Origin of the sequence: Paenibacillus sp. 1_12 (genome assembly GCF_900114475.1) — a bacterium.
GTDB lineage: Bacteria > Bacillota > Bacilli > Paenibacillales > NBRC-103111 > Paenibacillus_S.
The window spans coordinates 1-57,671 of sequence record NZ_FOTE01000002.1; the positions used below are offsets into that span (position 1 = coordinate 1).

The 57,671-nt window shown below is 45.2% G+C and carries 55 protein-coding genes and 1 other annotated feature (1 of these 56 running past the window's edge); of the genes, 16 read left to right on the plus strand and 39 right to left on the minus strand.

Translation table 11 applies throughout. The features are described 5' to 3' along the window. Window positions 1-340: 340 nt before the first annotated feature. Together BM210_RS03980 and BM210_RS03985 are read right to left on the minus strand one after the other, a co-directional pair. Window positions 341-982 (minus strand): alanine--tRNA ligase-related protein, encoded by a 642-nt coding sequence (locus tag BM210_RS03980; RefSeq protein WP_091164749.1) that lies wholly within the window; start codon window positions 980-982, stop codon window positions 341-343. Between the two features lie 43 nt (window positions 983-1,025). After that, entirely contained in the window at window positions 1,026-1,580 is a 555-nt protein-coding gene (locus BM210_RS03985) for a helix-turn-helix domain-containing protein (protein WP_256223238.1), read from the minus strand. 361 nt (window positions 1,581-1,941) lie between these two features. Here BM210_RS03985 and BM210_RS03995 point away from each other — a divergent pair, with 361 nt between their 5' ends. The 3 genes from BM210_RS03995 to BM210_RS04005 all read left to right on the plus strand — a co-directional run bounded on the left by BM210_RS03995 (window position 1,942) and on the right by BM210_RS04005 (window position 5,329). Further along, window positions 1,942-4,218: an S-layer homology domain-containing protein gene (locus tag BM210_RS03995; protein WP_091164750.1), complete on the plus strand. Its 2,277-nt coding sequence runs from the start codon at window positions 1,942-1,944 to the stop codon at window positions 4,216-4,218. A gap of 186 nt (window positions 4,219-4,404) precedes the next feature. Next, the gene (locus BM210_RS04000; protein ID WP_143100992.1) at window positions 4,405-4,647 is read left to right on the plus strand and encodes a hypothetical protein; all 243 of its coding nucleotides are present in this window, start codon (window positions 4,405-4,407) and stop codon (window positions 4,645-4,647) included. 109 nt (window positions 4,648-4,756) lie between these two features. Further along, window positions 4,757-5,329, plus strand: coding sequence for a hypothetical protein (locus tag BM210_RS04005; protein ID WP_091164752.1), 573 nt, complete (start codon window positions 4,757-4,759; stop codon window positions 5,327-5,329). A gap of 574 nt (window positions 5,330-5,903) precedes the next feature. Here BM210_RS04005 and BM210_RS04015 read toward each other — a convergent pair. The 8 genes from BM210_RS04015 to BM210_RS04050 form a co-directional block, all read right to left on the minus strand. Further along, window positions 5,904-6,437 (minus strand): nucleoside 2-deoxyribosyltransferase, encoded by a 534-nt coding sequence (locus tag BM210_RS04015; RefSeq protein WP_091164753.1) that lies wholly within the window; start codon window positions 6,435-6,437, stop codon window positions 5,904-5,906. 26 nt (window positions 6,438-6,463) lie between these two features. Next, complete coding sequence (locus tag BM210_RS04020) at window positions 6,464-8,176, minus strand: adenine deaminase (RefSeq protein ID WP_091164754.1); 1,713 nt, start codon at window positions 8,174-8,176, stop codon at window positions 6,464-6,466. A 19-nt stretch (window positions 8,177-8,195) separates the two neighbouring features. Continuing rightward, a complete protein-coding gene (locus BM210_RS04025) occupies window positions 8,196-9,293 on the minus strand; it encodes an ABC transporter ATP-binding protein (protein WP_091164757.1) in 1,098 nt (365 codons plus the stop codon). Window positions 9,294-9,309: 16 nt separating this feature from the next. Next, the gene (locus BM210_RS04030) at window positions 9,310-10,098 is read right to left on the minus strand and encodes an ABC transporter permease (RefSeq protein WP_091164760.1); all 789 of its coding nucleotides are present in this window, start codon (window positions 10,096-10,098) and stop codon (window positions 9,310-9,312) included. A gap of 7 nt (window positions 10,099-10,105) precedes the next feature. Next, on the minus strand, window positions 10,106-10,927 hold the full coding sequence (locus BM210_RS04035) for an ABC transporter permease (RefSeq protein WP_091164763.1): 822 nt from the start codon (window positions 10,925-10,927) through the stop codon (window positions 10,106-10,108). Between the two features lie 26 nt (window positions 10,928-10,953). After that, a complete protein-coding gene (locus tag BM210_RS04040) occupies window positions 10,954-11,886 on the minus strand; it encodes a nucleoside hydrolase (protein ID WP_091164766.1) in 933 nt (310 codons plus the stop codon). A 28-nt stretch (window positions 11,887-11,914) separates the two neighbouring features. Further along, window positions 11,915-13,006 carry an ABC transporter substrate-binding protein gene (locus BM210_RS04045; RefSeq protein ID WP_091164773.1) on the minus strand — a complete coding sequence of 364 codons (1,092 nt, stop codon included), beginning with the start codon at window positions 13,004-13,006 and terminating at the stop codon, window positions 11,915-11,917. Window positions 13,007-13,195: 189 nt separating this feature from the next. Further along, on the minus strand, window positions 13,196-13,540 hold the full coding sequence (locus BM210_RS04050) for a DUF2294 domain-containing protein (RefSeq protein WP_177237688.1): 345 nt from the start codon (window positions 13,538-13,540) through the stop codon (window positions 13,196-13,198). Between the two features lie 490 nt (window positions 13,541-14,030). Here BM210_RS04050 and serS point away from each other — a divergent pair, with 490 nt between their 5' ends. Then, window positions 14,031-15,341: a serine--tRNA ligase gene (gene serS, locus BM210_RS04055; RefSeq protein ID WP_091164776.1), complete on the plus strand. Its 1,311-nt coding sequence runs from the start codon at window positions 14,031-14,033 to the stop codon at window positions 15,339-15,341. Window positions 15,342-15,483: 142 nt separating this feature from the next. On the opposite strand, the gene leuD is transcribed toward serS, so the two are convergent. The 6 genes from leuD to BM210_RS04085 all read right to left on the minus strand — a co-directional run bounded on the left by leuD (window position 15,484) and on the right by BM210_RS04085 (window position 21,165). Continuing rightward, entirely contained in the window at window positions 15,484-16,110 is a 627-nt protein-coding gene (gene leuD, locus BM210_RS04060; protein ID WP_091164778.1) for a 3-isopropylmalate dehydratase small subunit, read from the minus strand. Between the two features lie 31 nt (window positions 16,111-16,141). Further along, complete coding sequence (leuC, locus tag BM210_RS04065; protein ID WP_091166107.1) at window positions 16,142-17,560, minus strand: 3-isopropylmalate dehydratase large subunit; 1,419 nt, start codon at window positions 17,558-17,560, stop codon at window positions 16,142-16,144. Between the two features lie 663 nt (window positions 17,561-18,223). Continuing rightward, window positions 18,224-19,255 carry a HoxN/HupN/NixA family nickel/cobalt transporter gene (locus BM210_RS04070; protein ID WP_091164779.1) on the minus strand — a complete coding sequence of 344 codons (1,032 nt, stop codon included), beginning with the start codon at window positions 19,253-19,255 and terminating at the stop codon, window positions 18,224-18,226. 324 nt (window positions 19,256-19,579) lie between these two features. Further along, window positions 19,580-19,828 carry a YolD-like family protein gene (locus BM210_RS04075; protein WP_256223239.1) on the minus strand — a complete coding sequence of 83 codons (249 nt, stop codon included), beginning with the start codon at window positions 19,826-19,828 and terminating at the stop codon, window positions 19,580-19,582. Window positions 19,829-19,963: 135 nt separating this feature from the next. Continuing rightward, window positions 19,964-20,755, minus strand: coding sequence for a DUF1906 domain-containing protein (locus BM210_RS04080; RefSeq protein ID WP_091164781.1), 792 nt, complete (start codon window positions 20,753-20,755; stop codon window positions 19,964-19,966). Further along, window positions 20,752-21,165, minus strand: coding sequence for a phage holin family protein (locus BM210_RS04085; protein WP_091164784.1), 414 nt, complete (start codon window positions 21,163-21,165; stop codon window positions 20,752-20,754). The genes BM210_RS04080 and BM210_RS04085 overlap by 4 nt, the downstream gene beginning before the upstream one ends. A gap of 176 nt (window positions 21,166-21,341) precedes the next feature. Between BM210_RS04085 and BM210_RS04090 the strand changes: the two genes are divergently transcribed. Then, entirely contained in the window at window positions 21,342-22,373 is a 1,032-nt protein-coding gene (locus BM210_RS04090) for a DUF3231 family protein (RefSeq protein ID WP_091164786.1), read from the plus strand. 147 nt (window positions 22,374-22,520) lie between these two features. Then, on the plus strand, window positions 22,521-23,420 hold the full coding sequence (locus BM210_RS04095) for a LysR family transcriptional regulator (protein WP_091164788.1): 900 nt from the start codon (window positions 22,521-22,523) through the stop codon (window positions 23,418-23,420). Here the strand turns inward: BM210_RS04095 and BM210_RS04100 are convergent. Further along, on the minus strand, window positions 23,417-24,220 hold the full coding sequence (locus BM210_RS04100) for a carbon-nitrogen family hydrolase (RefSeq protein WP_256223240.1): 804 nt from the start codon (window positions 24,218-24,220) through the stop codon (window positions 23,417-23,419). The genes BM210_RS04095 and BM210_RS04100 overlap by 4 nt on opposite strands. A 100-nt stretch (window positions 24,221-24,320) precedes the next feature. Further along, a complete protein-coding gene (locus BM210_RS04105; RefSeq protein WP_091164790.1) occupies window positions 24,321-25,121 on the minus strand; it encodes a class I SAM-dependent methyltransferase in 801 nt (266 codons plus the stop codon). 340 nt (window positions 25,122-25,461) lie between these two features. Here BM210_RS04105 and BM210_RS04110 point away from each other — a divergent pair, with 340 nt between their 5' ends. From BM210_RS04110 to mtnB, 7 genes are all read left to right on the plus strand, one after another. Continuing rightward, window positions 25,462-26,667, plus strand: coding sequence for a pyridoxal phosphate-dependent aminotransferase (locus BM210_RS04110; RefSeq protein ID WP_091164793.1), 1,206 nt, complete (start codon window positions 25,462-25,464; stop codon window positions 26,665-26,667). A gap of 574 nt (window positions 26,668-27,241) precedes the next feature. Then, the gene (proB, locus tag BM210_RS04115; protein ID WP_091166111.1) at window positions 27,242-28,360 is read left to right on the plus strand and encodes a glutamate 5-kinase; all 1,119 of its coding nucleotides are present in this window, start codon (window positions 27,242-27,244) and stop codon (window positions 28,358-28,360) included. A gap of 35 nt (window positions 28,361-28,395) precedes the next feature. Beyond that, window positions 28,396-29,673, plus strand: a complete 1,278-nt coding sequence (locus tag BM210_RS04120) for a glutamate-5-semialdehyde dehydrogenase (protein ID WP_091164796.1) — start codon at window positions 28,396-28,398, stop codon at window positions 29,671-29,673. Window positions 29,674-29,730: 57 nt separating this feature from the next. Next, window positions 29,731-30,594, plus strand: coding sequence for a pyrroline-5-carboxylate reductase (gene proC, locus BM210_RS04125; RefSeq protein WP_091164803.1), 864 nt, complete (start codon window positions 29,731-29,733; stop codon window positions 30,592-30,594). A 17-nt stretch (window positions 30,595-30,611) separates the two neighbouring features. Continuing rightward, window positions 30,612-31,916 carry a 2,3-diketo-5-methylthiopentyl-1-phosphate enolase gene (locus BM210_RS04130; RefSeq protein WP_091164804.1) on the plus strand — a complete coding sequence of 435 codons (1,305 nt, stop codon included), beginning with the start codon at window positions 30,612-30,614 and terminating at the stop codon, window positions 31,914-31,916. Then, window positions 31,916-32,578: a 2-hydroxy-3-keto-5-methylthiopentenyl-1-phosphate phosphatase gene (locus BM210_RS04135; protein ID WP_091164805.1), complete on the plus strand. Its 663-nt coding sequence runs from the start codon at window positions 31,916-31,918 to the stop codon at window positions 32,576-32,578. The genes BM210_RS04130 and BM210_RS04135 overlap by 1 nt, the downstream gene beginning before the upstream one ends. Continuing rightward, window positions 32,575-33,222, plus strand: a complete 648-nt coding sequence (gene mtnB, locus BM210_RS04140) for a methylthioribulose 1-phosphate dehydratase (RefSeq protein WP_091164806.1) — start codon at window positions 32,575-32,577, stop codon at window positions 33,220-33,222. The genes BM210_RS04135 and mtnB overlap by 4 nt, the downstream gene beginning before the upstream one ends. A 135-nt stretch (window positions 33,223-33,357) precedes the next feature. On the opposite strand, the gene pyrE is transcribed toward mtnB, so the two are convergent. From pyrE to pyrR, 7 genes are all read right to left on the minus strand, one after another. Beyond that, the gene (gene pyrE, locus BM210_RS04145) at window positions 33,358-34,014 is read right to left on the minus strand and encodes an orotate phosphoribosyltransferase (RefSeq protein ID WP_091164807.1); all 657 of its coding nucleotides are present in this window, start codon (window positions 34,012-34,014) and stop codon (window positions 33,358-33,360) included. Between the two features lie 73 nt (window positions 34,015-34,087). After that, window positions 34,088-34,819, minus strand: coding sequence for an orotidine-5'-phosphate decarboxylase (gene pyrF / locus BM210_RS04150; protein WP_091164808.1), 732 nt, complete (start codon window positions 34,817-34,819; stop codon window positions 34,088-34,090). Window positions 34,820-34,943: 124 nt separating this feature from the next. Beyond that, complete coding sequence (carB, locus tag BM210_RS04155; RefSeq protein WP_091164809.1) at window positions 34,944-38,159, minus strand: carbamoyl-phosphate synthase large subunit; 3,216 nt, start codon at window positions 38,157-38,159, stop codon at window positions 34,944-34,946. Next, entirely contained in the window at window positions 38,146-39,333 is a 1,188-nt protein-coding gene (carA, locus tag BM210_RS04160) for a glutamine-hydrolyzing carbamoyl-phosphate synthase small subunit (RefSeq protein WP_091164810.1), read from the minus strand. Before carA ends, carB begins: the two co-directional genes overlap by 14 nt. 87 nt (window positions 39,334-39,420) lie before the next feature. Further along, window positions 39,421-40,710 carry a dihydroorotase gene (locus tag BM210_RS04165; protein ID WP_091164812.1) on the minus strand — a complete coding sequence of 430 codons (1,290 nt, stop codon included), beginning with the start codon at window positions 40,708-40,710 and terminating at the stop codon, window positions 39,421-39,423. A 32-nt stretch (window positions 40,711-40,742) separates the two neighbouring features. Beyond that, on the minus strand, window positions 40,743-41,651 hold the full coding sequence (locus BM210_RS04170) for an aspartate carbamoyltransferase catalytic subunit (RefSeq protein ID WP_091164814.1): 909 nt from the start codon (window positions 41,649-41,651) through the stop codon (window positions 40,743-40,745). Next, window positions 41,648-42,211: a bifunctional pyr operon transcriptional regulator/uracil phosphoribosyltransferase PyrR gene (gene pyrR, locus BM210_RS04175; protein WP_256223241.1), complete on the minus strand. Its 564-nt coding sequence runs from the start codon at window positions 42,209-42,211 to the stop codon at window positions 41,648-41,650. Before pyrR ends, BM210_RS04170 begins: the two co-directional genes overlap by 4 nt. Before the next feature lie 370 nt (window positions 42,212-42,581). Here pyrR and dapD point away from each other — a divergent pair, with 370 nt between their 5' ends. Together dapD and BM210_RS04185 are read left to right on the plus strand one after the other, a co-directional pair. Beyond that, a complete protein-coding gene (gene dapD, locus BM210_RS04180; protein ID WP_371263414.1) occupies window positions 42,582-43,292 on the plus strand; it encodes a 2,3,4,5-tetrahydropyridine-2,6-dicarboxylate N-acetyltransferase in 711 nt (236 codons plus the stop codon). Between the two features lie 182 nt (window positions 43,293-43,474). Beyond that, complete coding sequence (locus tag BM210_RS04185) at window positions 43,475-44,632, plus strand: N-acetyldiaminopimelate deacetylase (RefSeq protein ID WP_091164819.1); 1,158 nt, start codon at window positions 43,475-43,477, stop codon at window positions 44,630-44,632. 102 nt (window positions 44,633-44,734) lie between these two features. Here the strand turns inward: BM210_RS04185 and BM210_RS04190 are convergent, their stop codons facing one another. The 4 genes from BM210_RS04190 to lspA form a co-directional block, all read right to left on the minus strand. Next, the gene (locus tag BM210_RS04190; RefSeq protein ID WP_091164822.1) at window positions 44,735-45,208 is read right to left on the minus strand and encodes an AAA family ATPase; all 474 of its coding nucleotides are present in this window, start codon (window positions 45,206-45,208) and stop codon (window positions 44,735-44,737) included. Between the two features lie 125 nt (window positions 45,209-45,333). After that, window positions 45,334-46,488 (minus strand): aminotransferase A, encoded by a 1,155-nt coding sequence (locus tag BM210_RS04195; protein WP_091164828.1) that lies wholly within the window; start codon window positions 46,486-46,488, stop codon window positions 45,334-45,336. A 16-nt stretch (window positions 46,489-46,504) separates the two neighbouring features. Then, on the minus strand, window positions 46,505-47,452 hold the full coding sequence (locus BM210_RS04200) for an RluA family pseudouridine synthase (protein ID WP_091164830.1): 948 nt from the start codon (window positions 47,450-47,452) through the stop codon (window positions 46,505-46,507). Between the two features lie 4 nt (window positions 47,453-47,456). Further along, window positions 47,457-47,948, minus strand: coding sequence for a signal peptidase II (gene lspA / locus BM210_RS04205; RefSeq protein WP_091166113.1), 492 nt, complete (start codon window positions 47,946-47,948; stop codon window positions 47,457-47,459). A gap of 120 nt (window positions 47,949-48,068) precedes the next feature. Between lspA and BM210_RS04210 the strand changes: the two genes are divergently transcribed. Next, on the plus strand, window positions 48,069-48,839 hold the full coding sequence (locus BM210_RS04210) for a TraR/DksA C4-type zinc finger protein (RefSeq protein WP_091164832.1): 771 nt from the start codon (window positions 48,069-48,071) through the stop codon (window positions 48,837-48,839). Here the strand turns inward: BM210_RS04210 and BM210_RS04215 are convergent. From BM210_RS04215 to sigG, 10 genes are all read right to left on the minus strand, one after another. Further along, window positions 48,836-49,120, minus strand: coding sequence for a DUF5665 domain-containing protein (locus BM210_RS04215; RefSeq protein ID WP_256223325.1), 285 nt, complete (start codon window positions 49,118-49,120; stop codon window positions 48,836-48,838). The two genes, BM210_RS04210 and BM210_RS04215, sit on opposite strands and share 4 nt — an antisense overlap. Window positions 49,121-49,264: 144 nt before the next feature. Next, window positions 49,265-52,033: an isoleucine--tRNA ligase gene (ileS, locus tag BM210_RS04220; RefSeq protein WP_091164840.1), complete on the minus strand. Its 2,769-nt coding sequence runs from the start codon at window positions 52,031-52,033 to the stop codon at window positions 49,265-49,267. A 44-nt stretch (window positions 52,034-52,077) separates the two neighbouring features. Further along, window positions 52,078-52,336, minus strand: a binding site (T-box leader). A 40-nt stretch (window positions 52,337-52,376) separates the two neighbouring features. Continuing rightward, the gene (locus tag BM210_RS04225) at window positions 52,377-52,856 is read right to left on the minus strand and encodes a DivIVA domain-containing protein (protein ID WP_076228324.1); all 480 of its coding nucleotides are present in this window, start codon (window positions 52,854-52,856) and stop codon (window positions 52,377-52,379) included. Window positions 52,857-53,000: 144 nt separating this feature from the next. Then, entirely contained in the window at window positions 53,001-53,792 is a 792-nt protein-coding gene (locus BM210_RS04230) for a YlmH family RNA-binding protein (protein ID WP_091164843.1), read from the minus strand. Continuing rightward, window positions 53,789-54,049, minus strand: a complete 261-nt coding sequence (locus BM210_RS04235) for a YggT family protein (RefSeq protein WP_091166115.1) — start codon at window positions 54,047-54,049, stop codon at window positions 53,789-53,791. The genes BM210_RS04230 and BM210_RS04235 overlap by 4 nt, the downstream gene beginning before the upstream one ends. A 41-nt stretch (window positions 54,050-54,090) precedes the next feature. After that, window positions 54,091-54,513 carry a cell division protein SepF gene (locus tag BM210_RS04240; RefSeq protein WP_091164844.1) on the minus strand — a complete coding sequence of 141 codons (423 nt, stop codon included), beginning with the start codon at window positions 54,511-54,513 and terminating at the stop codon, window positions 54,091-54,093. A gap of 301 nt (window positions 54,514-54,814) precedes the next feature. Continuing rightward, complete coding sequence (locus BM210_RS04245; protein WP_091164851.1) at window positions 54,815-55,498, minus strand: YggS family pyridoxal phosphate-dependent enzyme; 684 nt, start codon at window positions 55,496-55,498, stop codon at window positions 54,815-54,817. 15 nt (window positions 55,499-55,513) lie between these two features. Further along, window positions 55,514-56,371 (minus strand): peptidoglycan editing factor PgeF, encoded by an 858-nt coding sequence (gene pgeF, locus BM210_RS04250; RefSeq protein WP_091164854.1) that lies wholly within the window; start codon window positions 56,369-56,371, stop codon window positions 55,514-55,516. Window positions 56,372-56,534: 163 nt separating this feature from the next. Further along, window positions 56,535-56,840: a YlmC/YmxH family sporulation protein gene (locus BM210_RS04255; RefSeq protein WP_076227442.1), complete on the minus strand. Its 306-nt coding sequence runs from the start codon at window positions 56,838-56,840 to the stop codon at window positions 56,535-56,537. A gap of 160 nt (window positions 56,841-57,000) precedes the next feature. After that, a protein-coding gene (gene sigG / locus BM210_RS04260) for an RNA polymerase sporulation sigma factor SigG (RefSeq protein ID WP_091164856.1) crosses the window boundary here: on the minus strand, window positions 57,001-57,671 show its 3' portion. Its footprint extends 112 nt past the window's final position; only the last 671 of its 783 coding nucleotides appear in the window; the start codon falls outside the window, past its right edge — the gene reads right to left on this strand; it ends in the stop codon at window positions 57,001-57,003.

A 57,671-nucleotide genomic window follows, 5' to 3' on the forward strand; every position in this document is an offset into this window, starting at 1 on the left:
TTCTTTCATTCTCCACTTCTAAGGGATATGAAATCCTGCGAACAAGCGAGCATACGTAAGAAAATCTCATCATTCTGAGGGAGGAATGAAAGGGCATCGACCCGTCGAGAAATGGGAGTGAAAGCCTCCGGAGGTATGTGGAGCAGCGTGCAACAGAGCAGTAAAAAAGGAGCGAAAACTCGCCCCTTCTGTTCCCGCATGCGCTTCGGTTGCCGAATTTGACGGTACATCCCCTCTTCTATCCGGGTAGCGTTTTATTCTTTGGAGAGATCCTGCGAATAAGCGAGCATTCGTGAGAAAACTACATTTTACCGAGGGAGTTTAACAAGAAATAATTGCTTTATTCACTTACAAAGATTTCGATTCTTTCTTTCCCTCTCCCAATGTTATTACGCTTCAACTTAATTTCTCCAACTTCGCCTGTATTCTTCAAGTGAGTTCCACCGCAGGGAACCTTTGAAAATCCTTCAATTTCCCAATATCTTCTTCCATTTCCTTCGTCACTGAAGGCACTAATGATGTCGAAATTTGCCTCAATGATCTCACGGGATTCTTTCTCGATCAAAGGAAATGATTTTGAAATATTCTCGTGCCATACAAAATCTATTCGGGCTTTATCTTGAGCGATATGAGCGCCTGTTTTCTCGATACCTTTCAAATGTTTATAAGCTAATTCTAATACAACCTCCGCTGCAAAGTGTAGTCTCATAAGTCTGTAACGACGATCCCAATCTACGCTCATCGTCACTTGATCACCAACTTTTAAGTCATGCCCTTCTTCTACTGTATAAATGATTTCATGACCATCTTTTTTTGCTTGATGTACGGAATACCCATGAATCAATCCTGTATCACTTTCTTGCCCTCCAGAGAAAGCATAAAAGATGGTTCGTTCCACTGTAATGTCATTGCCATTTACACTGGCTATGCGAGTATCTATTTCTGTTGCATATGGGTTTGTCCAAAATACTTTTTCAACCATATCAGCACCTCCTTATCACATCATGAATTACATATCCGTTTTACTATTCTGGATAATGCATGACAACTTGTAGGGTGACATCATCATCTGTGTCATTTATATATTTGTGTGTAACGTTTCCTTCAAACTGTATAGCACCTCCTGTAGGCAGGGTGTACTCGTCATCCCTAACTCTGATTTTAAATTCCCCTTTAATAACAGTAATGTACTCTTGGACACCCTCGTTGTGGGGTGTGGAAACATAGTTTCCTTTAGGTTTTAATACAATTGTGAAAATTTCAATTTGAGTTTGCGGATTGAATGGAAATAATAAATAGACTAGACAGTTCCCGTTATCCTCCGTTATATCTGGTACTTCTTTGGGATTAACGATTGCTATTGTAGATTCGTCGTCTTTAATTAGGGCTGAAAAAGAAATATGAAGTCCCGTAGCAATTTTCCAAACGGTGGTTACTGTTGGCTGTGTGTCCCCTCGCTCGATTTGATGCAGCATACCTTTGCTAACCCCAGTTAAATCTGCCACTTTATCTAAACTTAACTGTCTTTGCTTTCTCACACGTTGCAAGTTGTGTCCTATCCTGATGTGAATAGCATCCAAGAAATGACCCCCTTCTGTATAGTATATTATACAAAAATAATAATATAGAAAACAAATAGGACTGTAGTTACTCTAAAGTGCCCGTTACTTTAATAAATAAAAGAAGAGCTACCCAAAGCAAGCCCCCTCAACTATCGTTCCCAGTTGGCGGAATGACATCAAAATTCAACATAAAATGGATGATGTTCTTCATTTAAAGCAAACTCAATTCTCTGCCTGAAATTTCTCCAAGTCACCATGTTTTTTTTGCCATAAAAGTCCTATTCGATTCGACACGATTCGTACCATAATTGAGGGAAAAGTCCTATTGAATCGTAAGACTGGAAAAGGAATAATCAAATTAAAACAGGAGGTTTTTTCCATGCGGATGTACAGGAGTTGGATATCCGGCTTACTGGGAATATCCATGTGCTTCGGGTGCCTGATTATACCCGTCTCAGCTGAAATCAAGCTTGATCCTTCAACGATACTAACTCCGAGCTCCATTATCCAGTTCCCCATTATCAAAGATTTGATTATTTTCCAAAACTCCAGCGACGTTCAGTTGAAATGGAAAGCTCCGACGCTCGCTAGCCGATATATGGGCGCTCCAGCAATAGGACCGGATCAGACAATCTACTTGGGACATACGTTTAGTTTTCTTGGCTCTGTATCATACGTGTCTGCCTTTAAATCCGATGGGACGAAAATGTGGAGCTACGTGCTAAAAGACATTCTTTTAACACCACCTATCGTTGGGCCGGACGGCACGATTTATGTCAGTAATGCACACGATAATCCGGGTGAGTTGATCGCCATTCGTCCGGATGGAACGAAGAAATGGGCATTCGCAGCTGGGGATCAGATTAGATCAACTCCTGCTATCGGATCAGATGGCATCCTGTATGCGGCGTCCCGTGATGGCATCCTCCATGCTCTGAATCCTCAGAACGGATCCGAGATCTGGTTGTACGATATGGAGGTTAGAGGTCAAGCCTCCCTAGCCACGGCTCCTGACGGGACTATATATGCGGCCAACGGCACTTCATCCCTGTATGCGATCAAGCCCAACGGAACGAGAAAATGGACATACCAAGCCGGCGGGATTGTGAGCTCTGCTCCCGCTGTAGGACCAGACGGTACGATCTTCGTTGGATCGACCGATCACAACTTATACGCCATCCTGCCTAACGGGGAGCTCAAATGGAAGTTTGATCAAGGGAGCAACGTCTTCGCTCCATCTGTCGCGCAGAATGGCGACGTCTATGTAGGGTCAGAGAACTCCAAACTGAACGTTATTCGTTCTGACGGCAGTCTAAAGTGGCAGTTTGCCGCAGGCGGCTCCGTTGCCCCACCCGTGCTGGCGCCGAATGGGCTGGTCTACACCCACTCCTCTTCCAATAAGGCAATCTATGCGCTTAACCCAGATGGCGCCATTCAATGGCAATATAGATTCGTAACAGACGACACGCAACCCCTCTCAGTCGGAAATGACGGCACCTTGTATGATGTATCCACTAACTTTCCTGATAACTTTGACGTCAAAGACATGGAACATACTTATGTGATGTACATGTATGCCCTCAAGGTACCTGTCAAGACGATGACCTTGGATCAAACTTCTCTAGCCCTAACTGAGGGGCAGACAAGCAAGCTTACGACTTCTTTTACGCCAAGCTATGCATCCAATTCCACCGTCACGTGGAAAAGCAGCAATCCGAACATAGCTTCCGTGGATGATAAGGGCAACGTGAGTGCCCACATATCCGGTACGGTAACCGTTACGGCAACTTCTGGAGACGGTCCCGTAGCACAGTGCAAGATTACCGTCACAGCTCGAACGGTCACGACAACCGAAGTAAGCAGTGTTGTCCTGAACAAAACTGCACTATTCCTTCGTACCGGAGATAGCGTCTCTCTCATGGCTAAAGTAATTCCGGATAACGCTACGAATCAGAATGTGACATGGGTAAGCAGCAACCCGGGAGCAGCTACTGTGAACCTTAATGGAAAAGTAACCGCACTCTCCCCAGGTTCGACAGACATTACAGTCACCACACAGGACGGCAACTTTATTGCCAGGAGCAAGGTAGTCGTCACGGCAGGAACTTCCGCAGACTCCGGCCCGTTCACTGACATCAAAGGAAATTGGGCGACTCCTGAGATACTGCGCGCTTATGAGTTAAAAGTGGCCAGCGGCTACCCAGACTTCACGTTTCAGCCGAATGCGAACATTACTCGATCAGAATTCACTGTTATGCTAATGAATGGGTTGAAGTCGGCGTTTGAAGGTGCGGGTCTCACGTTCACCGATACGGGTCAGATTCAAGACTGGGCGGCCAAGTCCGTTAAACAAGCCGTGAAGCTTGGCATTATTAGCGGATACCCTGATGGTTCCTTCCGTCCCACTGCGAACATTACCCATGAGGAGATGATGTCTATGGTAGTAAAAGGACTGGGCATAACGCTCACTCCCGGTGCGACGACTGATTATGCCGACGATGCCGATATTCCCGATTGGGCCAAACCTGCTGCCTCGATCTCCGGTAAGAACAATCTGCTTGGCGGTACGACTGGAAACAACTTTGCACCCTCAACATTGGCTACCCGTGCCGAGGCTGTAACCGCCATCGTCAGGATGCTCGATATTAGACTTTGATGTTTTCCTACACCATTAGGTAGCCCCACAAAGTGGCGCAGACCTCAAGAACATATATCCATCGCGGCCCCCAAGCTCCGGCGCGCTGCAAACGCAAGCCAAGATGAATAGATGAGATTTTCTTCTGCAGTTGGTGACCGTTCACCTTAATAGATCGGTTCACTCTCATATCCCAGACGTGACGAAGTGGACAACATCCGCGACCAATCCCATTTGTTGAGGGGTGACCGGGAATCCGTTGATCGCTTCGCGAACGGCAAGCAAGTCATTTACCAAGAACCGTACGGTAAGGGCGTTCTGGCGGCATTATACGGAGCGCTCGGAGATGCGGACAAACAGCAAGCTCACAAGCTCGGCATCACCATTGAAGGGCTACCGCTTCAGAAATTCTTCTCTTACTTAATTGAAGGAGGTCAGCGAATTGAATAAAACGACTGTATTAATGAAGGCATCCTTCCTTTAGCTTAGGCTGTATCTGTGGATTGTTCTGTGCATCCTCGCTGTCAGCGTCATTACCAATTTGATCATAAGTTTTGCAATGAGATCCGGCGAAAATTCTTCGCCGTCAGCCGCGAATCTGATTACGCTATTCTTGATCTTTGTATTAGGCAGTGTTCTGCCTGTAAGCTTCTTCAAAAGGGTGATTAATTTAGGCGCAACCCGTAAAGAGTATTATCTCAGCATTTTGTTGGTATACACGCTATGGGCAGCCTTATTCGCTGTGCTTAACATCGTATGGTTCCAGCTTAAACTGAACTTGATCCGGAATTATGAACATACGTTTAATATTCTCGAAATATTCAACTGGGATCAATTTGGTATTGCCGGTATGTTCATATACCAGTTTGGCGCATACCTGTTTCTGTTAGCGCTCTTGAACCTATTATTTTCCGGACTTCACCACCCCGTGGGCAGGGTGATCTGGGCAGCCTTCATTGCGGCGATCCCCGTTTTCACCTCAATCGCGCAGCTTCGACATAAACTCGCCGACGGGTTACTGACGCTGCTCTTCTACGATTCTCTTCTGCAAGGATTCGGATTGACATTCATCATCGCCTGTCTGCTCCTATTGGGCGGTTGGTGGTTTACAGCTAGACGCACCTTGATTTGAGACGGACTTTAACCCTATCTCAAATCGAAATGATGATTGAAATAAAATGATTAAAAATGTCCCGAACGAAGTAAGGAAGTCATATCTCTTTTGGATGACCGCATTCGTCGCTGGCGTTTTTGAAATGATCATTGACGTTATCTCCTCCTTATCCGGCAAGACGTCGTCCGTTGGAGGCCTTGTGATCCAAGTGCTCATAAGAACATTAATCTTTGGTGCACTAACCTTCATTATTATGAAGAGGTATCGTGGGGAGAATTGGGCCTGAATCGCTTTAACCATCCTTCTTGGCGGAATCGGGACACTGTCTTTGGTCATCGATCCCATCAAGTAGCTTCTGGAAGGCAACTCTTTGAGCACGATGTTTGACGGGGTCGAATTTACGTCGGTCCTGTTCGCCGCAAGCAGAGTGGTGTATTTGGCAGCCGTATTTGCAGCCTTGATCTACATGTCATTTTAAACACAAAGAACCCGGAAAGTGGCACTTTTTCAGAGTGTTTACTTCCCGGGTCAACGTTCACCATAAACTATGGCGCTGCTCTATTTTCTTCTAGCCATTCTTTCAACTACAAACCTACACTGCTGCCTCCGCACGATCCCGTTTGATCTGCATGAGGCAATCTTCAAAACTACCAATCACGAGCTTCACAGGAACACCAAGCATTAAGTTAATCGGCATACCGAGATTTTCAATATGCAGACCTTCTTTATCCACGTATCTCCCATTATCTCCAGGATGAACGCCGCCCCAGTACAAAGCGACTTTTTCCCACATCGGAACATCAGCGTCCACATACCCATACAGCTTTTTACCTAAAGCACAAGCATACCCTACTTCAAACACGGTTCCTGAATCAGGCTCAGCTCCGCGAAAACAGTTTAAATTGGCGGCTATGATATCTGCCTCTTCAATTAATTTAATATTGGCATGAAAGATTTCGGAGGCAATTTCCTGTTTGCTCCGGCCTGGCTCCTTGCTAATCACGTTATCCTTAGGATACACACCAACAAAACCATGCTCTGCACAAGCAGCTTTCAGGTTGGCTCCAATCTCTAATGCATTTGGATAAAAAACCTCAAAGCCTGCTAGATAGATCGAATTACCCATTGCAAACACCCCGCAACTTGTTGATATTAGCCCTGAATAAGTAAAGGAACAACCTTGCCTGCATTCACATCGATAAGGCCCAAATCTGTTATTTTCAAAGCCGGACTCACCGGTAAGGAGTGTGTACTGATCGACATAATCGGATTATAATGTTGGTAACCTAGCGATTCCATCGCCTTAGTAAGCTGATTGACCTCCGCTGCCGTTTGCTCCAACGGTTCCTCCGTTAAAATCCCACCTACAGGAAGGTGCAGATTAGCCAGCACGGTGCCATTATCAACCACACAGAATCCACCCTGATTCTTAATAACCTCATTGGCTGCAAGCATCATGTCCAGCGGATTATGCCCGACGACCAACAGGTTGTGATTATCATGAGAATAGGTAGTCGCTATGGCTCCACGCTTGATCGTATCCCCGCCGATTAAACCATATCCTCGGTTCCCGTTTTTCCCATAACGCTCAAAGGTAGCAATCAGTCCATATGGACTTTCCTCCCAATTCAGCTGGTCACCTTGAACATCCACCTCACCATGATGCTCCTTGGTAAAGGTTGAGCCGTCTTGAACCATCATCACTCGACATTCATAACGACCATCTGCTGCTTTAACGCTGACAGCGAAGTCTTGTTCGGTTAATAAGGGAAGTTTGACACTTTCGTAATAGTGTGCCGGGAATGAGTGCTTACTAGGTTTGGGCAGGTAAGCTTCGTGAATGTCATATACTTTTTGTCCTTTTTTGTACACCTGATCCATCGTCATGCTCTGCAGATCCGATACGAGCAGAAAATCGGCGATTTTGCCAGGAGCAACGGCTCCACGATCATGCATTCTCATTCTTCGGGCAGGTGTAAAGGTACTCGCGTAGATCGCTTTCTCCGGGTCCATTCCCATCCCTATTGCCTTGCGGACCAGGTGATTCAGATGGCCCCGACGCTGAAAGGAATCCGCCATCACATCATCAGTTACAAAACAAAAATGCTCTGATACGTCATTACGGATCAAATAGTCCATAACTTCATCGGTCATTGACTTCTCCTGAATTTCAATAAACATCCCAGCACTAATTCGCGCTTCCATGCCTTCGATTGTTTGGTGGGTATGGTCCGAATCAACGCCGGCATAGATGACCCTGTGCAGATCCAAATCCAGCAGCTTGGGACAATGTCCCTCTATAATCAAGTCCGGGTATTGACGGCGAATATGCTCCAGAATATGGTTGGTTTTGCAGTCTGGATTGGTAATAATATCCACATAATTCATGATTTCGCCCAGGCATATGATTTTTTCCGTTTGCAGCAGCTCATCGAGATCGGCAATTTCGATCGACCCACCAGAGGTTTCCAATGAAGTAGCAGGCACCGAGCTTGGAACCGCATAGAACATATCTGCGACACATTCCTCACTTGCCCTCAGCATCTCCTTGACCCCTTCAAGACCAAATACATTCGCGATCTCATGCGGCTCTGGTACGATCGTCGTCACTCCGTTACGAATCAATCCATAGGAGAAGGTTGCCGGTGTTACCATCGTGCTTTCGATGTGAAGATGAATATCGATCAAACCGGGAAGCAAGTAACGGTCCTCACCCTTGACGATCTCGGCGGCTTCGAACGTCTCCTGTCCTCGGTTACCTATATAGAGAAAACGGCCGTCAAGCACTGCTACATTGCCCTTGACCATTCTTTTCGTATAACTGTTAAATATCTGGACCTGCTCTATAAGTAAATCTACATACATATGTGCACCTCCTGCTGCGTTAATCGACAATAACTAATTTTTCAGATGGAAACGAAAGCTGAACCCGGGATCCATTCCCGTATGGCTCCTCCATTTCCTTATTGACCATAAAATCACCCAGCTCCGTCTTCACGACATACTGATAGCTCCGTCCGAGAAAGGTGCTCACTGTGACAATACCCGATACCATATTGGTTGCTTCTCCGTTAGCACGCTCTGCAGCTATTTGATTAAGCGACGTATTCGTTTCCGTTGTAATGAGAATGTCCTCGGGACGGATGGCGATTTTGCGGCCCGTTGTATCTTGGGTTCCCCGATGTCTAAGCACCCGGAACTCATAGTCGCTTTCCTTCAACACGATCTCTTCGTCATGGTCAATCCGTTGACTAAAAGCAATAAAATTGCTGAATCCAATGAATCGGGCGACAAATTCAGTCCTTGGATATTTAAATATAGTCGCAGGACGATCCAATTGCTCGATTACCCCATTGTTCATAATGGCTACCTGATCCGAGATCGAGAAGCATTCCTCCTGATCATGCGATACATAAACAGTGGTAATGCCCAATTCCTGTTGAATCCGACGAATTTCTACCCGCATATGAGTCCGCAGATTGGCATCCAGATTGCTGAGCGGCTCATCGAACAATAACAAATCAGGCTCAATAACGAGTGCCCGCGCGATCGCTACCCGCTGTTTTTGACCACCGGATAATTCCTTCGGAAACCGTTTCTCAAAACCGTTCAAGCTAACAACTTCCAGAATCCGGCCTACACGCTTGCTGATTTCGGACTCCTGTACTTTTCTGAGGCGCAATCCGAATGCAACATTTTCGAAAACAGACAGATGCGGAAACAAGGCATAACTTTGAAAAACGAAGCCAAAGTTACGTTTGTTAACCGGAACCCGTGTATAATCCTTCCCGTCAAACGTAAACTTGCCATGACTGGCCTCCAAAAAACCAGCGATCAAACGCAAGGTAGTCGTTTTTCCGCAACCGCTTGGACCGAGCAATGAGATAAACTGCCCTTTTTCAATATTTAAATTAAAATCACGTAAAATATAATGCTGATGATTATACGCAACCGACACATTTTCCAAAGCCAGCAATGTCATGAGTGAAAAACCCCCGTTATCGTTTTGTAAAGTAGCTTAAACCCAGAAGTCTTTCAATAAGGAATAATAAAACTATGGTCAAGATCATAAGCAATACAGAAATCGCGGCAAGGGTCGGATCAAAATGATTTTCCAAATATGATAACATCTGAATGGGGAACGTACTGACTCCCGGTCCTGTCATAAAGACGGATATTTCGACATTATTGAAGGAATCCAGAAAAGCGATAATGATCGCAGCCAAAATACCTGACTTGATATTAGGCAGCACCACAATAAAAAAGGTTTTCAAACGATTGGCTCCCAGACTTAATGCAGCTTCTTCAATTGAAAAATCAAAATTGGACAAACTCGAAGCGATAACACGAATCGTAAATGGAAGCATAATAACCGTATGCCCGATAAACAGCGCAGTCATCATAGGCAACTGGTAAGCGACAATCAAATATTTAAGCATTGTAAAACCCATTACGATTCCGGGTATCAATATCGGAGAAATAAATAAGGAGTTCCATGCTTCTTTCCCTTTAAAATCGAACCGGCTTAACGCATATGCAGCAGGTATGCCGATCAGCAGCGCCAACAGATTACCTACCAAGGAAACGATGATCGAGATTTTGAACGTATCCATAAACATCGATTGTTTAAAAATATTTTCGTACCATTTCAAGGAAAATCCCTGCGGAGGAAATTTCATAATCGTCCCAGGCTCAAATGAGGTAGCGGCGATAATCAGCAAAGGACTCAGCAGCAATATGTAAATAAGCAACGTAAATAGGGCAAGCCCTCGATTCTTCTCCTGCATGCCCCTACTACCCCTTCACACTTAATTTAGTCGAAATTTTCGTCATCAAGCCGATAACAATTAAAGTAATCACAATCATGATCGTCGCAACTACCGATGCGGAGTACCAATCATTCAAAGTGATTGCATTTTGATATAAAAAGGTGGAAATGACCCGCTTCTTGCCCCCCAGCACCGATGGTGTTGTATAAGCAGTCATACTTCCCACAAATACCAAGATACTGCCAAGAATCAATCCAGGTATGCTGAGTGGAAAAATAATTTTGCGGAATACGGTAAGTCGGGAAGCCCCCAAGCTTTCTGCCGCTTTAACAAGATCAGGATCGATATTTTCCATCACACCGACCAAAGAAATAATAATCAATGGCAGGAAGAGATGAATCAGTCCGATCATTACTGCAGTAGGTGTATACAATATTTCCAGCGGCTGCTGGATCAGACCGAGTGACATCAGAGAATTGTTAAGCAGCCCTTTTTTACCTAATATAATAATCCAGCTGAACGACCTGACTACCGAGCTTGTGAGCAGCGGAAAAATCGCCAAAGCCAGCATAATCCCCTTCATTCTTGGGCTTTGTCTGGAGATAAAGTAAGCAACTGGAAATCCGATGACAATACACAAAATCGTCGTGACCGTACTGACCTGCATCGTGGTGAGCAAGATATTCAAAAAATATTGATCCTGCAAAAAATGCATATAGCCGTTGAACGTAAAATTCCCCTTTTGAAAAAAAGTTGATCCTATCGTCATGATGATCGGTACGAGCATGAACAGGGTCAGGAATAACAGTCCCGGCAGCATTAATAAATATACGTATTTCTTTTTCACGGAAGCTACCCCCTTTTCCCGGTTCCCTAAGTACGCAGCGTTTGCACAAACAGCCGCAAAAATGCTTCGGCATCTACATCCGTACACACACGGACATTAGGCTCCCGCTTCAATCGGTTTTGAAAATCACAAATCGTTTGCCCGTCACAAAGCTCACTGCGGGTCTCGATGTCTACATAATAAGGTTGAGTCGTCACCAGTTCTGGACGCAAAGCAACACCTACAGCCAACGGATCATGGAGTGCACAGGCTTGAACCTGGTTTCTTTCAAAATATCGTTTCATATAATCAGAAGTACTTTCCTTCACATAATGACCGATCGGGGTATCTCCGAGTTCCGCAATATGCTCGCTACTTAGCAGCGCTTGCCGCGTCACATCCAGCCCTACGAGCGTCAGTAAAGGAAATCCGGCATGAAGAACGACTTTGACAGCTTCGGGATCGACATACATGTTATATTCAGCGACTGGCGTTATATTGCCAAACCCTTTAACCACGCCGCCCATGAAAATGACTTCCTTGACTTCGTGGATCAATTGCGGCCGCTTCATCAAGGCCAACGCCAGATTCGTCATAGGCGCAGTCAAAATCAACGTAATCTCCCCAGGGTAACGCATCACCTGCTCGATGATGTAATCAGGAGCAAACCCTTCCGTAATGGAAGTATGTACGGGCATATCACGGAGCGCTCCGCCAATTCCATCTTTGCCATGAACGGAATGTTCGAAAACAGGAGGTCTCATTAAAGGCTTCTCTGCCCCTCTGACAACGGGAATCTGCTGCTCAACTCCGAGCAGCTGCAAAATTTTGCATGTATTGCTCGTCGCTGTATCGACCGAAACATTGCCATTGACAGTTGTAATCCCTACAATATCCATTTCACCGCTTTTGACTGCAAGGATGATGCCTAAGGCATCATCCACACCGGTATCCACATCAAGGATAACCTTTTTTTTCATTGTGCTCTTCTCTCCCATGCTTCCAGGTTTATTGTGCAAGCTCACGGTTCCAACGGTCAGTCCATTTCTTTAAGTTATCATTAACAAATTTAGCATCTAGCTTGCGCAGCTTGTTAATAACTTCGGCACCGTAGGTTACTCCCTTTGCTTCCTCATCTGTCAATTTCACTTCTTTGTTGGTAGGAGAAGAAATTTTGGCTTTAGCCATTTTTTCTTGTACCTCTTTGCTCAAATACCAGTTAATCAATTCTTCAGCAAGCTGTTTATTTTTAGAGCCTTTTACAACATTGATTGTATTCAAAACCGCATATCCGCCTTCTTGTGGCGTCACAAACTTGGCATCAGGCACACCTGCTTGAAGATCCTTAAAGTAGCTGTCCATGAAAGGACCAGCAGCAATTTCGCCTTGAGCAAACATCGTCACAAAATCAGCAGTCTTTCCGTAATATTTAACGACCGACGGATTCAACTCTTTTAATTTAGCAAATGCCTGATCTTCATTAAAGGTACTGTTTCCAGCAATAAGTGAAGCCGCATCGATCATCATCGGGCCGCTAGTCGTTGTAATACCAGGCAGCGTCAATTTTTTTGCCAATTCCGGACTCCAAAGGTCCTTCCATGATTTAATTTCGGATTTCACCAGCTTCGGATTATAAGCTATTCCCAGTTGGTTTACTGTGTATGCAGGCCCATAATCTGCTCCAAGCGGTGCTTTGGCAATATCATAGAGCTGACTAAGGTTAGGAAGTCGTGCAGGATCGATCTTCTCGACAACACCGGCGTCAATCGCTTGTTGGGTGTAGTAATCAGACAAGAACAGAACATCCACTGCTGAGCTTCCTTGCTGTACCTTATTTAATCGTTCCGCATTATTTCCGATTTCAAACACGACTTTGGCATTAAACTTTTTCTCAAAAGGAACAATAACCTCTTTATTGCTAATATCGTCATTAGACCATGTAGAGACAACCAATTTGGTAGGTTCGCCGCTTGCTGCTGGCGTTCCTGTTGAAGAGGCTGCCGGAGTTCCGCTGCCCGCCTTACCGTCTGTACCACACCCAGCTAAAGCCATTGCCACACAAGTAACTGAAAGCGCACTGCTGATCATTTTTTTCTTCATCTCTAATCTTCACCTATCCCTTTTTTATATTAGTGAGCTATAAAAATAAAAAAGAAAAGTACTCCTGATAGAATAAAAACTTCTAACAAGAACACTTTTCTTTGTAAACAAAGTAAAGCGATATTTGTTGGGAAAAGGGGTTATCTCCTAAGATAGATCAAAAGAGATCGACCGTTTATTCGATTCATTCTAAGCTTGTCTGACAATGATGTTCGTAATCGCCCATTGCGTCTGTGGATCATAATCTCTCAAAACGGCTTCCAAATCCAGCTTCAGCTCTTCTTCAAGCCGCTCTTTTAATTTCTTCTTGTAAATCGAAGACATATAAAAATCGACCTCATACTTAAGATTAGGAGCTTCCCCCTCCAATGCCGCCGAGCGGGGTGAGCGTCGGTGCTTGGCTACAAAAGTAATCAAATTATGATCGAAGGTAACTTTTAACAGCGTGGTTCCAAATCCGAATAGCTCCTTGGATATATCATTATAAATGTGACACAACTGCTTCTTGCCTTCATTAGTATCTAGTGAAAGAATGTGATCACCTTCTATAACGATTATTGCAATTCTCATCAGTCCAAACCTAATGTTAGGTAATGTACCGTTGAATCAGATTTATTCGTTTTGCGTAAGTTAATATTATATGAAGATTGGGTATATATCAAGGTTATTTTCGTTATTTCCTGAAATCGACCTCTCATTTTGGTATTTTCATCCATTTTCGGTGTCTCTATTGTAAAAAATCATTCATTTGGGTTATAATTAGACTACATGCTCGTAAATTACCGAACAATAGGCCGATGAAGAGATTCCAACTCGGAGGCGTTCTCGTCAAGGAGAAGCAGGATTTGAAGTATCCTAAGCTGCTCTCCCTAATTTAACCGGCCCCGCCCGTTATCGCGGAACCAGAGAAGGTCAGACAGCTCAATACTGTCTGGTCAAATTGGGTGGCACCGCGAGAATAACGCTCCTCGTCCCATGGGATGAGGGCGTTTTTTGCATTCTAACTTATAAGGAGCGCGGTGTCATGTTAAATATTCAAACAATCCGGGACAACAAGGAAAGGCTTCAGGAAGTAGCTGATCAAAAAGGAATTAAGGTATCCATCACTCAATTACTCGAATGGGATGATCAGAAACGACAGCTGCTCCAACAGGTGGAACAGCTGCGTCAGCGTAGAAACAAGCACACACAGGAATTTCAATCGCTCGCTCAGAACGGGACAGCTAATGGAATTAACATCGATTCCCCGGAAGCTAGGCAGCTCAAGCAGACGGTAAAGGAAATTAATAACCAACTAACCGGCATGGAGACTAAGCTTGCCGAAGTGGAGCAGCCTTTAAATAGTCTGCTGCTGCTCGTTCCTAATCTAGTGTCACCTGACACACCAACCGGTCGGTCAGACGCAGACAATGTCGAAATTCACGTTCATGGGGTGCCAACGGAATTCGACTTCGAGCATCGTGATCATGTAGCATTAGGTGAGCTTCACGAGATCATCGATCTTCCCCGCGGTGTCAAGACAGCGGGAACTCGCAACTACTATTTAAAAGGAAACGGAGCACTGCTTCATCGCGCCGTACAGCAATTAGCGCTTGACCTGCTCATCCAAAGAGGTTTTACGCTGCTGGAGGTCCCTCTGCTTGTACGCAGCGCATCACTCACCAACACTGGATTTTTCCCGCTCGGAGAAGATCAGACCTACCGGATTGAACATGAAGACAAGTGGCTGGTTGGAACCTCTGAGGTTCCGCTTGTCGCTTATTACGGCAATGAAATTGTGGATGTATCAGAACCAATTCGACTGGCTGCCGTCTCCACCTGCTTCCGTAATGAAGTCGGTTCTTCAGGTAGGGATGTGCATGGTTTATACCGTGTTCATCAATTCGCCAAGGTCGAGCAGGTCATTCTTTGTGAAGCGAATTTGGAGATGGCAGAGGCTCTTTTGCAGGAAATTACGCACAATGCCGAACAATTATTACAGCTGCTAGAGCTGCCTTATCGGGTCATGAGTGTCTGCACCGGCGATATGTCGCAAAAAACGTATAAGCAGTTTGATATCGAAACCTGGATGCCCAGCCGACAGGCTTACGGAGAAACTCACTCATCATCGAGCCTACTCGACTTTCAGACCAGGCGTTCACAGATCCGGTATCGGGATGCTCAAGGGAAGCTTGGTTATTGCTACAGCTTAAACAATACGGCTGTAGCTTCACCTCGGATTCTGATTCCACTGCTGGAAAATCATCAGCAAGAGGACGGCTCGATCTGCATTCCGAAGGCTTTGCAGCCTTATATGAATGGAATGTCCAAACTCGTGCCGAGCAGCTCTGAGTGATCGTAGGCAGCTGCTAACCCTAGTTATGAATAACAGGCTGCGCAGATAATTACTGCTGCTGCCCTTCTAGCAACAAAAAACAGGCTGTGCTGGTAACCTACCAGACAGCCTGTTTGCATAAGCTCGATGCTTATTGATCTACTTACTTGTATGCTTCTTCATGCTTAACTGTACTCAAGATCGCTGTATGAGCTTGCTCATAAGCGGTGATATCTGCTTCATGCTTAAGCGTCAAACCGATATCATCCAAACCTTGCAGCAAGAATTGACGGCGATGCTCATCAATTTCGATATCAATGTCAAGACCTTGATCGTCAGTCAGCTTTTTGCTTTCCAAATCTACAGTCAGCTTATAGCCTTCTTGTTTAGCTGTACGTTGAAACAGTTCTTCGACCTGCTCTTCACTCAGTTTGATCGGCAGGATTCCGTTTTTAAAACAATTGTTAAAGAAGATGTCGGCATACGAAGGCGCAATAACGACCTTGAAGCCAAAATCCTGAATCGCCCATGGCGCATGCTCACGGGAAGAACCGCATCCGAAGTTAGCGCGGGAAATCAGGACGGAAGCGCCCTGGTAGCGCGGCTGGTTCAATGAAAATTCAGGAATAACATCACCCTTCGGGGTAAAACGCCATTCAAAAAACAAAAACTGTCCAAAACCTGTACGTTCAATTCGTTTCAAAAATTGTTTAGGGATAATTGCATCTGTATCTACATTCACACGGTCAACTGGCCCAACAAGGCCTGTATGCTTGATAAATGGTTCCATGGATTTCGTCTCCTCACATCACGTTATTGAATTAAGCTTGCTGCTTTACTTTAAATTTCCAATCGCGAACGTCTACAAAATGACCTTCGATCGCAGCTGCTGCTGCCATTGCAGGAGATACCAGATGCGTACGTCCATCGCGCCCTTGACGTCCTTCAAAGTTACGGTTGGAGGTCGATGCGCAGCGTTGGCCCGGTTGAAGCACGTCCGGATTCATCGCTAGGCACATGCTGCAGCCAGCATCACGCCATTCAAAACCCGCTTCTGTAAAGATTTGATCCAGACCTTCTCTTTCCGCTTGCAGCTTCACACGACCGGAGCCGGGAACAACGATAGCTGTCAAAGTAGGCGAAACCTTATAGCCTTGAGCAATCGCAGCCGCTGCACGAAGATCCTCGATGCGGCCGTTTGTACAGGAGCCAATAAAGACATAATCAACAGCAAGCTCAGTCATCGGAGTACCCGGTGTCAAGCCCATATATTCAATAGCTTTCTCAGCAGCTTTACGCTCATTTTCAGTTGTAAAGCTTTGTGGATCCGGTACAAGCGCGGTTACATCTGTTCCCATACCAGGACTTGTTCCCCAGGTCACTTGCGGAATCAAGCTTTCTGCATCAAAATCAACAACCCAATCATATTGCGCGCCTTCATCCGTAGTCAGTTGTTTCCATCTGTCTACAGCAACGTCAAAATCAGCACCTTGTGGTACATATTGACGGCCGCGCAGGTATTCAAAAGTAATCTCATCCGGAGCAATCAGACCTGCTCTTGCGCCGCCTTCAATGGACATATTACATACAGTCATTCTTTCTTCCATCGACAGGTTACGAATCGCTTCACCGGTATATTCAATAACATAGCCAGTTGCAAAATCCGTGCCGTACTTCGCAATAACGCCAAGAATCAAATCCTTCGCAGTTACGCCTGGCTTCAGGTTGCCGTTAATGCGAACTTCTAGCGTTTTGGCTTTGGACTGCTGCAAGCATTGAGTAGCCATAACGTGCTCTACTTCACTTGTACCGATACCAAATGCCAGTGCGCCAAATGCACCGTGAGTGGACGTATGACTGTCACCGCACACAATCGTTTTGCCTGGATGCGTAAGACCAATCTCAGGTCCCATTACGTGAACGACACCTTGGTCAATATTATCAAGATCAAACAAGGTAACGCCAAAATCCTTACAGTTTTGCGACAACGTATCGATTTGCTGCTTGGAGATTGGATCTGTAATATTAAAACGGTCTTTCGTCGGCACGTTATGATCCATCGTAGCGTAAGTCAGATCAGGACGGCGAACCTTCCGGTTAGTCAGGCGAAGCCCTTCAAATGCTTGCGGGGACGTAACTTCATGAACCAGATGCAGGTCAATATAAATAATACTTGGTTTGCCTGCTTCCTGATGAATTACGTGATTGTCCCAAATTTTTTCGAACAACGTTTTTGCCATCAGTATCACCTCATTATCAGGAATAAATATCTCTTGGTACTTCATTAACCCATCCTATCATTTCTATATTCATTGTTCCAAGATATAATATCTATAATATTGATAGGTAAATCGAATAAGCTGGGCAACAACAGCTTGTACTCGCCAAGGCCGTCCTAGTTAAATTCGAATCACTCACAAATGATTTCTTACTCAGGCCTTGCAGGATCTTATCCAGATTCCCTTTTTAATAGTATCGATCCCCAATTTGAACCTTAATAAACCCTGATCCCCAAAGAATCATTAAGCAAGCAAACAAACACATCATCGCCAGAAATAGCTCAAACAAACTGAAAACGTCTGTAAACATATTTCATCAACTCCACATTTCCATAGTGTCTTATCCCATTCCATTTTCAATTATAATAGTAAATTATTGGATGATTTTTGTCTAGAGTTATATCATGAAGAATTGCCGAATAACACTAACATCCTCTAGATATAATAAGCACAATCCATTACAAGGAGGGGACAAGCACAATGGCCAAACAACAAGGGCATGCGGCTCAAAACACAACCACACGTACTTCTGACAAAAAAAGCAGCAAAGCAGAAAGAAATAAATAACAGAAATAATAAATAGCCCCCTACCAAGCTGTGGGGGCTTCAATCAACATGCCTTTCTTAAATATTCCCTGCTCCCCAACGCTCCTCAAGACGCATTCCTTTCCAGATACCGACCGAAATAGCCCAGGCAAGAACAAATAAAATAACCAGCATGTATCCGAGCGATCCAAAATCAAGGTCCTGAATCCAATTCCAAAAAGCACCGTTCATGCCCAACTTCTCAGAAAGTACCTGCAAGAGTTCAACCATGCCAATGAGGAGGGCAGCGACGACAGCAAGTGACGTTACGGAAAGGTTGTAGTAGAGCTTACGGTGAGGCGTAGAAAACGCCCAGCTATATGCCTTTGTCATGAAGATCCCATCTGCCGTATCCATCAAACTCATTCCAGCAGCGAACAAAATGGGAAAAGAAAGCACACCAACAAAGGGCATCGCTTCTTTGGCAGCTCCAGCCGAAATGGCAAGTAGCGAGATTTCGCTTGCAGTATCGAATCCGAGCCCAAATAAAAAACCTAACGGGTAAACGTGCCAGCTGCGGGTTATAAATTTATAAAGTGGTCTTAAGAGTCGCGAGAAAAATCCTCTGGATTCAAGAAGCTTTTCAAATTCATCCTGATTGTGCGCACCTTTGCGGAATTGAACAAATAGTTGAAATAATTGGATGAGCACTATAAGGTTGATGATTCCAATGATAAGCAAGAACAATCCAGAAACAGAAGCGCCTATAAGACCGCCAATTTCTTGCATTTCAGGCAGCTCTCTTTGCACCCATTTTACGGAGAACGCAGTTACAATTGCCATCAATAGGACAACCGAAGAATGGCCTAATGAAAAATAAAATCCTACTCCGAAAGAGTTCCTTTTTTGCTGTACCAACTTGCGCACAGTATTATCAATCGCGGCAATGTGGTCCACATCAAATGCATGCCTCAATCCAAGTGTGTAAGCAAGCAGTCCCATTCCCCAGAGGGCAGGGTTGTGGCTTGCTGCGACATATAAAAATACGATGCCAATAATGTGAAGACAAAGAACAGCACCAGAATAACCTAACCAAGATTTGTTGTGATTAAATTTACCGTTGTTCAACATTAACCTACCTGGCTTTCCTGTTTATTTTTTTGATGAAAATACCGAGTGCATGCAGCTTTGTCGTTTGTTTGAATCTATGTGTGGCACAAACTTATAAAAATGTAACACGATAATTGAGTTTTGAACATATCTGATTTAAAAAAAATCGAGCCTTTTAAAGGACTCGATTGGGTGTATGTATGTAATTCAGCCGTTTTCCATATGAACCTCCACATGAAGTCGACCCAATTTTTTAGTTTTTACTGTGTGTTTATGCAATTCTTATTTCAAAGCTAGCAATTTCTCAACTTAGCTTAGTTATACGTTCATCCCATATTTAGATCCTCAGGCACCTGTGTTTTCAGCCTTCATAATGTCCATGAACGGGATTTTCACAAGTTCGCCGCCATACTGGGTTACGTGAACCTTTCTGGTGTTGGCATCCAACTCCACGATCCGTCCTTTAATCACCTCGGACTTCCCCCATACGGTCAAGAGCATTTCGCTTCTTTCATGCTTGGCTTCTCCCAGCTTATCTCCCAATTCTTCCAAATCGGATTCATCTCTTTCTGGTCGCTTTGCTACATTCATCATATTCATTACCTCCCACTTATAGGAACATTCGTTCTAAATGTATTTTATACGAACGTTATGCGAACGCGCAAGAGCTAAATTGAATTTTCTTTATCATAAAAAGAGCCGCAGCAGGTGCGACCCTTTGATCATGAACTATATCTTAATCTTTCTATCCACTCTACCGTCCAATACTGTATTCAAAAATACCAACTCCGTTACCGTCAGCGTCTTGTCTACAATCTTCTGCATCCACTCCCAGCTAAGCTGGTTCGCATTATAGGCAGATCCCAGCACCTGATACAGCATATCCCATTGCCATTGTTCCAGCTTCATCGGCATATTCATCTCATCCTCCTCAGCTATTTGATTGGTGTTCCACCAGCCCTCTTTACCGTATGATTCGTTCAAATCGACGATAATCCCGTTGAGGGTTGTATCATTTTGATATTGATAGATATTCATGGCATCCGACTTCTTCCCTCCACTCCAGGCATAGGTTTGCCAGAAGCGGGAGCATACACCTCGTTTATGCATCTCTTCAATGACCGCGTAGGATCCATAAACACCAGTGTAGTACCCGGGAGTCGTTTCACTCGCAGCCTGTATATAGTCCGCGACGCTGCTCATCTGTGCACTACTGGCATCGAAATCCACGGCAAAATAAATCGCACTCCCTGCCGGTTGACCCATATCAATGGCAAGCTGTAAAGCTGTTGCTCCATCTGCTAAACCGGCTTCCCGACCATCCAAAGGCCGATTGGCCGTTGTTTCATATACGGATACTATTTGCAGACCACCCTGTGTGATGATTTCTGCTTCTCCCCGGCTAAGTGCCTTCCAACTGCTGGGTACCAGATAGCGTGCAACAAACTCAAAATTTTTTGTTCGAAAAGCCGCAGCGGTGGCTGCCGTTAACGGTGTCGCACAATCAAAGCCTTGGGTCATTTTTTATCATCCCCTTCACCCTTATCTTCAAGCTGCTTCAGCACCTTGGTAATAAAGCGCGGCAGCGGCACGCCGATTATACCTAAATTTTCAATGATGGAAAGTCCTTCTCTGCCTACATAAAAATAAATAGCAAGTGTCCTAAATATAGGAGCTGCATTGCCCACCAGCTCATCCAGCATGACAGTAAGCGCAAGAACAATGAGAATCACACTCTTTCGGACTCCACCCCAGAACATGATCTCACTATTCAGATTACGCCGCTTAATTGCTCCCAGAACGCCCGTTATATAGTCGGCTACCATACAAAAAATCAGCAGCTGCAGCCCGATGTCCCAGCCTCCAAGGAATGAATTTACAATTAGGCCTGCAATCGCCACGATACTGCTGAAGGCTGTTTCTCTGGTCAAAAGTCGCTCCCCCCTTCCACCCGCTGGCAAGGCATGTACGCTCTATATAAGATATTCGGATTTGCTAGATTTGGATTGGACAGTTCGATAACATTGCGATTCTGAAGTGCTAGAAAGCATACTTTTTGAAAATTAGAGAAACCTAGCTATACAACCTACAGACGGAGGATACAACAATGACCCCTACGCAGCTCCAGGATCCGATTCAAGTTGAACACAAAGTAGAACTGACCTCAGCTGAAATTGCGAGCTTGTGGACCTCCTATTTCAGTGATACCTTGTCAATTTGCACGATAGGAAGTTATTTGAAACATGTTGAAAATCCTGAGACCAAAGCTATTCTTGAATTTGCTTATCAAAATTCGCAAAAGCATGTTCAGAAGCTGCAGTCTTTTTTTACAGAAGGCAAGATCACTGTGCCCGATGGCTTCAAAGAGGGCGTTGACACCTTTGAAGCGCCTCGCCTCTATACCGACGATTTTTACTTATTCTATATCGAAAATATTGGCAAGGTTGGGATGCGCCAATATACAATGGCTTTATCTAATTCCGCACGGTCGGATATCCGCCAATATTTCACCGACTGTCTTGATGAATCCGTTCAAATATTTAACCGATCCACGGATATTATGCTGGCAAATGGAACTTTTATTAGAGCACCTTATATTCCACAACCTACAGCCAAAGAATATGTCCAGAAAAACAGTTATTTCAATGCTTGGTTTGGGCCGCAAAGACCTTTGAATGTGATCGAAATATCAGGACTCTATTTTAATTTGACCCAGAATCAGCTTGGTCGCACTCTGCTCATGGGCTTCAGCCAAATCGCAGGCACCCAGCAAATTCGCGATTACATGCTGCGCGGAAGAAATATTGCAGATAAGCATGTCGAAATTTTCGGCTCGATGCTGAGTCAGGAATTCATTCCTTCTGCAAGCGTATGGAACACACTTCCGACAAGCTCAACTGTATCCCCTTTTTCGGATAAGATGATGATGTTTCATGTTACAGCTCTTAATGCTTCAGGAATCGCCCATTATGGCACGAGTCTTGGTATGAGCGCTAGAAAGGATTTGTCCAACCACTATATCCGACTGACAGCTGAGGTTCTTGCTTATGCAGAGGAAGGCGCAGAAATCATGATTGAGCATGGCTGGATGGAACAGCCCCCTCAAGCGCCTAACCGCAATAAGCTGGCAAATCATTAGACAGAAGCAACCCCAATTCACAAAAAAACAGCCTGCTATCCAATAAAGGATGGTAGGCTGTTTATGCTATTATCATGTATAATGTGGATAAGCTTAATAGGAAACAATTATAAATATGATAGCTTTGCTAAATAAAGGAGCCTTCTTATGGAACTCAGACAGCTGCAATATGCACTACAAATTTCAATTGACAAAAACTTCTCAAGAGCAGCTGAAAAGCTGCATATCGCACAACCATCGCTTAGTCAGCAGCTTTCCAAGCTGGAAAAGGAAATCGGCCTCCTGCTATTTCAGCGAACAACCAACTCCGTTGAGGTCACCTATGCTGGAGCCTTATTTGTAGAAAAAGCACAAACGATCCTCGATATGATAGAGCAGCTAAAGCGTGAAATGGAGGATATTTCTCAAATGCGCAAAGGTAGGCTCGTCGTCGGCAGTTTGCCTATAACCGGAGCCCATGTCCTGCCGCTGGTACTTCCCGTATTCCAAGCCAATTATCCTGAAATCGAAATTGTGCTGATGGAAGAAACTTCTGCCCATTTGGAGCAAATGACAGCCAATGGACAGATTGATATCTCATTGCTGTCGATCCCACTGCAGGATGAGTCTCTAACCTATGAGCCAATCATTGAGGAAGAGATTTTACTCGCTGTCCCCCAGCACCATCGATTGGCAGAATGGGCATCATCGCCACAAAAAACGTTAGATATCCTTGAGCTCCGCGACGAGCCGTTCATTGCCCTTAAGAAGGGACAAGGCTTCCGCCAGATCGCTTTGGAGCTTTGTGCCGAATACGGGTTCAAGCCCAACATTGTGTTTGAAAGCAGCAACATCGAGACCGTGCAATCGCTCGTTGCCGCAGGTATGGGAATCGCTTTTGTTCCACATATGGTGTCCAGAGGCGGTTGGAGCGAGCACGCCCCGACTTATCTTTCACTTTCGACCAAGCCTACACGTACACTCGTAATTGCTTATCGTAAAGGACGTTACTTATCCAAAGCGGTCAGCGCTTTTATGAAAACCTTCCATGACGTTATAAAAAATTAATATAAAGCAGGGCGTCGATCTTCAAAAACCGGAATTCGGCTTCGCACCTCATCTACAAGCGCGAGATCAATCTGGGCGCGGATAACTTGTTCCGTCTCATCCCCTTCGGCCAGTGCTTCTCCCCAAGGATCAATGACCATCGAATGCCCGAAAAATTCGGTGGTCCCGCTGATTCCTACACGATTGCAGGAAACTACGAACATTTGATTCTCAATCGCTCGTGCCATCAACAACGTCCGCCAATGGTGCAGTCTAGGATTCGGCCATTCAGCGGGTACAAACATAATTTGCGCCCCGCCCAGTGCCAGCTTCCTTGCCAGCTCAGGGAACCGAATATCATAGCAGATCATCATGCCGGAGGATACACCGTCCAGCTCAAACTGTCCGATATGGCTGCCTTGCTCTAAATATTTTTCTTCATCCATGAGTCGGAACAGATGAATTTTGGAATAATCCGCTATTCGGCTACCTTCACGATCATACGCATATATCGTATTGTATATTTGATCCCCCTGCTTCTCGGCAATGGACCCTCCGATTATATTCACTTCATGCTTGCGAGCAAACTCGGACAGAAGCGCATGTGTACGCTGCCCCTCGACATCAGCGAGCTCATGAATGCGTTCCAACGCGTAGCCTGTGTTCCACATCTCCGGAAATATAATCACATCCGGCTTAGTGTCACCCTCCACAGCTTCATTCAGCAACTTTTCCAGCTTCGCGTAATTAAGTTCAGGCTCCCCGATAACGATGTCCATTTGTAGTAAAGCAAGGTTCCATTTACGATTACTTGGTGTCATATCCTTCACCCTTTATATTGATTTTACGACGACTTAAGGCGTCATTATGCTGTTGATTTGAACAGTCGTAATTTTATCATAGACGATGCCGGACTGAACTTCAATCCTTTCGAGCGAACCATAAGGTCCATCGATCTTGTTCCACTAGTGGTTCATTGAGAGCCTCTAAGTCTTCTACAGCCAATTGCTGTTCGATATATGCGATCAAATGCTCCAGTTCAACGTCCGTCAATTCGTGTAAAATCGAGCGACCGCTCCGCAGCAGCAGATCCTCTCGAAATTCCGCAAAATGGGTATATTGTCTCCTTGTTTCCCACAGTGGAATCTCCTTTAGTTGATTAAAACCAGCTGTTCTTAAAGCTGCCAGCACTTGATTCGAGCTATAGCGTCGCCCGCTTTCCTCTGGAAGCAATCTTGGGAATTTGTCAAAAATATAGCCGCGCAGATGCTTTCTGCTTCCCGCTATCGCACAATCCTCAGGTGTCCGGTCCTGAACGATAAGTACACCTTCACTTTTCAATATACGGTTAGCCTCCTTCATACATCCCACAAGCTCGTCTGATGAAAGATGATGAATAAGCGCACGCTCCAGCACAAGCTCTACACTTGCGTTGTCCAAGCCTGTGTGCAGCGCTTTTCCCTGTTGATAACGTATATTGGTATGCCTGGCCGTATAAGCTGCAGCTCCCTCCAGCATTGCTTGCGAGAAATCGATACCAACGACCGCACCAACGCCCATTTCGATTAGAGCCTTGCTATAAATGCCCCCTCCACATCCAATATCCGCTGCCTGAATGCTTTGTAACCTCACCTCAGATTTCACCAATTTCATCCAGGCGTTATCTACCGTGCGCTCTGTATAGCTGGTTTTGTTCTTAGGGTCGTGAAAATCAATGGACATCAAGCAAGCCTCCCTTGTTCAGCTATTATTAAATATAAAGGTACAATTCACGATTTCAAAGGCTAACGCTTCACTCCTCCTACATCCACCTTCTCTTCCGGTATTCCTTTTTGAACATGCTCTCATGCTAGAAAATATTTCATTCAATTTCATTCTATGAAATTGAATCCTATTTAATGAAACTTTTGTTTTGATTATTTTACCATTCCTATAGCCAAAAGAACAATAGCCAAACTCATTCTCCATACTTGCTTCTATACACTGCTTGAGTTTCATGTTACATTTATGCTATATGGGCAATTCACCCTAATCCTATACAATTACTGGAGTGTGACTATAGATGAGTTCAACTTTTTCATCAAGTAATCCTACATTTTCCATCCAGCCTGCACAGCGCATGCAGCAGCTCCCTACACAGTTTTTTGCTACATTAGTAAGTAAAGCTAACGCTCAAATAGCTGCGGGCCATGATGTCATCAATTTGGGACAAGGGAATCCGGATCAGCCTACTCCTGCTCATATCGTCAAGGAATTGCAGGTTGCAGCTGAAAATCCGCTCTATCATCGGTACCCGCCCTTCAACGGGTTTCCATTTCTTAAGCAGGCGGTCGCCCAGCGTTATAAAGAGGACTATGATGTCGATCTGGACCCGGATACCGAGGTTGCCATTTTGTTTGGTGGTAAAACAGGCCTTGTCGAAATTAGTCAATGTCTGCTCAATCCAGGTGACGTGTGTCTTGTTCCCGATCCGGGCTATCCGGATTACTGGTCAGGGGTTGCGCTCTCCGGAGCAAGAATGGCTACTATGCCTTTGGTTGAGTCCAACGCCTTTTTACCGGATTACAGTGCTCTATCTGCAGAGGATATCAATAAAGCCAAGCTGATGTTCATTAATTATCCGAACAACCCCACTGGAGCATCAGCCCCGGCTTCCTTTTATGAGGAAACGATTCGCTTTGCCGAGAAGAATGACATTGTGGTAGCGAGTGATTTCGCTTATGGCGCACTCGGCTTTGACGGCCATAAACCTGTCAGCTTTTTGCAACTGCCAGGAGCCAAGGAAGTAGGTATTGAATTTTATACATTGTCCAAAACCTATAATATGGCTGGTTGGCGTGTAGGCTTTGCACTCGGTAATAAAGAGCTAGTCAGACTGATCAATCTGATTCAGGATCACTATTATTGCAGTCTGTTCGGTGGTATTCAGGCCGCTGCCGCTGCCGCTCTGACGGGTCCACAGGATTGTGTCGCATCCTTGCTAGCTACTTATCAAGGACGTCGTGATGCATTATACAGCTCCTTGGATCAAATTGGCTGGAAGGCACAGCGCTCCCAGGGCTCCTTCTTTACTTGGCTGCCTGTACCGAAGGGACACACCTCCACATCACTTGCCGATCTGCTGCTCGAGCAGGCCAAGATTGTGGTCGCGCCCGGAATCGGATTCGGTGAAAGCGGCGAGGGCTATGTTCGACTTGGGCTTTTGGCACCAGAACAACGATTACAGGAAGCTGTCGAACGAATAGCCAAGCTGCATTTGTTTGATTAAGCTTTATAAAGTAAATCGTTTCACAACGGGAACAAACCAACGGAGTGTTCTGTTGGTTTGTTTGCGCTAAGAGTATCGAATCTTACTATCCTTCGGATTTATGTGTGTCACATCTTACTGTAATTAGATCTTTAATTGTGCGTGCGCAAAACTGCGGTTTTGGGATACAGCCCGATTGCATCCGACGCGGATTTATCATTCATTTGAGCAGATATCGTACAGCTCTTATGATATATAAATAGACCTATGTGTCATAGCTTCAACCGAACGCTTGCTCCTTTACAACCGAATGGCCTCATGCTATGCTATAAAAAGTAAACGTAATGATGGGATCAGTAGAAAGCCCCCCGTGTACAGAGAGTAAATTCCACCGGCTGCAAGAATTTACCACGAAGACTTATCGAACCCGCCCCGGAACGGCCAGTGACGAACTGGACGGCAAGCCTTGCTGTTACCTAAGGCCTATTAAGTTGGATGTTCATCATCAATTAAGGTGGTACCGCGGAAGTTCATGCTTTCGTCCTTAGAGGACGGGGGCTTTTTGTGCATAAATTGGGAAATGAGTGATCGAATCATGCAGCAGCAAACTATTGTGGTGAAAATTGGAAGCAGCTCGCTTACCTCGGACGAAGGGGGACTTAATCGGAGTAAAATCGTATTTTTTGCCGCTGAACTGGCACGACTGCACAAGCAAGGCTTTCAGGTGCTGCTCGTGACTTCGGGTGCTGTTGCCGCAGGTTTTCGGGAAATAGGCTATGCGGCTCGTCCAAAGAACGTTCATGAAAAGCAAGCCTCTGCCGCAGTCGGGCAAGCCTTGCTGATGCAGGCATACCATGAAGCTTTTGCCACCCATCTTATCGGTGTCGGGCAAATATTACTGACACGTTCAGACTTTTCCAATCGTAAACGAATCCATAATGCTTCGATGACGATTGAAGAACTATTAAAACATAGAATACTTCCCATTATTAATGAAAATGATACTGTAGCGATTGATGAGCTCAACTTAAAGTTTGGAGATAATGATGCGCTGTCAGCACTCGTCGCAAATCTCGTCAAAGCCAAGCAGCTAATCATAATTACCGATACGGATGGACTGTACACCGAAGATCCGCGCAAAAATGCAAATGCGGAGCGAATTGAACGCGTTCACGAAATCAATGAGGACATATATCGTGTTGCTGGAGGCTCTGGCTCATCTGTCGGAACGGGCGGCATGCGGTCCAAGATCGAAGCGGCAAGAATCGCTATGCGGGGCGGCGTTCCCGTATTTGTCGGGCGTGTGCTTGAGGATGGCGATTTGGAACTTGCAGCCAACAACATAGGCAAAGGAACCTATTTTGATACGAGTCAGCACAATTTGCCAATGAAAAAACAATGGCTTGGCTTCCATTCCATGCCACTTGGTCAAATTATGATTGATGCGGGTGCAGAGGCTGCGCTTGTAGCAGGCGGCAGAAGTCTACTCCCCGCAGGGGTGACCGAGGTTGATGGTGATTTTCACCCTGGCGATGTAGTTGAAGTTATTAATAACCAACGCCAAATTGTTGGTCGAGGTGTTGTAAATTATACGACATCGCAGATTAAAGCAGTAGCTGGCCTCAGTACGGACGAAGTGCAAAAGCGAATTGAGGTCTCGCGGATTGAGGTCATCCATCGGGATGAATGGATCACCCTTTCCGTTTACAATTGACAGCGCAATTTACAAAACCTTTAGGAGGAACTCAAATGGAATCTTCAAAACAACAATCGGTCACAACTAGCGAGGTTATACATAAAGCTACTCTAGCCAAACAGGCCGCTCCTCGCTTAAGCCTGCTCACAACTGAACAAAAAAATAAAGCCCTGCTAATGATAGCGGACGCTCTTATCGCAGAGACGCCTTCCATTATGACTGCCAATGCTGACGATCTGCGGTTTGGGCGGGAAAACGGGACCAGCGATTCCCTGCTGGATCGTATTGCTCTGAATGAGCACCGCATTGCTGACATGGCTGAGGGCTTACGCCAGGTCGTAGCGCTGCCCGATCCTATTGGTGATATATTAGAGCAAACAACGCGTCCCAACGGCCTGAATATTACAAAAATCCGTGTACCTATCGGTGTCATCGGAATTATATATGAGGCCCGTCCGAATGTAACAGTCGATGCAGCAGCACTTTGCCTCAAAACCGGCAATGCGGTCGTGCTGCGTGGAGGATCAGCAGCGCTATCTTCCAATCGCCGTATCGTAGAAGTGCTGCACGAAGCACTCTCACGCTCGGATATCCCTGCCGATTCTCTGCAATTAATTGAGGATCCGGACCGCAGCTCAGTAGATCAAATGCTTAGACTGAATGGATTGCTTGATGTCCTCATCCCACGTGGTGGGCACTCGCTCATTCAGAATGTTGTCAAAAATGCGACCGTTCCAGTCATTGAAACGGGCTCTGGTATTTGTCATACTTATATAGATGAAACCGCCGATTTCGAAATGGCTCTGCAAATTGCGCTGAATGCTAAAGTACAGCGGCCTTCGGTATGCAACTCTATGGAAACCTTGCTCGTACATGAAAGCTTTGCTGAACAGCATTTGGTGTCCATTTCTGAGCAGTTTATTGCCAACAATGTCGAGCTGCGCGGCAACGAGCAAGCCCGATCCTTGGTTCCAGCAATCAAGCTTGCTGCTGATGTAGACTGGGATACGGAATATAGCGACTATATTTTGAATGTCCGAATCGTAAGCTCTCTGGATGAAGCACTTCAGCATATTAGTCTTCATGGCACCCAGCATTCCGAATGTATTGTCTCTGCCAATGAAAAGAACGCCGAACGTTTTCTGCAGGAAGTCGATGCGGCAGCCGTTTATCACAACGCATCAACGCGTTTTACAGACGGTTTCGAATTCGGCTTCGGCGCGGAAATTGGCATCAGTACACAAAAGCTTCATGCTCGCGGACCTATGGGTCTTCCTGAATTAACATCTACTAAATACCGCGTTCTCGGCAGCGGACAAATCCGCGGCTAATCAAGCGTGTAGGAACAAGCTTTATGAATCGCTTCAATTAAAGGAGAAATGACATTGATGTCTTTATCTACAGCTCGTATTACGTTTGTCGGAGCCGGCTCGATGGCAGAAGCTATCATACGTGGACTTACCGCTGATGAGAATAGCAATAAACAGCGGATTACTGCACTAAATCGCTCGGATACGGCTCGTCTGCAATTCCTGCAGCAAAGTTACGGCGTTAGTTTTGCTGTCGATGAGGAGCAGCGTGCTGAAGCTATTGCTGCTGCAGATGTTGTTGTAGTTGCATTCAAGCCCAAAGATGCTATCGTAGGGCTTCAGTCGATCAAATCGTTATTAAAGCCATCACAGCTATTGGTTTCAGTGATCGCAGGCTTGTCCATCACAACTATGGAAATGATCCTCAGTGCTTCAGGTCAGCCTATCGCACGCACCATGCCCAACACTTCAAGTGCAATCGGACTTGGGGCAACCGGTATCAGCTTTTCAAAAAGTGTCACGCCTGAGCAGCAGCAGTTAGCAGCACAAATGTTCGCCTCTACAGGTATTGTCACGATAGTTGAGGAAACAAAATTAGACATTGTAACAGGAGTTTCCGGAAGCGGACCTGCTTATATTTATTATATGATGGAAGCGATGATCGAAGGCGGTATTCGAGGTGGACTTACGCCTGAGGCAGCTCAGGAGCTTACGATCCAAACCGTGCTCGGAGCAGCACAAATGGTTCAACGAACTGGAGAAGCACCCGCTGATCTTCGCCGTAAGGTAACTTCTCCGAATGGCACCACCCAAGCTGCCATTGAAATGCTGGATCAGCATCAATTTGCACTCGGTGTAACCAAAGCTGTATTACGCTCTTCAGAACGCGCTGGTGAGCTGGGCAAAATGATCAGCGCACAGGCTAGTGAAATCAAATTCTAATTAAGCAGGTGAACATCTTGTCTCATTCTTACTGTTCAGCAACTTATCGCTGCTACGACGAAAAGGCAGATTTTAATAAAAAAGCGCTCGGTATTGCAGTAGGCCTCACCGTAGGCAGCTGGACCGATTTGCCAGAAGCTAAAAAAGCCGAAATGGAGCGCCATCTCGGTAAAGTCGTTAGTGTCGAAGTTCACGAGCCAGATAGCGGCAGTGGCGAAACTGCCTCAGACCGTTATGCCGATATTCAGATTGCGTATCCAGACGTGAATTTCAGCCGCGACATCCCAGCACTACTGGTGACGGTATTCGGGAAACTGTCGATGGACGGTCGTATCAAGCTGATCGACCTAGCGTTCTCAGAGGATTATTTATCCGGATTTCAAGGACCGAAATTCGGTCTGGAGGGTGTGCGTAAGCTTCTTGGAGTCCCTGAACGTCCACTGCTGATGAGTATTTTCAAGTCGGTTATTGGTCACGATTTGCCAACGCTTCGCGAGCAGTTTTATTTGCAAGCGCTTGGTGGAGTCGATCTGATAAAGGACGATGAAATTTTGTTTGAAAACCCGCTTACTCCTTTGGAAAAGCGGGTTGAGGTTTGTATGGAAGCTGCGGCTCAAGCAGAACAAGAAACTGGACAAAAGCTGCTCTATGCCGTTAATCTGACGGGTCCAACCTTCAGCCTGCTGGAACAAGCGCGTAAAGCGATTCAAGCAGGCGCTAACGCTTTGCTGTTCAATGTGTTGGCTTATGGCTTTGATGTATTGAATGAACTGAGTCGACATCCCGATATTAAGGTTCCCATTATGGCCCATCCGGCAATGGCTGGTGCGCTGTACCCTTCAGCATATCACGGGATATCGGCAAATGTCCTTCTCGGCAAGCTGATGCGTCTGGCTGGAGCCGATATTGTCCTGTTCCCATCCCCCTATGGCTCTGTTGTGATGCCTCGTGAAGAAAATATGGCGATCAAACAGACATTATTGACGGAGAACAAGTCCGATTATGTTTTTCATTTACCAACAGGTGTGAACTCATTCCAAGAAAATGCTTCACAACATGCTCTTTCACTGCGCAGCAGCTTTCCGGTTCCATCCGCCGGTATTCATCCAGGGTTGGTTCCGCTCATCCTGAAGGATTTTGGCAATCAAACGATTGTTAATGCTGGTGGTGGTATTCATGGTCACCCAATGGGTACCATTGCTGGGGGTCAAGCCTTCCGGCAAGCGATTGATGGCTGCTTGACAGGTCAATCCCTCAAGGCATACGCCACTCAGCATCCTGAGCTTAACGCAGCGATTGAAGCCTGGGGGCTTAGAGAATAATGACTCGTAAACGGATTATCTTTTGCGATTTTGACGGAACGATCACAGTCAATGACAATATCGTAGCTATCATGAAACATTTCAAACCAGAAGGCTGGGAGTCACTTGTTGATCAGGTGATTTCCAAGAAGATGACGATTCGAGAAGGTGTCGGGCGAATGTTTGCTTTGCTGCCGACCTCACGCAAACAAGAGGTCGTCGATTATGCGATCAATAACGTAACGATTCGGGAAGGCTTTGCTGAGCTGTTAGCTTATTGTCAGGAGCAGCAAATCGAATTTTTCGTGACCAGCGGCGGCATCGATTTTTTCGTATATCCAGTGTTGGCTGCCTTTCCGATTCCAACGGATCATATTTATTGCAATGCGAGTGATTTCAGCGGAAGTCATATTCAAATTGTTTGGCCGCATGCTTGTGACGAGAATTGTCATAACGATTGCGGTATGTGCAAAACGACGATCATACGTCGCTACTCTACTAAGGATTACGAACGTATCCTAATAGGTGACAGTGTGACCGATTTCGAAGGTGCTAAGCTCGTTGAAACCGTATTTGCCCGTTCACATCTGATTGATTTGTGCAGCGAGCTTGGTTTAAATTATGTACCGTTTGAAGATTTTCATGAGGTAATCCAACAATTAAAGGAGATGAACGTACAATGACAAATCCGTCTGAGCTTCGCTTGGAGGATAAGCAGCAGGCTTTTGCTGAGCTGCGAGATATTAAAACCACATTAGCAGCCAAAGGCTGGTTTCCGGCAACAAGCGGCAATCTCTCCATCCGTGTAGGTGATTTTGCACCTGATCAGTTTACTTTTGCTATTTCCGCGAGCGGTAAAGATAAATCTATCAATACACCGTCCGATTTTTTATTAGTTAATGAACACGGCAAGCCGACAGACGTTACAGGCCTTAAGCCTTCGGCTGAAACCTTGATCCACAAGGAAATATATCGTTTAACGGGCTGTGGAGCTATTCTGCATGTACATACCGTGTTCAACAACATTGTCTCGGAGCTGTTCTGGGAGCGCAAATCCATTCCTGTGGATGGTGTCGAATTAATCAAGGCTTTCAACATATGGGATGAGGAAGCTCATATTGACATTCCTATTCTTCCTAACTATGCGGATATCCCACGGATTGCTGAGCTTGTTGAAGGTGCAATTGTCCCCAAGGTTCCGGGCATTATGCTGCGCAAGCATGGCATTTACGCATGGGGCGCCAACTGTTTTGAAGCGAAGCGCAATCTGGAGGCTTTCGAATTTTTGTTCGAATATGTCTACCGTATGGAATTATTGAAAAAGTAGTTGGTTATGACTTAATAATTATAATTAAAAAGCCCCAACTGTTGTTAACGCTAGTTTTAACTAACCGTTAACAACAGTCGGGGCTTTTTGTCTATGCGAAAATGATATAAATTCTTGTATCAACGACGCATCCGTTTATTTGCCGTATTCACTTGGGTTGATGCTCCAAGCACGTAACGCCTCAAGATCCTGCTGCTGAATACTGCCTTGCTTTAACGCTGCATCAAGCAGAACTGAATAATTAGTTAAGGTATCAAATGGAATCTTTGCACCTTCGAATGCTGCTGCTGCTTTCTCGAATTGATAGGAGAAAATCCCAAGCACGCCCAGTGCCTTTGCTCCTGCATCATTTACAGCAAGTGCAACCTTCAATGAGCTGCCCCCTGTTGATATCAGATCCTCGATGACAACGGTTTTTTGCCCCGGCTGAATGCTGCCCTCGATGAGGTTCTCTTTGCCATGTCCCTTCGCTTTATCACGAACGTACACCATTGGCAGATTCAGCTTTTGTGCAACCCATGCCGCATGTGGAATACCACCTGTAGCAGCCCCTGCGATGACTTCCGCATCTGGAAAGTTCTCACGAATCAATGCAGCAAAACCCTCTGCAATTGCATCACGAATGTCGGGATAAGAGATTGTAAGACGGTTATCGCAATAAATCGGTGACTTTAGGCCGGATGTCCAGGTAAACGGTTGATCAGGACGAAGCGCTACCGCACCGATCTTCAGTAAGGATACCGCTATTTGCTCGGCAAGTTGTGGGTCCGTCTTAATTGATTGTGTACTCATAAATACATCGCTCCTTAAATAGTCAATTCGTCGTGTACGGTGTGGTAAGACGGTTAACGCTTTTTCAATATAATTATTTGATCGACGCAATGATGCTTTCCAAAGCACTTCGAGGGTCCTGGGTAGCTGTTATCGGCCTTCCAATTACGATAAAATCCGTGCCTTGTGCAAAAGCTTCAGCTGGTGTCAACACCCTCGATTGATCGCCAATATCTGCGCCTGCTGGTCGAATTCCTGGTGTTACGGTTACAAAATCAGAACCACAGGCTTCCTTGATTTGGACAACCTCCAGTGGAGAAGCAACGACACCACCCAGTCCGGCAGATTGAGCCAGTCGAGCATAGCGAAGAACAGCTGCTTCTACAGAGCCTTCAATCCCTATTTCCTCGTTCATAACCTTCTGATTTGTGCTTGTCAGCTGAGTCACGCCAATGACTATAGGTTTTGCAAGGCTATGTGAACTACCGCTAATTGCTTTATCCACACCTTCCATTGCAGCCTCAAGCATTTGTTTACCGCCGGCAGCGTGGACATTAAACATATCGACTCCAAGCCTTGTGACACTCTCAGAGCCGCCTTTAACCGTATTAGGTATATCATGCATCTTCAAGTCCAAAAACACTTTGTAGCCCTGTTCTTTCAAGCTGAGCACGAACTGGGGACCAGCGCTGTAGAATAACTGCATGCCCACCTTCATGTAGCATGGAATTCCTTGCAAAGCTTCCACTAACTGACGTGCTTGCCCGGCTTCCGCATAATCGAGAGCCACCATAATACGTTCTGCCACTTTTGCTGGTACTGCCATTCCCCAATCGCCTCCTGATTCTTATAGCGTTCCAAATGACACATAGCGGCTGAAGCCGCCCTATCATGGGATTAGCACAGCTTCCCCCTGAAGACCTGGGCTGCTGTGCTAATCATTTAAGCTGTTATATATGATTGGCTGGCATCGCTTCGGATTGGAAGTTAATGGACTCCAGCATATGCCAAAGCGCCCGCACCGTATCCAGTGATGTCATACAAACAATGCCATTCTCTACCGATTCACGGCGAATACGGAATCCGTCGCGTTCCGGTGTTTTACCTTTGGTTAGCGTGTTGACAACGAAATGCGCTTCTCCATTGCGGATTAGATCCAGAATGTTCGGAGAGCCCTCGCTTAGCTTATTCACAGTCGTTACAACTACGCCTGCATCATTCAGAGCTTTAGCTGTGCCGCCTGTGGCTACGATTTTGTAACCAAGCTTGTAAAAGCCTTTTAAAATCTCAATCGCTTCTTCTTTGTCCTTGTCAGCTACTGTCGCGATAATGGAGCCTGTCGGCGGAATTTTCATACCCGAACCGATTAAACCTTTATACAAAGCTTTTGCAAAACTCTTATCGCGTCCCATAACCTCACCAGTCGATTTCATTTCAGGTCCAAGTGTCGTATCTACACGGCGCAGCTTGGCAAAGGAGAATACAGGCACTTTCACAGATACATAATCATCTTCTGGCCATAAGCCCGTTTCATATCCCATATCGGTAAGCTTCTCGCCCAGAATAACGCGAGTTGCTACATTCGCCATCGGAATTCGGGTTACTTTGCTTAAGAATGGCACCGTTCTGGATGAACGTGGATTAACCTCAATGACATAAGGCTGATCCTGATAAATAACGAACTGGATATTTAGCAAACCAACGATTTCCAGTCCTCTGGCGATTTTCGTTGTAATCTCAATGATTTGCTGCTTGATTGAATCCGAAACCGTTTGTGTCGGGTACACGGCAATCGAGTCACCAGAGTGGACACCGGCTCTTTCTATGTGCTCCATAATACCAGGGATGACGACGGTCTCCTTATCGCAGATCGCATCAACTTCCACTTCTTTACCCAGCATATAACGGTCAATCAATACCGGATGCTCAGGGTTGATTTTCACAGCATATTCCATGTAGCTCAAAAGCTCCTCATCGGAATATACAATTTCCATCGCGCGGCCGCCCAGAACATAGGAAGGACGGACTAAAACCGGATAACCATGAATTGCAGCCATACCTACAGCCTGGTCGACTGAAGTTACCGTACCACCTGGAGGCTGTGCGATGTTCAATCCACGAAGCAGTGCTTCGAATTTCTTGCGATCCTCTGCCGCATCAATGTTTTCCAAATCAGTTCCGAGAATACGCACGCCTGCTTTGGATAAAGGTGCAGCTAGATTAATCGCAGTTTGACCACCGAATTGAACGATTACGCCGATAGGCTGCTCGCGCTCAATAACGTTCATAACATCTTCGAAGAACAAAGGCTCGAAGTACAGACGATCTGATGTATTAAAATCGGTCGATACGGTTTCCGGATTGTTATTGATAATTACCGCTTCGTATCCTGCCGCCTGGATCGCCCATACCGCATGTACGGTAGAATAATCGAATTCGATTCCTTGTCCGATACGAATAGGGCCTGATCCTAATACAACTACCTTTTGCTTAGTTGCTTCCTTGACTTCATCTTCTGTTTCATAAGTCGAGTAGTAATAAGGTGTCGTTGCCTCAAATTCCGCTGCACACGTATCAACCATTTTGTAAACGGGTTTTAGGTTAATGCTTAAGCGATAAGCGCGAATTTCAGACTCATTCGTGAATTTCAGGCCGCTGTTAGCTGCTGTACGAATTTCAGCGATGGCACGATCTGTAAAGCCTTTACGCTTAGCTTCACGCAGCACTTCGTCGCTTAGTTCAGGCTCAGCGATCTGTTTTTCAAACAGGATCATACCTTCAAGCTTGTTCAAGAACCACCAATCGATTTTCGTCAAATCTTGAATTTGCTGCAAAGTATAACCGCGACGGAATGCTTCTGCGATCAAGAACATCCGTTCGTCATCTGGTTTTACCAGACGCATTTCCAATGTTTCTTGATCCAGTAAATCAGTTTCCTTCAGAAACAGACGGTGAACACCGATTTCCAATGAGCGGATCGCTTTATGAATCGATTCCTCGAAAGTACGGCCAATCGCCATAACCTCGCCGGTTGCTTTCATTTGCGTACCCAGCTTACGATTCGCTGATGTAAATTTATCAAATGGCCAACGTGGGATTTTGGATACGATATAATCCAGTGTAGGCTCAAAGCATGCATAAGTTTGACCCGTTACCGGGTTCATAATTTCGTCCAATGTGTAGCCGATAGCGATTTTTGCAGCCATTTTGGCAATCGGATAGCCTGTTGCTTTGGAAGCCAAAGCAGATGAACGGCTTACACGTGGGTTTACTTCAATTACATAATATTGATAGCTGAACGGATCTAGCGCGAACTGAACATTACAGCCGCCCTCAATATTCAGAGCACGAATAATTTTCAAGGATGCTGAACGCAGCATTTGGTACTCACGGTCGGATAACGTTTGGCTCGGTGCTACAACGATGCTGTCTCCCGTATGAACGCCAACCGGATCAAAGTTCTCCATGTTGCAGACTACGATACAGTTATCGTTCGCATCACGCATAACCTCATATTCGACTTCCTTCATGCCAGCGATACTTTTCTCAACGAGACATTGTCCGATTGGACTGTAGCGGATTCCTGAAGCTACGGTTTCCACCAGTTCTTCCATATCGGCGCAAATGCCTCCGCCTGTTCCTCCCAATGTATAAGCGGGACGTACAATTAATGGAAAGCCGATTTCATTAGCAAAATCAACTGCTTCTTCAACCGTTGTTACGATAACACTATCCGGAACCGGCTGTTCTAATTCTCTCATCAGATCACGAAACAGGTCACGATCCTCAGCTTTTTCGATTGCTGTTAATTGCGTACCCAGCAGCTTAACATTTTCACGCTCCAGCACACCTGCACGAGCCAAAGCAACAGCCATATTCAGACCTGTTTGACCACCTAGTGTAGGAAGCAAACCGTCAGGACGCTCCTGACGAATAATTTGTGTAACAAACTCCAATGTGATGGGCTCGATGTATACTTTATCAGCCATGTTCGTATCGGTCATGATCGTCGCAGGGTTGCTGTTGATCAGAACGACCTCCATGCCTTCTTCCTTCAATGCTTGGCAAGCTTGTGTTCCCGCATAGTCAAACTCAGCTGCTTGACCAATAACAATGGGACCGGAACCGATCACTAATATTTTTTTGAGGCTATTATTTTTTGGCATAGTCTAGTTCTCCTTTTGCTGCAGGCCCGGAAGCACCGGCTGCTTGTAATCCTAGCTTGGAAGCCGCAGAAATTTGCGCTTGTTTTGGAAGCTGCGGACGATCCGCTTTAAACTGGCGTATTTGCTGGATGAAATCATCAAACAAATAGCTCGAGTCAAAAGGACCCGGGGATGCTTCTGGATGATATTGTACGGAAAAAGCAGGATACTTTTTGTGCTTCAAACCTTCGATTGTTCCATCATTGTTGTTGATATGTGTAACTTCAAGATCCGTGTTCGCAACTGACTCATCTTTAACTGTGTATCCATGATTTTGTGAAGTAATATAACAACGATTGCTTTGCAGATCCTTAACCGGATGGTTACCGCCGCGATGTCCGAATTTAAGCTTGTCCGTATCCGCCCCGCATGCAAGAGCAAACAACTGATGGCCTAAGCAAATACCGAAAATCGGGAATTCTCCAAGTAGTTCAGCAATCATAGAAACGGCATGAGGAACATCCTTCGGATCCCCAGGGCCATTGGAGAGCAAAATGCCATCTGGTCCTAAACGGCGAATTTGTTCAGCTGTTGTATCTTGAGGTACGACAACAACGTCACAGTCGCGCTTAACGAGATCACGCAGAATTCCACTTTTGGAACCAAAATCAACAAGAACTACACGTTCATTGGGACCCGGAATACTAAATACGCTTTTGGTTGAAACTCTAGAAACTTGATCATTCATTAGTGAGCTGCCTGTTAATTGCTCCATCAGCTCGGCTACCGATTTCGTGGAAGTCGTCAGCATAGCCTTCATAACTCCATGGTGGCGAATCCGGCGAGTCAGCATCCGGGTATCGATATCGCTGATGCCGATAATTCCATACTCTTTAAGCAAACTGTCGAGTGAGTATTCCGCTCTCCAGTTACTTGGAACCACTTCATGCTCACGCACTACGAAACCGTGGATAAAAGGACGAATGGATTCGAAATCGTCACGCGCCATTCCATAGTTACCAATCAGTGGGTAGGTCATCGTTACAATCTGTCCACAATAGGAGGGGTCAGAAAGAACCTCCTGATAACCTGTCATACCTGTATTAAAAACGACCTCGCCAACCGAGTCGCCCTCACTTCCAAAGCCTTTGCCTGTAAATAGTGTACCGTCTTCCAATAATAATCTTGCCTGCATCGATTTCAACTCCTTATTTACTTGATTCATTCTTAAAGTTCAAACTATTTATTATAAGCTTGGCAACAAGGCCAGCCGTTACTTTATCTATGCTTCCGACCAAACAACCTTGCCGTCTACCATCGTAAGCGTCGGCCAGCCTTGAAGGCTCCAACCTAGGAATGGTGTATTATGTCCTTTGGATAGGAAATCCGCCGCGTCAACCGCTTGTTCCTTATTCAAATCGATAATTGTAATATCTGCTACTTTACCTACTTCCAACCGTCCTTGTGATAAACCAAATACTTGTGCTGGCAGCGAGGTCATTTTGTCCACCAGAAATTGCAAAGTCCAATGTCCTGTTGCAACGAACTTGGTATAGAGAAGCGGGAAAGCCGTTTCGAATCCAACAATTCCAAAAGGAGCCAGATCAACACCTTTTGCTTTTTCTTCTGCACTATGTGGAGCGTGATCGGTTACGATGATATCAAGAGTTCCATCCATTACGCCTTCGATACAAGCTTGTACATCTCGTGGTGTGCGCAGCGGCGGGGTCATTTTCCAATTGGCATCGTCCAGACCCGGAATATCTTCATCGGACAGCAGCAGGTGGTGCGGACAAACCTCAGCCGTCACCTTGATGCCGAACTGCTTGGCATGGCGAATCAATCGTACCGATTGCTCCGTACTAACATGACACACATGGTAATGTGCACCCGTTGCTTCTGATAAAAGAACATCACGGCCAACATGAATCGCTTCTGATTCATTAGGTATTCCTTTTAAGCCGTGTTTTTTGGAAAATGCTCCTTCGCTCGCCCACGCGCCCACTGTCAACGTATCATCCTCGCAGTGTGCGATTATCGGCAACCCGATGGAAGCAGCTTTAGTCATGGCATCCTTCATCATTTGCGCGCTTTGTACGCCTACACCATCATCCGTAAATCCGATTGCTCCCGCTTCTTTCAAAGCATCGAAGTCGGTCAGTTCGCGCCCCAGCTCATTTTTGGTAATACAAGCATAAGGGAGAACACGGATAATTCCTTCATTCTCAGCTTTATCCAGTACATATTTGACTGTTTCTACGGTATCAATGACAGGTCGTGTGTTCGGCATGCAGGCTATCGTTGTAAAGCCGCCACGGGCTGCTGAGCGTGTTCCACTCGCTATCGTTTCTTTATATTCAAAGCCTGGCTCCCGAAGATGCACGTGCATGTCAATCAAGCCTGCTGTGACCAGCTTACCTGCCGCGTCAATCACTTCGTGCCCGGCCGTGTCAGGTAAGATATCCCCTGCTTCAATTATCTGTTCAATCGTTTGACCTTCTACAAAAATATGACGTTTGACAACCTCATTTCCCGAAGCTACCGTCTGTGCATTCAATATCCAAATTCCCATAATGGCCTCCCTGTAATTTATGTTTATGAAGCTTAGCTCAATGCCCGCTCAATGACAGCCATTCTTATAGGTACACCATTTCCCATTTGCTCAAAAATCTTAGACCTTCCGCACTCCACCAGCTCATCATCAATCTCTACATTCCGATTAATCGGTGCTGGATGCATAATGATCGCGTGTACTGCCATTGCAGCTTCACGTTTTACGGTCATTCCGTATGCTTCTCTGTAATCATCAGGGGATTTGAACAATCCCTCTTCATGCCGCTCCAGTTGAACCCTGAGCATCATAACAACATCGCCTCTTATCGCTTCCTCCATGCTCACATAAGGAGCATGAGCGGCAAGCTCTGGCGCTTGCATCACTTGCGGAGCGCAAAAGCTGACTTTGGCTCCAAGCGTTTGAAGTGCCCATAAATTCGAACGAGCTACCCGACTATGTAAGATATCTCCAATAATCGATACATTCAGTCCGCGCAGCTCACCAAAATGCTTACGCATCGTGTAAAGATCAAGCAAAGCTTGCGTCGGGTGTTCACTGTTGCCATCTCCAGCATTGATTAAAGGCACTTTAATCTTTTGTGCAATCTCAGCAAGCAGTCCATTCGGCTTCATCCGAATAACACCAGCATCAATGCCCATGGATTCCAAGGTTTTCACCGTATCATAGATCGATTCGCCTTTTTGAACACTGGACACGGCAGCAGCAAAGTTCAATACTTCCGCACCGAGCCGTTTCTCGGCAACCTCGAATGAGAATCTTGTTCTCGTACTATTTTCAAAAAACATATTGGCAACAAACTTGCCATTTAATTGTTTCGACAACTTTTCGGGAACTTGCTCCCAATATGCGGCTCGATCCAGTATAGATGTAATTTCTTCAGCACTCATTCCTTGCGTACCGAGCAAATGCTTGTGTGATGCTACCTGAAGCTGAGTCATCTCTGCTGCCTCCTCTGTTGCGTTATTACTACTTGATCCAGCCCATCAACTTCATGAAGCAGTACTTCTATCGCTTCCAACCGCGAAGTAGGAATATTTTTACCTACATAATCCGGACGGATCGGAAGCTCCCGATGCCCACGATCTACTAACACCGCAAGCTGTATCATCTGTGGACGTCCCATGTCCATCAGCGCATCCATTGCCGCCCTGACGGTCCTGCCTGTATACAGCACATCATCGAACAGGATCAGCTTCTTATTATGAATATCAATGGCTGCTGGCGGCTCTACGCCTGCTTTTGGATCCAGTCTGCCGGATCGGTCATCTCTATACCTCGTAACATCGATTTCACCGATTGGTGCTGGCACATTTTCTATCTCTAAAATGTGCTCAGCAATTCTTTTGGCCAAGTAAATGCCTCGGGTACGAACACCGATCAGCATACAGTTCTCAAAACCTTTATTTTTTTCCAGTATTTCATGGGCAATCCGTGTCAATGCACGGCGCATCCCTGTTTCATCCATGAGCACATGCTCGCGTTCTGCTTCCTGACCCAAGGTCTTCGACCTCCTGCTCCAGTGATAGACAAAATAAAAAACCTTGCTCATTAGGGCAAGGTTCGCGGACATACGGAGATAACGGATGAAAGTAGAATTCATAACGAGATTGACCCATTAGAACCTAATAGCCGTTGTTTCCATTCGTTCACCTTGCCAGTCTCTCTGGACTGAGTTTAAAGGTGCTTTTCAATTATTAGCATTATCCCATGTCAGATACCCAATGTCAATAGGGAAAACACGCATTATGTCGTAATTTGATGTTTCCAACATTGCGATAGCATGGCTTTTATGCTATAAAGATTATGAGAGATTTCACCCGGTGTCATGAATGATGACACGGTACATTATATAGAGAGTTGGAATGTCAATGACTGAGATGAACACATTGGAGATTATTCAGTTTATCAAGAACAGTGTAAAGAAAACACCAGTAAAGGTCTATGTAAAAGGTGATTTGGAATCCATCGATTTTGGTTCAGAGATTCAATCCTTTTTGTCCGGCAAAAGTGGTGTATTGTTCGGTGAATGGACAGAAGTGAAACGCGTACTGGACGAAAATCAAAACCTTATTGAAGATTATGTAGTTGAGAACGATCGTCGTAACTCCGCAATCCCTATGCTCGATCTTAAAGGCATTAACGCTCGTATCGAACCCGGTGCTGTCATTCGTGATAAGGTATTTATCGGCGATAACGCGATCATCATGATGGGCGCTTCCATTAATATCGGCGCTTCTATCGGTGCAGGTACCATGATCGATATGAATGTTGTAGTTGGCGGACGCGCAGTTATTGGATCTATGTGTCATATTGGTGCAGGTTCTGTTGTTGCTGGTGTTATTGAGCCTCCCTCCGCTCAACCTGTAGTTATTGAAGACGACGTATTAATTGGAGCCAATGCTGTTATCCTTGAAGGTGTTCGTATTGGTAAAGGTTCCGTCGTTGCTGCAGGTGCTATCGTCACCCAGGATGTAGCCGAATATACGGTAGTTGCAGGAGCACCAGCACGAGTGATCAAAATGGTTGATGCCAAAACGAAATCCAAAACCGAAATTTTGCAAGATCTCCGCACCCTTTAGGGTGTTCAGCTTAGTGCTCGGCGAACATCGCCGGGCTTTTCTTTATACGTTCACAATTTATAAGTATCAGTTGGGCTGAACATCCTTACATTGAAAGAAAAGCTAACACTAACTTTTAAATGCCTCTTCATCAAAACGACTTTGATTCCGTTGCTCTATTTTAGAAAGGACTGATCACACTAATGGCGAATTCGACTAAAAATGTCAGATCAGCACCAGGACCGTTTGTACAAATCCGCAGACAACTGCACCAAATTCCGGAGCCAGGTTTTGCCGAGTTCAAAACCCAACAATTTTTGCTGGACTATCTTGAATCGCTTCCACAGGAACGTCTCGAAATCCGGACTTGGCGGACAGGAATATTGGTAAATGTAAAAGGAACCGCCCCCAAACGCCGTCTCGGTTATAGGGCCGATATGGATGGTCTGCCTATCACGGAAGATACCAGCTATGAGTTTCGCTCAACCCACTCAGGTTTTATGCATGCTTGCGGGCATGATGTTCATATGTCAATCGGTCTTGGCATTCTGACTCAGGCTGTTCAGACTCCTATAAAGGACGATATTACCTTCATTTTTCAACCGGCTGAAGAAGGTCCTGGCGGGGCAAAACCTATGCTTGAATGTGAAGAACTTCAGGATTGGATGCCGAATCAAATCGTTGCACTTCATATCGCACCTGAATATCCGGTTGGCACGATCGCTACGAAACCGGGAATTTTATTTGCCAATACTTCCGAGTTGTTCATAGATCTAACTGGTAAAGGTGGACATGCTGCTTTCCCTCACCTTGCTAATGATATGGTGATTACAGCCTGCCAGTTAGTTTCCCAACTGCAAACTATCGTATCACGCAATGTAAATCCACTCGATTCTGCCGTTATCACGATTGGTAAAATTGAAGGCGGCACTAAGCAAAATATTATCGCTGAGAAGTCACGACTAGAAGGCACCATTCGCACATTATCCGCAACCACAATGCTGCTGATCAAATCGCGTATTGAAGCGCTCGCGGCCGGCATGGAAACAGCCTATGACTGTAAGGTTGACATCGATTACGGGGCCAATTATTTGCAGGTATTCAACCATGCAGAACCAACCCAAACATTTATGGACTGGGTTCGTGAAACGGGTATTATGAAGGTAATCGAATGTACGGAGGCCATGACAGGTGAGGATTTCGGTTATTTTCTGGAGAAAATTCCTGGTTTTATGTTTTGGCTCGGGGTGGATACGCCTTACGGTTTGCATCATGCCAAAATTGAACCTAATGAACAAGCGATCGATCTCGCAATTGAACTGATCAGCAGCTACTTTAGATGGATATCCGAGCAAAATTGATAATGAAGAGAGAATATGGTTAGCTCTGTTTGGCGACCTAAAAGTCATAGAGGCTTTCTGTCATGCTCTCTCTTGATCCAGATTTTTCAAACGAATATCTTATTATTTGATTCGTTTCAATCGATCTAATTCCAGATCGTGCTCACCGATTCTTCTGGCTAAATAAGCAATATCTTCTTTTGTTGCTGTCTGTTCCAGTTTGGCATCTATCATAGTTAGCAAGGACAAGACATCATGAGCTTGTGCATATTCCATTCGATCCAACTGCTGCTGCATTTGTGTAAGCTGCTCCTTTATGGATGGCAGATCCTTCAGTTGCTCTTTCATTGGTGCCAGATCCTTCAACTGCTCTTTCATCGGCTCCAGGTCCTTCAACTGCTCTTTCATTGGTGCTAGATCCTTCAGCTGCTCTTTCATCGGCTCCAGGTCTTTCAGCTGTTCCTTCATTGGTGCCAAGTCTTTCAACTGCTCTTTCATCGGCTCCAGGTCCTTCAATTGTTCCTTGATAGGAATCAATTGCTCGATCATTTCTTCCTTTACTACCAGCCGTATGGCATTGATTAAATCCTGATCCATACTTTTACACCTCCAATGCTTAGATATGTAGACAGCTTAATCATAACATATCTGAGCTGCTCATTACGATGATAGCCATACAAAAAAGCTCCTTATACCTGAATCGGTAGAAGGAGCTTTACTATTTATAGTTTGCGAACAAAATCATCCATACGATCCAGCGCTTGCTCCAGAATCTGCATACTATAGGCATAGGATATCCGAATGTAGCCTTCCCCAAAGATGGAAAATGCATCCCCAGGCACTACAGCAACTCTGTGCTCATTCAATAGTCGCATTGTAAAATCCATCGAGGATAGCTTGAATCGTTCAACCGACGGGAATAAATAAAAAGCACCCTCCGGCTTCTCCAATTCAAACCCCATCTGCAGCAAGCGTCCATACACGTAGTCTCTACGCTGCATATAAGCTTCCTTCATAGGTATTGCATCATCTATACCATTCGTCAGTGCTTCAAGCGCAGCATATTGGCTGATTGAGCTTGCACACGTCACATTGTACTGATGTACCTTAACCATATGTTTTGCCACATATTCCGGTGCAAAAACAAGTCCGATCCGCCAGCCGGTCATCGAATGAGATTTCGATAATCCGTTGATCACAATTGTTTTCTCACGCATGGAAGGGAGTGCAGCAATGGAAACATGCGGTTGATCGTAAATCAGCTCACTGTAAATTTCATCGGAAATAACAAATATCGATTTTTGATCCAAAAGACTTGCGATATCTGCCAGCTCTTGACCACTCACAACCCTGCCCGTTGGATTTGATGGATAGCACAAAATAATGCAGCGGGTTTTGTCCGTAATGTGCGGCTCCAACAGCTCAGCTGTCAGTTTGAAACCGTTGCTTCTCGTATCCACATAGATCGGAACCCCTCCGCACAATCGTACCAAAGGTTCATATCCCGGATAAATCGGTCCTGGGATCAGCACTTCGCTTCCTGGCTCAAGGATTGTTCTTAACGTAATGTCCAGTGCCTGGCTTGCTCCCGTAGTTACGATAACTTCTGACTCCGGCGCATAATGTAAATGATATTTAACTCGTACAAAGGCCGATGCCGCTTGGCGCAGCTCAAGCAAGCCCGGATTTGCCGTATATGTCGTTTTATGTGCATCGATTGCCAGCTTGGCGGCCTGCAAAATATGATCAGGTGTCGGAAAATCGGGCTGACCGATTGTTAAAGAAAGCACATCTGGATACTGACTAACCAAATTGGCGATTTTTCGGATTCCCGATATTTGAATATCCTTCACAGCGGGATTGATCAAATGTTCCATTGTCAGTACTCCAATCTTAACGATTTTTCAATACGTGGATCAAATGCTGCATATCCGCAGGAATTTCCGCTTCAAACTGCAAATGCTCTCCGGTTCTAGGGTGTGTGAAGCCAAGTATGGCCGCATGCAGAGCTTGTCCATCCATCGTCGCACCTTTGCCGCGGGAAGGCCCGTATGCAGGATCTCCTACTAGTGGATGCCCAATAAACTTCATGTGCACACGAATTTGATGAGTTCGGCCCGTTTCCAGTCTCAGCTCCAGCAAGGTATAATCACCGTAACGCTCAATAACACCAAAATGCGTTACCGCTTTTTTACTATTGCGTTCTGTGACTGTATACAATTTACGGTCATACGGATCTCGACCAATTGGAGCATCTACCGTACCTTGTTCATGAGTCAAATTCCCATGCACAACCGCCAAATATTTTCTGACTACGGTATGTTCCTTCAGCTGTGCTGCCAATGACTGGTGTGCTGTATCATTTTTGGCAGCCATCAACAATCCCGATGTATCTTTGTCAATCCGATGAACAATTCCGGGACGCATGACCCCATTAATTCCCGATAAGTCTTTACAATGGTGCAGGAGCGCATTAACCAATGTACCGCTGTAGTGGCCAGGAGCCGGATGAACAACAAGCCCCCGCGGCTTATTGATCACAATCACGTCTCCATCCTCATAAATCACTTCAAGTGGAATGTTCTCAGCTGTCAGATTCAATTCTTCCGGCTCGGGTGTAACTAACACCAATTGATCTCCAACAGACAGCTTATAGTTTGCTTTGACACGTACACCGTTGACTTTTAGATGACCATCCTTGATCCACTGCTGCACAAGACTGCGGGATACATCCTCATCAGATGCTTCAGCTACGAATTTATCAACCCGTTCTCCTTGATCCTGCGCCTCAGCAATCCATTCTTTCCGATTCTCCAACTCTTCTTGTTCAGATAAAGACATTTAGTTACGCGCCTCTCTTTTCTTTTCTCCAGCTGATGATGGAATCGATAAATATGAGTGCCACACCGATACAAATCGCGGAATCCGCAATATTAAAGATCGGATAGGTATAGTCAACCGGATTACCTAAACCATTAAATTGGAAACGAAATTTTAGAAAGTCGACCACTTCGCCAAATAAGGCCCGATCTACAAAGTTTCCTAAAGCTCCGCCCAATAGTAAGCTAAGTGCAACTGGCAGCAGCTTTTTGCCCTCTTTGTAGCTTTTCTGCAAATAAATAATAATACCAGCTGCGACTACCAAAGTAATCACAATAAAAAACCACCGTTGATCTTGCATAATGCCAAAAGCCGCTCCGCGATTCCGGTGTGATGTAATTTGAAAAAATTCACCAATAACCGAACGAACTTCATTCAATTCTAGCCGATTGACAATCAACCATTTGGTGATTTGATCCAGTATCAGCACTACACATGCATATAAATAGTATCTCAACATGACAACTCCTTTTCGCTTACTTCTCCTGATCTGCTGCCTTACCCATGATTTACCTATGTAAAAAACTTCGTTTCCGCAAAAAATAGCAGCAATGCTTTATCAAAGGAGGCGTACTTGATGACTCATAATGATCCCAATCCAATAAGTCCTCAGCAATTGCAATCGTTACGGTTCATTTTACTTGAAGAAAAACAATGGCTGGAGAACGTGACGGAAAACAACAGCCATTTCGGTCTCTCCGACTCCCTGCGTGATCAGACCGGTGAACTATCCACCAATGATAACCACCCAGCCGATTTAGGGTCGGAAATGTTTGAACGCAGTAAGGATATTGCTTTAAACGATAATCGCGAGCGTCATTTTACCCAGGTTACTGAAGCACTGCAGCGCTTAGACAATGGACAATATGGTATCTGCCAGAGCTGTGGAGCTCCCATTTCTTTTGAACGTCTACAGGCAGTACCTACCACCTTATTTTGCAAAAAACATGTACCTGACATCCCTGATACCGAATATCGTCCAGTTGAAGAAGACATCTTAGCACCGCCATTCGGCAGAACCAGTCTGGACGAAAAGGATAAGGAAACCGAATTTGACGGCGAAGATGCCTGGCAAATTGTTGAAAGCTGGGGCAGCTCCAACTCACCTGCTATGGCAGAAGACCCCAACATTTCAAATAATTATAACGATATGGAAATTGAGGCTGATGAGCAGGTCGGCTACGTGGAAGCATTCGAAAGCTTTTTGGCTACCGATATGTATGGACAAAATGTTACTCTGTACAGGAATCGAGCCTATAACGAGTATCTGCAAAACCATGAAGGTGAAGGCTTACTTGAGCTGGATTCCGCAGATGACGAAGATGATATCTATACGGATCTCACCTAGTAAGTTCTTCCTTCCAATTGATACTGAACATGCTTAATAATATCCGCTATATAGTCTCCAATTATAGGTAAATTTAAAGCTCCCAATAATTGAAGAACATACAGAATTGTCGTCGCAAACACAGTAAAGCCAATGGCGATTCCAACGCCTCTTGCTAAACCAGCGAGTAAATTCGAGAAAATGAGCTTACGCGGACTGTTGAGCAGATCCACATAATCGGCAATTTGGGTTCGTTCCATCTGATTTGCAATCTTGGTCACTTGCTGGTGGATACTTTCCATAAGCTTCCGATCCGGCAATGGCTGATGTCCGCTCAAGCCCATTCCTCCCGACTTTCTCATCAGATTAATCCCGTTAGCAGAGCTTGTACGCTTCTTCTGCTTCCGGGATTACTCCCATATTTGATTAGACCTGATAAGACCTGATTAAACCTCTACCCTCTGCTTGATGACTTCCGCACAACGTTTGCACAAGGTCGGATGATCCGCATCCAAGCCTACATCCTTAGTAACATTCCAGCAGCGCTCACATTTCTCGCCTTCTGCAATCTTCACCTGTACGGACATACCTTTGGACGAACGAGCCCCTTCCGGTGCCGCGGCTCCGGCTTCATGAACCTCAACTGCTGAAACAATGAATAGCTGCTCCAATTGTTCTAACCCAGCTAACAGCTGTGCTTGCTCTTCATTTGGATATAGATGAACGGCCGCCCCAAGCGAGTTACCGATCATTTTTTCCTTACGTGCGTCCTCCAGAGCCTTCAGAACATCATCACGAACGACAATGAACTGTTCCCACTTTGATTCCATTTTTTCATCGAAAAGTGTAGCATCTACTTCCGGCAGCTCGCTTAATTGAATGCTGTCCAATTGGACGCCTGGGATGTACTTCCATACTTCGTCCGCTGTATGCGGCAAAATCGGAGCAATTAACTTAGTTATTACCGTCAAGGCATCATATAATACGGTTTGTGCTGCTTTTCTGCCCGAATCCGAAGGAGCGCTAGCGTAAAGTCTATCCTTAATAATGTCCAGATAAAAAGCGCTCATCTCAACGGCACAGAAATGGTGTACAGACTGATAAACAATATGAAACTCATAGGCATCGTATGCCTTGGTAACGCGATCAGTCATCCGATTCAAACGCGCCAATGCGAAGCGGTCCAATTCATTCATTTGGTTCGGAGCTATACGGTCTGCTGCAGGGTTGAAGTCAGATAAATTACCCAGTAAAAAGCGCAGCGTGTTGCGAATTTTGCGATACACTTCCGTAATTTGATTCAAAATATTGTCTGAAATGCGCACATCGGATTGGTAATCTACCGAAGATACCCACAGGCGTAAAATATCGGCGCCCAGCTTGTCGCACACTTTATTCGGATCAATGGTGTTGCCGAGTGATTTGGACATTTTACGTCCTTCACCATCCAACGTAAACCCATGGCTTAAAATGCCTTTGTACGGCGATTGTCCATGCACAGCTACACCTGTGATTAAGGAAGAATTGTACCAACCGCGATATTGGTCCGAGCCTTCCAAGTACAGATCCGCCGGCCACACCAATTCATCTCTGGTTTCAAGAACAGCTACATGACTGGACCCAGAATCAAACCACACGTCCATAATGTCGGTTTCCTTACGGAATTCTGTATCACCGCTTATCGGACATACGGTACCTTCCGGTAACAGCTCGGAAGCATCCTTTTGAAACCAAGCATTGGAGCCTTCACGTTCAAAAATTTGTGCTACGTGCTCAATCGTTTCCTTGTTGACGAGCGGCACATTGCTGTTGCGACCGTAAAAAATCGGAATCGGCACTCCCCACACCCGTTGACGTGAAATGCACCAGTCCCCACGATCGGCGATCATGTTATGCAGACGAATCTCGCCCCAGGCTGGAGTCCATTTAACCTTTTTAATCTCCTCAAGCATTTCTTCGCGGAACTTGTCTACAGAAGCAAACCATTGCTCAGTCGCGCGGAAAATAACCGGCTTCTTCGTCCGCCAATCATGCGGATACTGATGCTGGATCAGACTCATATGAAGCAAGTGCCCGGATTCTTTCAGCATCTCAGTAATTACTTTGTTGCCTTTATCGTAGAACATTCCTTCAAAGCCAGGCGCTTCCGCTGTAAAATGACCTTGATCATCCACAGGACACAGCACGCCCAAATTGTAGCGTTGACCGATTACAAAGTCATCCTCCCCGTGACCCGGAGCGGTATGAACACAACCTGTACCGGCTTCCAATGTAACATGATCACCAACCATCACAAGTGACGTTCTGTCATAAAACGGATGCTGGCAAAGCACATGCTCAAGCTCGCTGCCCTTGATTTGCGACAACACTTGTACATCATTCCAGCCGATTTCTTTGGATACAGACTCTAGCAACCCTTGGGCTACCACATACTTCTTGCCTTCCACTTCGACAAGAACATATTCGAAATCCGGATGTAAGGAAATACCTAGATTGGCAGGCAGCGTCCACGGTGTCGTCGTCCAAATCACAATCGAAGCATCCTCAGGCAGCTTGCCTTTACCAGCCTTCACTTGAAAAGCGACATATACAGATGTTGAGGTTTTATCCTGATATTCGATCTCTGCCTCAGCCAGTGCACTTTCTGAGGATGGGGACCAATATACAGGCTTCAGTCCTTTATAGATATAACCTTTGTTTACCATCTCACCAAAAACGCGAATTTGTTGAGCTTCATATTTGGGCTGTAGTGTAATGTATGGATTATTCCAATCACCGCGAATACCTAACCGTTTGAACTGTGCCTTCTGCCTCTCGACCGATTGCAGCGCGTAGTCCTTACAATATTCACGAAACTCGTGAACACTCATTTTTTTACGATCAATTTTGTCGTTGTTGGCAACAGCCTGCTCAATCGGCAAACCATGTGTATCCCAACCAGGAACGTAAGGCGCATCATAGCCCTGCATCGTTTTGAAACGAACAATAATATCCTTAAGTACTTTGTTCAACGCATGTCCAATATGAATATCACCATTCGCGTAGGGAGGGCCATCATGCAATATAAATTTCGGTTTTCCCTTGCGGCTCTCCTGTACCTTGCTATAAATATCAATTTCTTCCCAATGCTGCTGCATACCCGGTTCCGCTTGCGGCAAATTTCCTCTCATCGGGAAATCAGTTTGTAATAGGTTTAATGTTTTGCCATAGTCCATTATTGTCCATCTCCTTCGTTATATACAAAAAAACCTCCCATCCCCATAGGGACGAGAAGCCTCGCGTTACCACCCTGATTAAGACTTGCCAGCTGTCCGCCAGACTTCCGTTCAGAAATCTCCGGCTTGCAGCAAAATAGTCTTCACTCAATAATCGTTAACGGGATTAGCCGATCCTCTTTACTGTAGGTTCAAGAGAATGCTCCTGGGTGATTTTCCATTACTGCAAAGATCGGGCTCGCACCAAACCCCGACTCGCTTTCGTTGCGTACGTAACATACTCTTCCCATTCATCGCTTTTTGTGATCATTGTAGCAGTTTCTTTTGCAATAGGCAAGCCGTCTTAAGCTTGTTCAATTTCAATCCGTTCCATCGCATTCCAATCCTCTTGACCGAGCAATTCCAGCTGTGCTTCCAGCAATGTACGAAAGCGGGTACGATAAATCGAAGCCTGTTTTTTGAGTTCTTCGATTTCCACTGAAATTTTGCGGGATTTAGTCAAGGATTCATTAATAATTCGATCCGCATTTTTCTCGGCTTCCTTTATAATGAGCTGCGCTTCTTTTTTGGAATTGCTTCTTAATTCATCGGCAGCTTCCTGAGCCACGATTATGGTCTTGCTCAAGGTTTCTTCTATACTCGAAAAATGATTAAGACGCTCCTGGATCGCAGCAAGCTGATTTTGCAAGTCCTTATTCTCACGGATATTTGCTTCATAATCTTTAATAATTTGGTCCAAAAATTCGTTTACTTGATCTTCATCATAACCTCGGAATGATCGGCCAAATTCTTTATTATGTATATCCAACGGTGTTAAAGCCATTGCTGCACCTCCTGAAAAATTGACATCAGTCCGGAAACCTCCGAGACTTGCTGTCCAACGCGTATAGCTATATTCGACGGTACCTTCGTTATTTCCTTCATTTAACTAAAAAAACCTGCAAAATTTAACAAAAAAAATCGGCAATCACGCATATTTGCCGATTCTTAGCCGATATCTGCCTTTTTTTGTAATCCCTTCCACTTCCAACACCTGAAACCGCCCAAAACCTTGTAAGGATACAACATCACCTGACTTCAAAGGCTTGCTCGGATCCTCTTCCTGCTTCCAGTTCAGCTTGCAGCGTCCCGCTTTAATGGGAATCAGGATTTTGGCACGACTAAGATGGTAAACGTCACTGACAATACCATCCAAACGAAGGGAAGCTACGGAGAGACTCATCTCTTCGAGCCTAGTTGTAACAACCTGAAGCTGCTCAAGCGGCAGCTGCTGAGTTTGCACATGCACACGATGGACCTGCTGCAGATTCAGCCGCATATAATCAGCCACTTCCGATGCAACGATAAACTGGCACCCCTGATCGGTTACATAAATATCGCCGACTTTTTCCCGCTTCATGCCGAGCGCAAGAATGGAGCCCATGTAATCCCCATGATCCAGATCCTTAAGCTTATTGTCCAAAGATGTCACAGAAATCAGACTGATTCCCATTTCCTCTTTATCCAACCCCCGATATTCGGGTGCGATAAAAGCTCTCTTTCGTTCCGCTTGCTCATGTCCACCATCAAATCGAATATGAATATCCACACTTCGATTGGCAAGCGTAGTTAAAATAAAAGCTTGTCTAGGATCCAGAAAATCGGTCAATTTCACCATATGCTGCTCCGCACGCGCAACCCATTCGGCAGCCTTATCTACAAACCGATGCTCATCCGGATGAAAGTGGGTGTAGACTTGCTCTCTGTTCTTCTCCATCATTTAACAAAAAACAATAGGACGGCTGTAATACCTTGCCCAACAAAACGCAAAGCAATCAGTGCAACAATCGGCGAAATATCAATAACTCCGGCGATCGGCGGAATAAATCGGCGGAATATCGATAAATACGGTTCGCACAGCTTGCCCAATATTTCACCAATAAAGCTCTCTTTTGCACTAGGAAGCCATGATAACAGCACGTAGGCGATCAGCATGTATGTATAGATTTCAATAAGTGTGTTAACGTAGCCAACAATAGCAAACAAACGATTCACCTCGATTTAGAATGTGGTTGGTGCTAGCCCTCATTATTCAGTATTTCCGAAATCGAGCCATGAATTTCAACCGTGTCCGGCGTGCACAGAAAAATATTAGGACCAATTTTGGAAATCGAACCATTGAGAGCATAAACGGTGCCGCTCAAAAAGTCAACAATACGGGTTGCCTGATCCGAACGAACGAGATGGAGATTGACAACGACTGGGCGGCGTGAACGCAAGTGGTCGGCAATTTCTTGCGTATCCTCATAGGACTTCGGCTCATTCAAAATAACACGCACTTGCTTGGCTGAATGAATACTGACAATGTTTCCTTTATTTTTACGTTGCTCCACGGGATTGGTTTCATGTTCTTCCGCATGCTCGGTAACATGTTCACGTTCCGTGATTTCTTCTTCTTCCTGAATCCCGATAAAATTCATAAACTTGTTCATCATACCCATCATCAATCTCCTCCTTAAAGTTTTCGTAAGAAAACTTACTTCGTAAGCATCATCTTAAAGTTTTCGTAAGAAAACTTACTTCGTAAGCATCATCTTAAAGTTTTCGTAAGAAAACTTACTTCGTAAGCATCACCTTAAAGTTTTCGTAAGAAAACTTACTTCGTAAGCATCACCTTAAAGTTTTCGTAAGAAAACTTACTTCGTAAGCATCACCTTAAAGTTTTCGTAAGAAAACTTACTTCGTAAGCATCATCTTTGAGTTTTCGCAAGAAAACTTACACTTCGTAAGCATTGTATGCCCTTACTCTTTTCCTACTAGTACCGTTCCCAGACGTATCCAAGTCGCGCCTTCCTCTATAGCGACTTCAAAATCATTGGACATGCCCATGGACAAATGCTGAACAGCATATCCCAATACTTGTTCGCGATTTAATTCATCCCTCAGACGGCGAAGCTCCCGAAACACCGGCCTGGTCGATTCCGGCTCTGCTTCATAAGGTGCCATTGTCATCAAGCCGACGATACGAATGTGCGGCATATCTCTCAGCTTTTCAACAAAAGTGGCCAACTCCTCCGGAGGCAGTCCATATTTCGTCTCTTCCCCGGATACATTCAGCTGGATGAAGCAGGATACTACCAAGTTTTGAGCGGCAGCCTTCTTCTCGATTTCGTTGGCTAAGGATAGACGGTCCAGTGAATGAATGTAAGCAAATTTACCGATGACATCCTTCACCTTGTTCGTTTGCAAATGTCCGATAAAATGCCACACAGCCTGATCATGAAATGCTTCCCACTTGGGCTGGACATCCTGCCAACGGTTTTCCCCGATATGGTTCATCCCCAAACCAATCGCCTTGCCTGTGGTCTCCAGAGAAACATACTTCGTTACAGCAATGATCTGCACATCTTTACGGTCTCTATTTACACGGTCACATGCTTGTTTAACTTTATCTTCTACAAATTCAATATGCTGTGTCAGCTTCAAAACAGAAAGTCACCTCTATTCATACAAACCAATCCATGCAGCCATTCTGCCTGTTTTCCCCGCTTCTTTGCGATGAGAAAAAAAGATATCGGAGCGGCAGCTTGTGCATAAACTACTCATTTCGATATGACTTGGCATAATTCCTGCTTTTATCATAATTTGTCGATTCATTTGTTGCAAGTTTAAGTTGTATTTCCCATTGGGTTTGCTTTCATAGATAGGTATATTTCCATTTTCTCCTGTATTGGATAGGTTTAATTCCTGCATGAGCGAAACAAATTGCGAGACCACAATATCATTTACCTCATAACAGCAGCCTTGAATCGACGGTCCTATTGCAGCCATAACATGCTCCGCCTTGGTTCCGTATTCCTGATGCATAAGGTTCAATGTATGGGTTGCTATTTGAAGAGCAGTCCCTTTCCAGCCAGCATGAGCTAGTCCAACCACACGCCCTACCGGATCATAAAAATATAGGGGCACACAGTCGGCAAACATGACATGTAGAAAGAGTCCAGACTCATTAGTTATAAAAGCATCCGTTGCCTGAATTGCACGTTCACGCGAATCAATACCTGCCCCCGCATGCGACCTCGTTACTTTTAGCACCTTATTACCGTGAACCTGTTCTGCATAAGTGCACTGCTGCAAATCGATATGAAGGGCTTCCGCTAATTTGTGACGGTTGGTTACGACATCTTCGTGTATATCCTCAACATGCAGACCACAGTTCAAGCTGCCAAACTCACCGCTGCTAACGCCTCCATGACGTGAGGTGAAACCGGCTGTAAGTCCGCTGTCGCGTTCCATCCAGCTGCGTATTAACAACAATTCGCACCCATTATCAGCCTTTTCCGGTACGAACGGCTCCATAGTAGTAAGACCCCCTTCGTCAATCTCTCAGTTATCCATTTCGGTGTGTAAGTAACCTGATTTCATGGCAGCTTACGCTTATCCGCTTTCTATCAGTATACACGAAGCAGCTTCAAACAGCATCCCTTATGAGTCTAATCTTAGCTGATATATGCTTGTTTTCTTATCCTTGTCCCCGATATTGTTTATTAAATTCGTGATACGCCTCCGGCTCCTCTTTTTGGCGGAAGCTGCGAACATCATCAATCTTGACCAGAACGACATCCATACCGATTTTAACGATATTTTTCCAAGGGATCACGACGTCCGTTGAACCCCCAAACCAGCCAAAGAATCGGCCGCTGTTAGGCACAACGATAGACTCAATGGTCCCATTCCGAAGATCCAGCTCCAGATCGCTGATTTGCCCGAGCTTTTTCCCGTCTACAATATTGATTACGTCCTTGGTTTGAAAATCTGATATTTTCACGTTGTAACCACCACGTATTCATTAGATTGTTGATTTCTTTTACTACTATATGTGAGACTTGGGCAAAATGTCTTCTTCCACAAAAAAACCTCCCCGCTAATTTCAGCAGAGAGGTCGCAGGGAAAGTTCCCCTTTAAAGGCCCATGATACAGACAAGCATTTAGTTTTTAACATACTTTTGCATTTGTGAAATCGCCGATTTCTCCAAACGTGACACCTGAGCTTGCGAAATGCCGATCTCGTCTGCAACTTCCATCTGCGTTTTGCCATCAAAAAACCGCATGGATAGAATCATTTTCTCCCTGGTATTCAGCTTGTGCATCGCTTCACGAAGTGCTATTCCCTCAATCCAAGATACATCCTTATTACGATCATCACTAATTTGATCCATCACATAAATCGGATCTCCACCATCATGATAAATCGGCTCAAATAAGGAAACCGGATCCTGGATCGCATCCAAAGCAAAAACGACATCTTCTTTAGGAACATTCAACGCTTCAGATATTTCATAAATGGTCGGCTCGCGCGAATTTTGATTCGTTAAGCTGTCCCGTACCTGCAGAGCTTTATAAGCGATATCCCGCAAAGATCTGGATACCCGGATTGGATTGTTGTCACGTAAATAACGGCGGATCTCACCAATGATCATCGGTACCGCATAAGTAGAAAATTTAACATTTTGGCCTAAGTCAAAATTATCTATCGCCTTCATAAGTCCGATACATCCCACCTGAAACAGATCATCAACAAATTCACCGCGATTATTAAAACGTTGAATTACACTCAGTACCAGTCTCAGATTGCCATTCACCAGCTTTTCTCTGGCCG

Coding starts and splice junctions, on each gene's coding strand:
- leuC (WP_091166107.1), bottom strand. CDS start 17,560: ATGGCAAAAACGTTGTTCGAAAAAATTTGGGACAATCACGTAATTCAT.
- proC (WP_091164803.1), top strand. CDS start 29,731: ATGTCTTTATCTACAGCTCGTATTACGTTTGTCGGAGCCGGCTCGATG.
- BM210_RS04230 (WP_091164843.1), bottom strand. CDS start 53,792: ATGATGGAGAAGAACAGAGAGCAAGTCTACACCCACTTTCATCCGGAT.
- BM210_RS04105 (WP_091164790.1), bottom strand. CDS start 25,121: ATGTCCATTGATTTTCACGACCCTAAGAACAAAACCAGCTATACAGAG.
- BM210_RS04020 (WP_091164754.1), bottom strand. CDS start 8,176: ATGTATGTAGATTTACTTATAGAGCAGGTCCAGATATTTAACAGTTAT.
- carA (WP_091164810.1), bottom strand. CDS start 39,333: ATGCAGGCAAGATTATTATTGGAAGACGGTACACTATTTACAGGCAAA.
- BM210_RS04195 (WP_091164828.1), bottom strand. CDS start 46,488: ATGGAACATTTGATCAATCCCGCTGTGAAGGATATTCAAATATCGGGA.
- leuD (WP_091164778.1), bottom strand. CDS start 16,110: ATGGAACCATTTATCAAGCATACAGGCCTTGTTGGGCCAGTTGACCGT.
- serS (WP_091164776.1), top strand. CDS start 14,031: ATGTTAAATATTCAAACAATCCGGGACAACAAGGAAAGGCTTCAGGAA.
- BM210_RS04045 (WP_091164773.1), bottom strand. CDS start 13,006: ATGAAGAAAAAAATGATCAGCAGTGCGCTTTCAGTTACTTGTGTGGCA.
- ileS (WP_091164840.1), bottom strand. CDS start 52,033: ATGGACTATGGCAAAACATTAAACCTATTACAAACTGATTTCCCGATG.
- BM210_RS04135 (WP_091164805.1), top strand. CDS start 31,916: ATGACTCGTAAACGGATTATCTTTTGCGATTTTGACGGAACGATCACA.
- carB (WP_091164809.1), bottom strand. CDS start 38,159: ATGCCAAAAAATAATAGCCTCAAAAAAATATTAGTGATCGGTTCCGGT.
- BM210_RS04025 (WP_091164757.1), bottom strand. CDS start 9,293: ATGACATTGCTGGCTTTGGAAAATGTGTCGGTTGCGTATAATCATCAG.
- BM210_RS04075 (WP_256223239.1), bottom strand. CDS start 19,828: ATGATGAATGTAGCAAAGCGACCAGAAAGAGATGAATCCGATTTGGAA.
- BM210_RS04040 (WP_091164766.1), bottom strand. CDS start 11,886: ATGAAAAAAAAGGTTATCCTTGATGTGGATACCGGTGTGGATGATGCC.
- pyrE (WP_091164807.1), bottom strand. CDS start 34,014: ATGAGTACACAATCAATTAAGACGGACCCACAACTTGCCGAGCAAATA.
- BM210_RS04190 (WP_091164822.1), bottom strand. CDS start 45,208: ATGGATCAGGATTTAATCAATGCCATACGGCTGGTAGTAAAGGAAGAA.
- BM210_RS04200 (WP_091164830.1), bottom strand. CDS start 47,452: ATGTCTTTATCTGAACAAGAAGAGTTGGAGAATCGGAAAGAATGGATT.
- BM210_RS04120 (WP_091164796.1), top strand. CDS start 28,396: ATGGAATCTTCAAAACAACAATCGGTCACAACTAGCGAGGTTATACAT.
- BM210_RS04090 (WP_091164786.1), top strand. CDS start 21,342: ATGACCCCTACGCAGCTCCAGGATCCGATTCAAGTTGAACACAAAGTA.
- BM210_RS04070 (WP_091164779.1), bottom strand. CDS start 19,255: ATGTTGAACAACGGTAAATTTAATCACAACAAATCTTGGTTAGGTTAT.
- BM210_RS04170 (WP_091164814.1), bottom strand. CDS start 41,651: ATGACTCAGCTTCAGGTAGCATCACACAAGCATTTGCTCGGTACGCAA.
- BM210_RS04095 (WP_091164788.1), top strand. CDS start 22,521: ATGGAACTCAGACAGCTGCAATATGCACTACAAATTTCAATTGACAAA.
- BM210_RS03995 (WP_091164750.1), top strand. CDS start 1,942: ATGCGGATGTACAGGAGTTGGATATCCGGCTTACTGGGAATATCCATG.
- pgeF (WP_091164854.1), bottom strand. CDS start 56,371: ATGGAGCCGTTCGTACCGGAAAAGGCTGATAATGGGTGCGAATTGTTG.
- mtnB (WP_091164806.1), top strand. CDS start 32,575: ATGACAAATCCGTCTGAGCTTCGCTTGGAGGATAAGCAGCAGGCTTTT.
- BM210_RS04005 (WP_091164752.1), top strand. CDS start 4,757: ATGAGATCCGGCGAAAATTCTTCGCCGTCAGCCGCGAATCTGATTACG.
- proB (WP_091166111.1), top strand. CDS start 27,242: ATGCAGCAGCAAACTATTGTGGTGAAAATTGGAAGCAGCTCGCTTACC.
- BM210_RS04185 (WP_091164819.1), top strand. CDS start 43,475: ATGGCGAATTCGACTAAAAATGTCAGATCAGCACCAGGACCGTTTGTA.
- BM210_RS04110 (WP_091164793.1), top strand. CDS start 25,462: ATGAGTTCAACTTTTTCATCAAGTAATCCTACATTTTCCATCCAGCCT.
- BM210_RS04165 (WP_091164812.1), bottom strand. CDS start 40,710: ATGGGAATTTGGATATTGAATGCACAGACGGTAGCTTCGGGAAATGAG.
- BM210_RS04080 (WP_091164781.1), bottom strand. CDS start 20,755: ATGACCCAAGGCTTTGATTGTGCGACACCGTTAACGGCAGCCACCGCT.
- dapD (WP_371263414.1), top strand. CDS start 42,582: ATGACTGAGATGAACACATTGGAGATTATTCAGTTTATCAAGAACAGT.
- BM210_RS04210 (WP_091164832.1), top strand. CDS start 48,069: ATGACTCATAATGATCCCAATCCAATAAGTCCTCAGCAATTGCAATCG.
- BM210_RS04240 (WP_091164844.1), bottom strand. CDS start 54,513: ATGGGTATGATGAACAAGTTTATGAATTTTATCGGGATTCAGGAAGAA.
- pyrF (WP_091164808.1), bottom strand. CDS start 34,819: ATGGCAGTACCAGCAAAAGTGGCAGAACGTATTATGGTGGCTCTCGAT.
- BM210_RS04030 (WP_091164760.1), bottom strand. CDS start 10,098: ATGCAGGAGAAGAATCGAGGGCTTGCCCTATTTACGTTGCTTATTTAC.
- BM210_RS04100 (WP_256223240.1), bottom strand. CDS start 24,220: ATGACACCAAGTAATCGTAAATGGAACCTTGCTTTACTACAAATGGAC.
- BM210_RS04215 (WP_256223325.1), bottom strand. CDS start 49,120: ATGGAAAGTATCCACCAGCAAGTGACCAAGATTGCAAATCAGATGGAA.
- BM210_RS03980 (WP_091164749.1), bottom strand. CDS start 982: ATGGTTGAAAAAGTATTTTGGACAAACCCATATGCAACAGAAATAGAT.
- BM210_RS04015 (WP_091164753.1), bottom strand. CDS start 6,437: ATGGGTAATTCGATCTATCTAGCAGGCTTTGAGGTTTTTTATCCAAAT.
- BM210_RS04225 (WP_076228324.1), bottom strand. CDS start 52,856: ATGGCTTTAACACCGTTGGATATACATAATAAAGAATTTGGCCGATCA.